This is a genomic window from Komagataeibacter rhaeticus (genome assembly GCF_003207855.1).
Classification (GTDB): domain Bacteria; phylum Pseudomonadota; class Alphaproteobacteria; order Acetobacterales; family Acetobacteraceae; genus Komagataeibacter; species Komagataeibacter rhaeticus.
In genome coordinates, this window is record NZ_NKTZ01000004.1 from 171,999 (window position 1) to 228,753 (window position 56,755).

Annotated in this window: 51 protein-coding genes (2 of these 51 only partly in view); 27 read left to right on the forward strand and 24 right to left on the reverse strand. The window is 65.7% G+C overall.

All coding sequences use genetic code 11. The annotated features are described in order from the left end of the window. Both aspS and CFR78_RS06445 read left to right on the forward strand, forming a co-directional pair. Positions 1 to 1,209: the 3' portion of an aspartate--tRNA ligase gene (aspS, locus tag CFR78_RS06440; RefSeq protein ID WP_110581042.1), read on the forward strand. It extends 588 nt beyond the left edge of the window; 1,209 of the gene's 1,797 nt are visible here — the last part of the coding sequence; the start codon falls outside the window, past its left edge; it ends in the stop codon at positions 1,207 to 1,209. 5 nt (positions 1,210 to 1,214) lie between these two features. Next, positions 1,215 to 2,078 (forward strand): EipB family protein, encoded by an 864-nt coding sequence (locus tag CFR78_RS06445; RefSeq protein WP_051672035.1) that lies wholly within the window; start codon positions 1,215 to 1,217, stop codon positions 2,076 to 2,078. On the opposite strand, the gene CFR78_RS06450 is transcribed toward CFR78_RS06445, so the two are convergent. Both CFR78_RS06450 and CFR78_RS06455 read right to left on the reverse strand, forming a co-directional pair. Continuing rightward, positions 2,068 to 2,853 (reverse strand): exodeoxyribonuclease III, encoded by a 786-nt coding sequence (locus CFR78_RS06450; RefSeq protein ID WP_007399089.1) that lies wholly within the window; start codon positions 2,851 to 2,853, stop codon positions 2,068 to 2,070. The two genes, CFR78_RS06445 and CFR78_RS06450, sit on opposite strands and share 11 nt — an antisense overlap. Continuing rightward, positions 2,850 to 3,215, reverse strand: coding sequence for a HesB/IscA family protein (locus tag CFR78_RS06455; RefSeq protein WP_034929092.1), 366 nt, complete (start codon positions 3,213 to 3,215; stop codon positions 2,850 to 2,852). Before CFR78_RS06455 ends, CFR78_RS06450 begins: the two co-directional genes overlap by 4 nt. A gap of 127 nt (positions 3,216 to 3,342) precedes the next feature. Here CFR78_RS06455 and CFR78_RS06460 point away from each other — a divergent pair, with 127 nt between their 5' ends. The 8 genes from CFR78_RS06460 to serS all read left to right on the forward strand — a co-directional run bounded on the left by CFR78_RS06460 (position 3,343) and on the right by serS (position 11,951). Further along, positions 3,343 to 4,521 (forward strand): deoxyguanosinetriphosphate triphosphohydrolase, encoded by a 1,179-nt coding sequence (locus CFR78_RS06460; RefSeq protein WP_007399092.1) that lies wholly within the window; start codon positions 3,343 to 3,345, stop codon positions 4,519 to 4,521. A gap of 111 nt (positions 4,522 to 4,632) precedes the next feature. Further along, the gene (argS, locus tag CFR78_RS06465; protein WP_034929096.1) at positions 4,633 to 6,438 is read left to right on the forward strand and encodes an arginine--tRNA ligase; all 1,806 of its coding nucleotides are present in this window, start codon (positions 4,633 to 4,635) and stop codon (positions 6,436 to 6,438) included. Further along, positions 6,435 to 7,472, forward strand: a complete 1,038-nt coding sequence (locus CFR78_RS06470; RefSeq protein ID WP_034929099.1) for an SPOR domain-containing protein — start codon at positions 6,435 to 6,437, stop codon at positions 7,470 to 7,472. Before argS ends, CFR78_RS06470 begins: the two co-directional genes overlap by 4 nt. Positions 7,473 to 7,479: 7 nt before the next feature. Further along, entirely contained in the window at positions 7,480 to 8,367 is an 888-nt protein-coding gene (locus CFR78_RS06475) for a segregation and condensation protein A (RefSeq protein WP_034929102.1), read from the forward strand. Continuing rightward, positions 8,357 to 9,208, forward strand: a complete 852-nt coding sequence (gene scpB, locus CFR78_RS06480; RefSeq protein WP_110581043.1) for an SMC-Scp complex subunit ScpB — start codon at positions 8,357 to 8,359, stop codon at positions 9,206 to 9,208. The genes CFR78_RS06475 and scpB overlap by 11 nt, the downstream gene beginning before the upstream one ends. A gap of 79 nt (positions 9,209 to 9,287) precedes the next feature. Beyond that, positions 9,288 to 9,860, forward strand: coding sequence for a Sec-independent protein translocase protein TatB (gene tatB, locus CFR78_RS06485; protein ID WP_034929108.1), 573 nt, complete (start codon positions 9,288 to 9,290; stop codon positions 9,858 to 9,860). A gap of 7 nt (positions 9,861 to 9,867) precedes the next feature. Continuing rightward, entirely contained in the window at positions 9,868 to 10,680 is an 813-nt protein-coding gene (tatC, locus tag CFR78_RS06490) for a twin-arginine translocase subunit TatC (RefSeq protein ID WP_034929332.1), read from the forward strand. Next, positions 10,680 to 11,951: a serine--tRNA ligase gene (gene serS, locus CFR78_RS06495; RefSeq protein WP_034929111.1), complete on the forward strand. Its 1,272-nt coding sequence runs from the start codon at positions 10,680 to 10,682 to the stop codon at positions 11,949 to 11,951. The genes tatC and serS overlap by 1 nt, the downstream gene beginning before the upstream one ends. Before the next feature lie 143 nt (positions 11,952 to 12,094). Here the strand turns inward: serS and CFR78_RS06500 are convergent, their stop codons facing one another. Beyond that, positions 12,095 to 14,548: a helicase-related protein gene (locus CFR78_RS06500; protein WP_034929113.1), complete on the reverse strand. Its 2,454-nt coding sequence runs from the start codon at positions 14,546 to 14,548 to the stop codon at positions 12,095 to 12,097. 292 nt (positions 14,549 to 14,840) lie between these two features. Here CFR78_RS06500 and CFR78_RS06505 point away from each other — a divergent pair, with 292 nt between their 5' ends. Together CFR78_RS06505 and gorA are read left to right on the forward strand one after the other, a co-directional pair. After that, entirely contained in the window at positions 14,841 to 15,719 is an 879-nt protein-coding gene (locus tag CFR78_RS06505) for a ferredoxin--NADP reductase (RefSeq protein ID WP_034929117.1), read from the forward strand. Positions 15,720 to 15,850: 131 nt separating this feature from the next. After that, positions 15,851 to 17,251, forward strand: a complete 1,401-nt coding sequence (gene gorA, locus CFR78_RS06510) for a glutathione-disulfide reductase (RefSeq protein WP_034929120.1) — start codon at positions 15,851 to 15,853, stop codon at positions 17,249 to 17,251. 165 nt (positions 17,252 to 17,416) lie between these two features. On the opposite strand, the gene CFR78_RS06515 is transcribed toward gorA, so the two are convergent. After that, the gene (locus CFR78_RS06515; RefSeq protein WP_007399107.1) at positions 17,417 to 17,761 is read right to left on the reverse strand and encodes a hypothetical protein; all 345 of its coding nucleotides are present in this window, start codon (positions 17,759 to 17,761) and stop codon (positions 17,417 to 17,419) included. A gap of 307 nt (positions 17,762 to 18,068) precedes the next feature. Here CFR78_RS06515 and CFR78_RS06520 point away from each other — a divergent pair, with 307 nt between their 5' ends. The 4 genes from CFR78_RS06520 (at position 18,069) to gltX (ending at position 22,732) form a co-directional block, all read left to right on the forward strand. Further along, positions 18,069 to 19,472: a class II 3-deoxy-7-phosphoheptulonate synthase gene (locus tag CFR78_RS06520; protein ID WP_034929123.1), complete on the forward strand. Its 1,404-nt coding sequence runs from the start codon at positions 18,069 to 18,071 to the stop codon at positions 19,470 to 19,472. 28 nt (positions 19,473 to 19,500) lie between these two features. Next, positions 19,501 to 20,667 carry a beta/alpha barrel domain-containing protein gene (locus CFR78_RS06525; RefSeq protein ID WP_034929126.1) on the forward strand — a complete coding sequence of 389 codons (1,167 nt, stop codon included), beginning with the start codon at positions 19,501 to 19,503 and terminating at the stop codon, positions 20,665 to 20,667. A gap of 154 nt (positions 20,668 to 20,821) precedes the next feature. Then, entirely contained in the window at positions 20,822 to 21,190 is a 369-nt protein-coding gene (locus CFR78_RS06530) for a hypothetical protein (protein WP_034929128.1), read from the forward strand. Positions 21,191 to 21,394: 204 nt separating this feature from the next. Further along, positions 21,395 to 22,732 carry a glutamate--tRNA ligase gene (gltX, locus tag CFR78_RS06535; protein ID WP_034929131.1) on the forward strand — a complete coding sequence of 446 codons (1,338 nt, stop codon included), beginning with the start codon at positions 21,395 to 21,397 and terminating at the stop codon, positions 22,730 to 22,732. Between the two features lie 123 nt (positions 22,733 to 22,855). Here the strand turns inward: gltX and CFR78_RS06540 are convergent, their stop codons facing one another. The 4 genes from CFR78_RS06540 to rpsD all read right to left on the reverse strand — a co-directional run bounded on the left by CFR78_RS06540 (position 22,856) and on the right by rpsD (position 27,406). Further along, entirely contained in the window at positions 22,856 to 23,656 is an 801-nt protein-coding gene (locus CFR78_RS06540; RefSeq protein ID WP_181417499.1) for an RNA methyltransferase, read from the reverse strand. Then, positions 23,653 to 25,032: a cysteine--tRNA ligase gene (gene cysS, locus CFR78_RS06545; protein ID WP_034929140.1), complete on the reverse strand. Its 1,380-nt coding sequence runs from the start codon at positions 25,030 to 25,032 to the stop codon at positions 23,653 to 23,655. Before cysS ends, CFR78_RS06540 begins: the two co-directional genes overlap by 4 nt. Positions 25,033 to 25,105: 73 nt before the next feature. Continuing rightward, positions 25,106 to 26,668 (reverse strand): peptide chain release factor 3, encoded by a 1,563-nt coding sequence (locus CFR78_RS06550; RefSeq protein WP_007399116.1) that lies wholly within the window; start codon positions 26,666 to 26,668, stop codon positions 25,106 to 25,108. A 120-nt stretch (positions 26,669 to 26,788) separates the two neighbouring features. Further along, positions 26,789 to 27,406 (reverse strand): 30S ribosomal protein S4, encoded by a 618-nt coding sequence (rpsD, locus tag CFR78_RS06555; protein ID WP_007399117.1) that lies wholly within the window; start codon positions 27,404 to 27,406, stop codon positions 26,789 to 26,791. Positions 27,407 to 27,721: 315 nt separating this feature from the next. On the opposite strand from rpsD, the gene CFR78_RS06560 reads away from it, so the two are divergent. Continuing rightward, positions 27,722 to 28,270, forward strand: a complete 549-nt coding sequence (locus CFR78_RS06560; protein WP_034929143.1) for an HdeD family acid-resistance protein — start codon at positions 27,722 to 27,724, stop codon at positions 28,268 to 28,270. On the opposite strand, the gene CFR78_RS06565 is transcribed toward CFR78_RS06560, so the two are convergent. Beyond that, entirely contained in the window at positions 28,249 to 29,022 is a 774-nt protein-coding gene (locus CFR78_RS06565) for an NADPH-dependent F420 reductase (RefSeq protein WP_034929146.1), read from the reverse strand. The two genes, CFR78_RS06560 and CFR78_RS06565, sit on opposite strands and share 22 nt — an antisense overlap. A gap of 122 nt (positions 29,023 to 29,144) precedes the next feature. On the opposite strand from CFR78_RS06565, the gene CFR78_RS06570 reads away from it, so the two are divergent. Continuing rightward, positions 29,145 to 29,498: a hypothetical protein gene (locus CFR78_RS06570; RefSeq protein ID WP_007399121.1), complete on the forward strand. Its 354-nt coding sequence runs from the start codon at positions 29,145 to 29,147 to the stop codon at positions 29,496 to 29,498. Positions 29,499 to 29,507: 9 nt separating this feature from the next. On the opposite strand, the gene CFR78_RS06575 is transcribed toward CFR78_RS06570, so the two are convergent. The 8 genes from CFR78_RS06575 to aroB all read right to left on the reverse strand — a co-directional run bounded on the left by CFR78_RS06575 (position 29,508) and on the right by aroB (position 41,587). Next, a complete protein-coding gene (locus CFR78_RS06575; RefSeq protein ID WP_181417500.1) occupies positions 29,508 to 30,359 on the reverse strand; it encodes an endonuclease/exonuclease/phosphatase family protein in 852 nt (283 codons plus the stop codon). 28 nt (positions 30,360 to 30,387) lie between these two features. Continuing rightward, a complete protein-coding gene (locus CFR78_RS06580) occupies positions 30,388 to 31,080 on the reverse strand; it encodes a carbonic anhydrase (protein ID WP_034929150.1) in 693 nt (230 codons plus the stop codon). Positions 31,081 to 31,373: 293 nt separating this feature from the next. Next, on the reverse strand, positions 31,374 to 34,025 hold the full coding sequence (gene alaS / locus CFR78_RS06585) for an alanine--tRNA ligase (protein ID WP_034929152.1): 2,652 nt from the start codon (positions 34,023 to 34,025) through the stop codon (positions 31,374 to 31,376). A gap of 643 nt (positions 34,026 to 34,668) precedes the next feature. Next, on the reverse strand, positions 34,669 to 35,196 hold the full coding sequence (locus tag CFR78_RS06595; protein ID WP_034929158.1) for a GtrA family protein: 528 nt from the start codon (positions 35,194 to 35,196) through the stop codon (positions 34,669 to 34,671). 174 nt (positions 35,197 to 35,370) lie between these two features. After that, positions 35,371 to 36,465 carry an OmpA family protein gene (locus tag CFR78_RS06600; protein ID WP_007399130.1) on the reverse strand — a complete coding sequence of 365 codons (1,095 nt, stop codon included), beginning with the start codon at positions 36,463 to 36,465 and terminating at the stop codon, positions 35,371 to 35,373. A gap of 380 nt (positions 36,466 to 36,845) precedes the next feature. Continuing rightward, positions 36,846 to 37,952, reverse strand: coding sequence for an OmpA family protein (locus CFR78_RS06605; RefSeq protein WP_034929161.1), 1,107 nt, complete (start codon positions 37,950 to 37,952; stop codon positions 36,846 to 36,848). 408 nt (positions 37,953 to 38,360) lie between these two features. Continuing rightward, a complete protein-coding gene (locus CFR78_RS06610; protein WP_034929164.1) occupies positions 38,361 to 39,584 on the reverse strand; it encodes an OmpA family protein in 1,224 nt (407 codons plus the stop codon). A 269-nt stretch (positions 39,585 to 39,853) separates the two neighbouring features. Continuing rightward, positions 39,854 to 41,587, reverse strand: coding sequence for a 3-dehydroquinate synthase (gene aroB / locus CFR78_RS06615; RefSeq protein WP_051672037.1), 1,734 nt, complete (start codon positions 41,585 to 41,587; stop codon positions 39,854 to 39,856). 129 nt (positions 41,588 to 41,716) lie between these two features. Here aroB and CFR78_RS06620 point away from each other — a divergent pair, with 129 nt between their 5' ends. The 3 genes from CFR78_RS06620 to CFR78_RS06630 all read left to right on the forward strand — a co-directional run bounded on the left by CFR78_RS06620 (position 41,717) and on the right by CFR78_RS06630 (position 43,902). Continuing rightward, positions 41,717 to 41,932, forward strand: a complete 216-nt coding sequence (locus CFR78_RS06620) for a hypothetical protein (protein WP_007399137.1) — start codon at positions 41,717 to 41,719, stop codon at positions 41,930 to 41,932. 14 nt (positions 41,933 to 41,946) lie between these two features. Then, complete coding sequence (locus tag CFR78_RS06625; protein ID WP_084149629.1) at positions 41,947 to 42,870, forward strand: tyrosine recombinase; 924 nt, start codon at positions 41,947 to 41,949, stop codon at positions 42,868 to 42,870. Between the two features lie 75 nt (positions 42,871 to 42,945). Further along, complete coding sequence (locus CFR78_RS06630; protein WP_110581055.1) at positions 42,946 to 43,902, forward strand: acetyl-CoA carboxylase carboxyltransferase subunit alpha; 957 nt, start codon at positions 42,946 to 42,948, stop codon at positions 43,900 to 43,902. A gap of 51 nt (positions 43,903 to 43,953) precedes the next feature. Here CFR78_RS06630 and CFR78_RS06635 read toward each other — a convergent pair whose 3' ends face one another. Further along, positions 43,954 to 44,712: a competence/damage-inducible protein A gene (locus CFR78_RS06635; protein WP_034929344.1), complete on the reverse strand. Its 759-nt coding sequence runs from the start codon at positions 44,710 to 44,712 to the stop codon at positions 43,954 to 43,956. Between the two features lie 79 nt (positions 44,713 to 44,791). On the opposite strand from CFR78_RS06635, the gene CFR78_RS06640 reads away from it, so the two are divergent. Next, positions 44,792 to 45,721, forward strand: a complete 930-nt coding sequence (locus CFR78_RS06640; protein WP_223846628.1) for an SMP-30/gluconolactonase/LRE family protein — start codon at positions 44,792 to 44,794, stop codon at positions 45,719 to 45,721. 3 nt (positions 45,722 to 45,724) lie between these two features. Here CFR78_RS06640 and mutT read toward each other — a convergent pair whose 3' ends face one another. From mutT to CFR78_RS06655, 3 genes are all read right to left on the reverse strand, one after another. Next, complete coding sequence (gene mutT, locus CFR78_RS16730; RefSeq protein WP_034929166.1) at positions 45,725 to 46,726, reverse strand: 8-oxo-dGTP diphosphatase MutT; 1,002 nt, start codon at positions 46,724 to 46,726, stop codon at positions 45,725 to 45,727. Then, positions 46,723 to 47,844: an aromatic ring-hydroxylating oxygenase subunit alpha gene (locus CFR78_RS06650; RefSeq protein ID WP_034929170.1), complete on the reverse strand. Its 1,122-nt coding sequence runs from the start codon at positions 47,842 to 47,844 to the stop codon at positions 46,723 to 46,725. Before CFR78_RS06650 ends, mutT begins: the two co-directional genes overlap by 4 nt. Before the next feature lie 283 nt (positions 47,845 to 48,127). Further along, positions 48,128 to 49,000 carry an ATP-binding protein gene (locus CFR78_RS06655; RefSeq protein ID WP_007399144.1) on the reverse strand — a complete coding sequence of 291 codons (873 nt, stop codon included), beginning with the start codon at positions 48,998 to 49,000 and terminating at the stop codon, positions 48,128 to 48,130. 174 nt (positions 49,001 to 49,174) lie between these two features. Between CFR78_RS06655 and yajC the strand changes: the two genes are divergently transcribed. Continuing rightward, positions 49,175 to 49,564, forward strand: coding sequence for a preprotein translocase subunit YajC (yajC, locus tag CFR78_RS06660; protein ID WP_007399146.1), 390 nt, complete (start codon positions 49,175 to 49,177; stop codon positions 49,562 to 49,564). Positions 49,565 to 49,652: 88 nt separating this feature from the next. Further along, positions 49,653 to 51,080 (forward strand): sugar porter family MFS transporter, encoded by a 1,428-nt coding sequence (locus tag CFR78_RS06665; protein ID WP_110581044.1) that lies wholly within the window; start codon positions 49,653 to 49,655, stop codon positions 51,078 to 51,080. Between the two features lie 81 nt (positions 51,081 to 51,161). On the opposite strand, the gene CFR78_RS06670 is transcribed toward CFR78_RS06665, so the two are convergent. Continuing rightward, positions 51,162 to 51,770: a superoxide dismutase gene (locus CFR78_RS06670; protein WP_034929349.1), complete on the reverse strand. Its 609-nt coding sequence runs from the start codon at positions 51,768 to 51,770 to the stop codon at positions 51,162 to 51,164. Between the two features lie 108 nt (positions 51,771 to 51,878). Here CFR78_RS06670 and CFR78_RS06675 point away from each other — a divergent pair, with 108 nt between their 5' ends. Then, positions 51,879 to 52,751, forward strand: a complete 873-nt coding sequence (locus CFR78_RS06675; RefSeq protein WP_371440421.1) for a squalene/phytoene synthase family protein — start codon at positions 51,879 to 51,881, stop codon at positions 52,749 to 52,751. Here the strand turns inward: CFR78_RS06675 and CFR78_RS06680 are convergent. Continuing rightward, a complete protein-coding gene (locus CFR78_RS06680) occupies positions 52,748 to 53,623 on the reverse strand; it encodes an NAD(P)-dependent oxidoreductase (RefSeq protein WP_110581045.1) in 876 nt (291 codons plus the stop codon). The two genes, CFR78_RS06675 and CFR78_RS06680, sit on opposite strands and share 4 nt — an antisense overlap. 185 nt (positions 53,624 to 53,808) lie before the next feature. Between CFR78_RS06680 and CFR78_RS06685 the strand changes: the two genes are divergently transcribed. Together CFR78_RS06685 and CFR78_RS06695 are read left to right on the forward strand one after the other, a co-directional pair. After that, positions 53,809 to 54,762 carry a bifunctional enoyl-CoA hydratase/phosphate acetyltransferase gene (locus CFR78_RS06685; RefSeq protein ID WP_034929174.1) on the forward strand — a complete coding sequence of 318 codons (954 nt, stop codon included), beginning with the start codon at positions 53,809 to 53,811 and terminating at the stop codon, positions 54,760 to 54,762. A gap of 364 nt (positions 54,763 to 55,126) precedes the next feature. Then, positions 55,127 to 56,623 (forward strand): malate:quinone oxidoreductase, encoded by a 1,497-nt coding sequence (locus CFR78_RS06695; RefSeq protein WP_007399153.1) that lies wholly within the window; start codon positions 55,127 to 55,129, stop codon positions 56,621 to 56,623. Between the two features lie 72 nt (positions 56,624 to 56,695). Here the strand turns inward: CFR78_RS06695 and CFR78_RS06700 are convergent, their stop codons facing one another. Continuing rightward, on the reverse strand, positions 56,696 to 56,755 hold the 3' end of the coding sequence (locus CFR78_RS06700) for a LabA-like NYN domain-containing protein (protein ID WP_007399154.1). Its footprint extends 549 nt past the window's final position; only the last 60 of its 609 coding nucleotides appear in the window; its start codon lies beyond the right edge, outside the window — the gene reads right to left on this strand; the stop codon is at positions 56,696 to 56,698.

Here is a 56,755-nt window from a genome sequence, read left to right on the forward strand (position 1 = left end):
GCCCCCCAGCAGTTCAAGCAGCTGGCGATGGTGGCGGGGTTTGACCGTTATTTCCAGATCGCACCCTGCTTCCGTGACGAAGCGGCCCGCGCCGACCGCTCGCCGGGTGAGTTCTACCAGCTTGATTTCGAGATGGCGTTCGCAACGCAGGAAGACGTGTTCGCAACCCTTGAGCCGGTGATGGAAGGCGTGTTCCGTGAATTCGGTGGCGGCCGCATTGTCAGCGAAGGGCCGTTCGAGCGCATTCCCTACGCCACGGCCATGGCCGTCTATGGCAGCGACAAGCCCGACCTGCGCAACCCGCTCAGGCTGTCGGACGTGACCGAAGCCTTTGCCGGCTCCGGCTTTGGCCTGTTTGCCCGCATCGCGGCCGATGGCGGCCAGATCCGCGCCATCCCGGCTCCCGGCGCGGGCGACCGGCCGCGTGCGTTCTTTGACAAGCTGAACAACTGGGCGCGCGAATCCGGTGCCGGTGGGCTGGGCTACATCATCTTTGCCGAAGATGGTGGCAAGGGACCGATCGCCAAGAACCTTGAGGCCGACCGTATCGAGGCCATCCGGGCAAAGACGGGCCTGAAGGCAGGCGATGCCGTGTTCTTCGTCGCGGGCAAGGGAGACGAGATGGTCAGGTTCTCCGGTGCGGTGCGCACGCGCGTTGCCACCGAACTGGACCTGATCGAACAGAACGCCTTCCGCTTCTGCTGGATCACGGATTTCCCGATGTACGAGCGCAATGAGGAAACGGGTCAGATCGACTTCTCCCACAATCCGTTCTCCATGCCGCAGGGGGGCATGGACGCGCTGCTCAACCAGGACCCGCTGACCATCAAGGCTTTCCAGTACGATATCGTGTGTAACGGCATCGAACTGTCCTCTGGTGCGATCCGTAACCACCAGCCTGATGTCATGATCCGTGCGTTCGAGATTGCGGGCTATCCGGCCAGCGAGGTCGAGGCCCGCTTTGGTGGCATGCTCAACGCCTTCCGCTATGGCGCGCCGCCGCATGGTGGTTCGGCCCCCGGCGTGGACCGTATCGTGATGCTGCTGGCCGATGAGCCGAACATCCGTGAAGTGATCCTGTTCCCGCTCAACCAGCAGGGCGAGGACCTGATGATGGGCGCGCCAGCCCCGGTCGAGCCGCAGCGGCTCAAGGAACTCTCGCTTGCCCTTGACCTGCCGCGTCCCAAGCCCGGCCAGACCAAGAACTGACCTGCATGCGCCCCCCCATCCCCCGGCCCGTCCGTACCGGATGGCGGACCCGTGGCCGGGTGGCGGTGGCGGTATCGGCCCTGTGTCTGTGCCTGTGGCATGGCCCTGCCGGGGCCGCTCCCGTCATGGCGGCGCACCGGGCGGTGTATGACCTGACGCTGGCGGCCGTGAGCGGTGGGGATGTTGTGACGGCGGAGGGGAAACTGACCTTCGTGCTGTCGGACATGTGTACGGCCTGGTCCACCCAGCAGCAGCTGCACCTGCGCACGGTGGACCGCAACGGGACCGAATCGGTCAGCGATTCGGATTACGCGGTGCTGGAGGACAAGGACGGCTCATCCCTCGTCTTCCGCGCCGACCAGACGGAAAACGGCCACCCCGCCCCCCGCATGGCGGGCGAGGCCCATATGCGCCCCAGAGGGGGGGCCGGTTCCGTGCATTACACCGCCCCGGCACCGCATGACGTGGCGCTGCCCGCAGGCACGCTGTTCCCGGTGGCGCATACCGCCGCCGTGATCGCGGCGGGGCAGGCAGGGCAGGGGGAAATAGCGCCCATCCTGTTTGATGGCACGGTGGATAGTGGCGCACTGGGCACCTATGTGCTGCTGCTGGGCCGCGAGGCGCCCCCCGTCGCCACGTCCTTTCCCGCACTGGCGGACCTGCCGGCGCAGCGGGTGCATGTGGCCTATTACAACCTGGCCACACGCGACATGACGCCGCTGTTCGAGACCGGCATGCGCTATTTCACCAATGGTGTGGCCGACCGGGTGGATATGGATTTCGGCCAGTTCCGCATGGCGGGCACGTTGCGCGAACTCCGCCTGCCGCCCGTGCCGGGCCATTGCGCCACGCCACGGCTCAGGCCATAGCATCAGCCAGTGTAATGGCCAGCGGCACATGGTCCGAGGGCTGGGGCTTTCCCCGTTCATCGCGCGCGGGCAGGGCGGTCAGCAGCCGTTCGGCCACGCGCGGCGAGAGCAGGGCATGGTCGATCCGCAGCCCGCTGTCACGCTGCCAGGCGGCGGCCTGATAATCCCAGAACGTATAGAAGCGCCCGGCAGGGTGCAGGGCGCGCAGCGCGTCGGTCAGTCCCAGCCACAGCAGGCGGCGGAAGGCGGCGCGGCTTTCGGGGCGGACCAGCGCATCGGTGGGGGGCAGGGCGCCGGGGGCGCAGTCCTCATCGGTGGGGCAGACATTGTAGTCCCCCATCAGCACGAAATCCTGGCCCGCCTGAAGCAGGCCACGGGCATGAAGGGCCAGTGCCTCCATGAAGGCCAGCTTGGAGTCGTAGCCGGCACTGCCGCCGGAATTGCCATTGGGCAGGTACAGGTTGCCCACCACCAGCCCGCCCGTGCGGATCTCCACATAACGGGCCTGCGGGGGGGTGGTCTCCCAGCCGGGCAGGGCGGTGTGCGTGACCGTAAAGGGCTGGCGGGCCAGCATGGCCACGCCGTTATAGCTTTTCTGCCCGACAGCGGTGCATTCATATCCCGCCTTGCGGAACGCATCGGCGGGGAACAGGTCGGTGGCGCACTTGATTTCCTGCAGCGCCAGCACGTCCGGCTGTTCGCGGGCAAGGTAGTCCAGCACATGGTCACAGCGCTGGCGGATGGAATTGACGTTCCAGGTAACGAGTTTCATCATTCAACCGAAAAGCTGGTGCCACACCCGCATGATGACGCGGCATTGGGGTTGCGCACGGTAAAATGCGCGCCCATCAGGCTGTCATTGAAATCCAGCTCGGCACCGGCCAGCAGGTCCAGGCTGGCGGGGTCCACCAGCACCCGCGCCGTGCCGGCGGGGATGACGATGTCATCGGCGGCCACGCTGTGGTCCAGTGCGAATTTGTACTGGAACCCGTTGCATCCCCCCGCTTCCACCGCAACCCGCAGCGCGGGTTCGCCATCGGGGGCGGGGGGCTGTTCATCCAGGATTTCACGCAGGCGGCGCGCGGCCGATTCCGATACACGGAAGCCATCGGCGGCGGGGGCAGGGGGCTGGGACATCGGGCTTCACCATGGTCAATGCGGCGCGGCGGGGCGGGATCATGTTGGCCACGGGGCGCGCGCGGGTTATGGATGGAGGGCGGCCGCATCCCGTGCCGTCCCATCCATGGCTGGATCCTGATCTTATATGAGTACTGCACCCTATGCTGTCCAGCCCGCCACCGCCCGTGGCAGGCTTTACCCCGAAGCCGAGGCCCCGACCCGCAGCCCGTGGCAGCGCGACCGGGACCGGGTCCTGCATTCGGCGGGTTTCCGCACGCTTCAGTACAAGACGCAGGTATTTCTCAATCACGAGGGGGATTTCTTCCGTACGCGCCTGACCCACTCGCTGGAGGTGGCGCAGGTGGCCCGCTCCATAGCACGCCGGCTGGGGCTGGAGGAGGACCTGACCGAAGGGCTGGCGCTGGCCCATGACCTGGGCCACACCCCCTTTGGCCACGCGGGGGAGGACGCCCTGGCCGCCGCCATGAAGCCATGGGGCGGGTTTGACCACAATACCCAGTCTCTGCGGCTGGTTACATTGCTGGAGCGGCGGTATTTCGCCTTTGACGGGCTGAACCTGACATGGGAAATGCTGGAGGGACTGGCCAAGCATAATGGCCCGGTGGACCATCCCACCGCCTATCTGGCCCGGTATGCCGCCCGCCACCGGCTGGAACTGGGTAGCTATGCCTCCGCCGAGGCGCAGGTCGCGGCCCTGTCCGATGATATCGCCTATCATGCCCATGACCTGGATGACGGGCTGCGCGCGGGACTGCTGCATATCGAGGAACTCGAGACCCTGCCCGTGGTGCGTGAAGCCCTGGCCGAGGCCCGCCGCGCCCAGCATGAGGCAACGCATGACGGCGGCAATAACGATCCCCGCCTGCGCCATGAGACCATCCGCCGGGTCATCAACACGCTGGCCATGGACCTGATCCGCCAGACCCAGCGCAATCTGGAGCGCCTGGCACCCCGCAGCGCGGATGACATCCGCCACGCGGCCCGTCCGGTCGTGGCCTACAGCCCGGAAATTGGCGCGGCCAATCTGGAAATCCGCAAATTCCTGTATGCCCGGCTGTACCGGCACTGGCGCGTCAACCGCATGGCGCGCAAGGCACGGCTTACGGTCGAATCGATCTTCACCATCCTTTCGGAAAACATGACCCTGCTGCCCGATGGCTGGCGCGAATCCGCCCTGGCCGCGCGTGACGCGGATGACATGGCGCGTGCGTGCCGCGTGGTGGCGGATTATATTGCCGGTATGACCGATCGCTGCGCGATGGAGGAATATCGACGGTTGACGGACCTGTCCTCGCCGGGGTGAAACACGCGCAGCACGCCTGTCCGCCCGCCGCCCCCTGGCCGGGCGATCCGGGCGGCCCATCCATGCCGGGCCACAGGGTCCGTTACTGTTTTTGTCGGGAAGCCAAGCCGCATGTCAGACTGTCTGTTCGCCCGTTACCTTACGCATGTGCGCGATGCGTTGCGCACGATCATGCCCGACCTGCCGGATGCGGCACTAGCACGGGTCGAGGTCACGCCCACCCGTGATCCCGCGCATGGTGATCTGGCGACCAATGCGGCCCTTGTCATTTCCAAGGCCGCCCGCCGCCGCCCGGCCGAGATCGCGGCCGGACTGGTCACCGCCCTTGCCACGGTTCCCGGCATCGCGCGGGCGGAGGTGGCGGGCCCCGGTTTCGTCAACATGCACCTGACCCCCGCCGTGTGGCAGGGCGTGGCCCGGGCCGTGCTGGCGGCGGGTGAGGGCTATGGCACCTCCACCGCCGGGAACGGGGTGAAGGTGAATGTGGAATATGTCTCCGCCAACCCCACGGGGCCGATGCATGTCGGCCACTGCCGGGGGGCCGTGGTGGGGGATGTGCTGGCCAACCTGCTGGCCAAGGCGGGCTATGCCGTCACCAAGGAATATTACATCAATGATGCCGGCGCGCAGGTGATCGCGCTGGCATGGGCCACCTACTGGCGCTACCTGCAGGCCCTTGGCACCAGCGTGGGCGAGGCGGAATTCGCGCAGTCCGTGCCCGGTGGCGCGATCCAGTACGGCGGCGACTACCTTGTGTCCGTAGGCCGGGCGCTGGCTGAAAGGCATGGTGACGCGCTGGCCGCCCCCGGCCTGCGGCCTGCCGAACCCGCGCTGTGGCTGGACACCGTGAAGACGGAAGCGGTGGATACCATGATGGGCATGATCCGCGAGGATCTGGCCGCCCTTGGCGTGCATCATGATGTCTTTACCAGCGAGGCGAAGATCCTGGCCGATGGCGAGACCGATCGCGCCATCGCGGCACTTGATGCCAAGGGCCTGATTTACGAAGGCGTGCTGGAACCGCCCAAGGGCAAGCTGCCCGATGACTGGGAAGCCCGGCCCCAGACCCTGTTCCGCTCCACCGAATTTGGCGATGACGTGGACCGCCCGCTGCGCAAGTCGGACGGGTCGAACACCTATTTCGCCAATGATATCGGCTACCATGCCGACAAGATCCGCCGCGGCGCTGATGTGCTGGTGGATGTGTGGGGCGCGGACCATGGCGGCTACGTCACCCGCATGAAGGCGGCCGTGGCCGCGCTGGCGACCGATGGTCGCCCCGTGCTGGACGTGCTTTTGTGCCAGATCGTGCGCATCGTGCGTGATGGGCAGCCGGTGCGCATGTCCAAGCGCGCGGGCACGTTCGTCACCCTGCGTGACCTGATTGACGAGGTGGGGCGTGACGCCGTGCGCTTTACCATGCTGACGCGCAAGGCCGATGCCCAGATGGAGTTCGATCTGGACCAGGTGGTGGCGCAGAGCCGCGACAACCCGGTCTTTTACGTGCAGTACGCCCATGCGCGCTGCCGTTCGGTGCTGCGTGCGGCGGCCGAAATGGTGGAAAAGGGCGTTTTTGATCTGTCCACCACCCCCGCCAGCCTGGGTGATGCCGACCTGTCCGGCCTGACATCGGATGCGGAGCTTGCCCTGCTCCGGCGCATGGCGCAGTGGCCCCGCATGGTTGAGTCGGCTGCCAGCGCGCATGAACCGCACCGGATTGCCTTCTATCTCAATGAACTGGCATCGGATTTCCATGCCCTGTGGAACCGGGGGCGTGATGATGCCACCCTGCGCTTCCTGCAGGAGCATGATGTAGCCACCACCCGCATGAAGCTCGCCCTTGTCGAGGCAACGGCAACCGTGCTGCGTTCGGGGATGAAAGTGCTCGGCGTGCAGCCGGTCGAGGAGATGCGATGAGTCCAGACGAAACGCCGCCCCCCGGCGGCACCCGCGATGACAGGCCGGACAACCCGCCTGCGCCCGATCCGTATGCCGAGCGCCCCAGGACCGTGCGTGAACGCATGGGGGCGGATTCCGACCCCGACCGCGAACAGCGCACCCCGATGGAGCCATCCGATGACATCCGTCCCGCCGCGTCCGCGCGGGGCAGGGGGGGCTTTGACATCAGGGGGCTGCTGGGCCGTGTGGCGGGCAGCAGCCTGCTGGGTGATGACCCGCTTACGCGCAGGCTGGTCTATGGTGCCGCGGGGCTTGGTGGCGTGCTGGTGGTGGCCATTGGCGGCTGGTCGCTGTTCGGGCACCATCAGGCCGGTATTCCCGTGCTGGGTCCGCCGCCGGGGCCGGTGCGCGTCAAGCCTGCCGATCCGGGCGGCATGCAGATACTGGGGGCGGCCGATGGCATGCCCGCCGATGGCGGTGTGATGCGTCTCTCTCCCCCGCCTGAACAGCCCCAGCCCGATGCCATGGCCCGCCAGTATGGCCAGACGGCCACGGGCGACGGGAATGGCGCCCCCCCCCCGGCAGGAAACGCGGCCGGTGCCCCGGCAGGCCCGCAGCCCGCGCCCGCGCAGCCTGCTGCCACAGCCGACGTGCCGGCCACCACACCGTCCGCCCCGCCCGCACCCGCCCAGCCGGTGCCACAGGAGGAGACGCAGGCGGATGCCCCGGCCCCCGAAGCCGCCGCCCCCGCGCCCCGGCACCTGCCGGCACCGGTGCCGCGCGCGGCCGGCAGCGCCACTCAGGGCACGGGCGGCTATGGCGTGCAGCTTGCCGCCCTTGACACGCATGAGGCGGCGCTGAAAAGCTGGTCGCACCTGGCCGGCCGCTATCCCGACGTGTTCGGCTCCTACCAGCCCACCGTGGTGGAGGCGCAGCGCGGCGGCAAGACGTTCTATCGCCTGCGGGTCAAGGGACTGGGCAAGGCGCAGGCCACATCGCTGTGCGAGAAGGCAAAGGCGAAGGGCCTGCCGTGCGACCTGGTCCATTCCTGATCATCCCATGACACGCGACCACCCGCCACGGCCGGGGCCGGCAGGCGGGGGGGACGCATCCGCCGCCCCGGCCGCGCCAGCCTCGGCCCCCATCGTGCATCTGGAGGGGTTCGAGGGGCCGATGGACCTGCTGCTGGAACTGGCCCGCGCGCAGAAGGTGGACCTGTGGCGCATCTCGATCTTGCAGCTGGTGGAGCAGTACCTGGCTGTGGTGCGCGCGGCACCCGGCGTGGTGCGGCTGGAACAGGCGGCGGACTGGCTGGTCATGGCGGCCTGGCTGGCGTGGCTCAAGTCGCGCCTGCTTCTGCCAGACGATGACGAGGAAGCCACCGATGCGGAGGAAGCCGCCGCCCTGCTGCATGAACGGCTGCTGGAACTGGAGCGCATGGTCCAGCTTGGCCGCTGGCTGGGCGCGCGCGCGCAACTGGGGTTTGATGTGTTCGAGCGTGGTCAGGCGGAAAGCCTGGTGGCGGTTGACCGTTCGGGCCTTGCGGTTGACGTGCCGCAGCTCATGCGCGGTTACATGGCGGCCATGCGCAGGCGGGCGCGCCGCCATGTCTACCAGCCGCGCGTGCTGCGCTTCTGGACCGTGCAGGACGCGCTGGGCCGCCTTGGGCGGATGCTGGGCACGCATGATGCGCGGGCGCGGTGGTGCGGGCTGGAGCATTTCCTGCCCCCCGCCCTGCCGCCCCAGCCCGACATGACGGACACCATGGTGCGGACCGGCCGCCGGGCCGCCGTGGCCGGTACCCTGCTGGCCAGTCTGGAAATGGCGCGCAACGGCACGATCGAACTCCAGCAGGACGAGCAGTTCGGCCGTATCCTGCTGCGTGAGCGCATGGATGGGAAGAGACACGAACACAACCCGGAAAGGACATGGCCCGATGACAGATGAGCCGCAGCTCGACCTGCTACCCGATGATATGCCTGTGCCGCCGGTATCGGTGCGCGCGTTCTCGCTGCGGCTGGTCGAGGCGCTGATCTTCGCCCGTGCCGACCCGCTGAGCACGCGCGCCATAGCCGAGGTCCTGACCGCGCAGGGCGGCATCCCGCATGATGTCACGGACCGTGACGCCTATGTCACCGCCACCCTTTCGGCACTTGGGGCGCAGTATGCCGGGCGTGGCGTGGTACTGGTGGAGGTGGCGGGGGGCTGGCAGTTCCGCACGGCGCCCGACCTGGCCCCGCGCCTGACCCGCGTCATGCCGCGCCCGCGCAGGCTTGCGCGCTCGACCATGGAAACACTGGCCATCATCGCCTATCATCAGCCCTGCACCCGTGCCGAGATCGAGGAAATCCGTGGCGTGAGCCTGAGCCAGCAGGTGCTGGACACCCTGCTGGAAGCGGAGCTGATCGTGCCGCTGGGCCGCAAGGAGGTGCCGGGGCGGCCCATCCTGTGGGGCACGTCGGCGGGGTTCCTGCGGCATTTCGGGCTGAAGGACCTGGGTGACCTGCCCCGGCGCGAGGAACTGCTGGTGGATGTGCCCGATACCGGCCCGGTTCCCGGCATGCCGGTGGCGGAGGGGCTGCCGCCAGAGGGAAGCGTGCCAGAGGGGAGCCTGCCAGAGGGGCGCATGCCAGGGCAGGATGCGCCGGAATGGGATGTGCCGGAATGGGATGCGCCAGAAGGGAATCCAGCAGGGAAGTCGGCAGGGGACGGCATGGCGGAGCGGGCGGAGTCCGCTGCACTGGACCCCGATGCGCCGGACGAGGTTCCTGACCCGCCCGCGTCGTGATAGGTGTGCGGGACGATATGGTGGTATGCGGGCCTGCGCGGATGGATGGACGGCCGCGCGGTGGGGAAGGAAACTGGTCATGTTCGATTTCGCGTGGTCTGAATTTGCCCTGATCGGGGTGGTGGGCCTGCTCCTGATCGGACCAAAGGACATGCCGGTCGCCATCCGCACGGTCACCGGGCTGATCAAGAAGGCGCGGGGGCTTGCAACCGAATTCCAGTCCCATGTGGATGAAATGGTGCGCGAGGCCGACCTGACGGAAGCCCGTGACCAGCTGGGCCAGCTCCGGCGGATGAACGTGCGTGACAGGATCATGGACACGATCGACCGTGATGGCGCATTGCGACGCTCGCTGGATGATACGCGGCAGGTGGCGGGCTCCGCCCTGTCCACTGCCGTCACGCCGCCGCCGGCGGCCGATGCGCTGCCCGAACAGAAAATTCCCGCGCGCCATTACATTCCGCCCCTTGCCCGGCCCGATCCGCATGCGGAGGGGGTGGATGTGGCGGATGCCCCGGCCTTCCTGCCGCCGCGCGCGGCCCGCCGCATTGCCGCCGAACTGCCCGCCCTGACCCCGCCCGCCTTCCTGCCGCCGGTGCGTGTCATCCATCGGGGGCAGCGCGTTTCCGTGACCGATGGCGGGCGGGAATAAGACCAAGATGGATGCAGGAGACGAGACCCTGAAGCCCGATGATTCGATCAACGACCAGCCCATGCCGCTGCTTGAGCATCTGGTCGAATTGCGGCGCAGGCTGCTGTGGTCCATGGCGTCGTTCGTGGTGTGCTTTGCCGTCTGTTACTATTATTCGGAACAGATCTACTTCTTCCTGGCCAGGCCGCTGGGCGACATCATGCGCCAGAAGGGCGAACAGCCACACCTGATCTATACCGCGCTGTACGAAGCCTTCTTCACCTACATGAAGGTGGCCTTCTTCGGTGCGGCCTGCCTGTCGTTCCCCATGGTGGCGGTGCAGGCGTGGATCTTCATCGCACCGGGGCTGTACCGTAGCGAGAAGCGGGCTTTTGCCCCGTTCCTTGTGGCCACCCCCATCATGTTCGCAATCGGTGCGGCGCTGGCCTATTATTTCATCTTCCCCGCCGCGTGGAAGTTCTTCCTGTCGTTCCAGACGGCGGACGGACAGGACGGCTTGCAGATCGAACTGCAGGCCAAGGTGTCGGAATATCTTTCGCTGGTGATGAAGCTGATCATGGCGTTCGGCATGGCGTTCGAACTGCCGGTGGTGCTGACCCTCATGGCGCGGGTGGGGCTGGTGACGTCAAAGGGGCTGGCGCGTGTGCGGCGCTATGCCTATGTGGGCGCGTTCGTGGCCGCCGCCATCCTGACCCCGCCCGACGTGATTACCCAGACCGGGCTGGCCGTGCCGCTGATCGGGCTGTACGAAATATCCATTCTCTGCGCCCGCCTTGTCGAGCCGCGCACCCCGCCTGAAGACACCGAGGAGACCACCTGATGCATGACCTGCGTGCCCTTCGCGCCGATCCTGACGGTTTTGATGCTGACCTGAAGCGGCGGGGCGAGCCTGCCGTGGCGCAGGCCGTATTGCTGCTGGACCATGACCGCCGCGCCGCTGAAACCGCGCTGCAGGAACTGCAGGCGCGGCGCAAGCAGATTTCCCGGGAAATCGGGGCCATGCGCCGATCCGGTGCGGATACGTCCGCGCTGGAAGCCGAGGTGACCGGCGCCAAGGCCCATATGGAGGCACTGCAGGCCCGCGTTGATGATCTGGATGGCCAGATCCGTGGCACGCTGGAACGCCTGCCCAACCGGCTGGATGAAAGCGTGCCCGCAGGCGCGGATGAGAGCGGCAACGTGCAGGTGCACCAGCACGGCACGCCGCCCGAATTCGCCTTTGCCGCGCGCGAGCATTTCGAGCTGGGCGAAGCGCTTGGCCTGATGGATTTCGAGACCGCATCCCGCCTGTCGGGCGCGCGGTTCGTGGTGCTGCGCGGTCAGCTTGCGCGCATGGAGCGGGCGCTGGGCCAGTTCATGCTGGACCTGCACACGGGTGAAAACGGGTACGAGGAAACCGCCGTGCCCGTGCTGGTCAATAACGAGGCGATGTATGGCACGGACAAGCTGCCCAAATTCGCCGACCAGTCCTTCCGCACCGAAGATGGCCGCTGGCTGATCCCCACGGCGGAGGTACCGCTGACCGCCAGCGTCGCGGGGCAGATCCTGCCCGCGGGCGTGCTGCCGCAGCGTCTGGTTGCCCTGTCTTCCTGCTTCCGTAGCGAGGCGGGGGCGGCAGGGCGCGATACACGCGGCATGCTGCGCCAGCACCAGTTCCAGAAGGTGGAGATGGTCAGCATCACCACGCCAGAGGAGAGCGACGCCGAGCACGAGCGCATGACCCGCTGCGCGGAAATGGTGCTGGAAAAGCTGGGCATTCCCTACCGCCGCATGCTGCTGTGCGCGGGCGATACCGGCTTTGGCGCGGCCAGGACGTTTGACCTTGAGGCATGGCTGCCGGGGCAGAAGGCGTGGCGTGAGATCTCGTCCTGCTCCACCACGCGCGATTTCCAGGCCCGGCGCCTGAATGCCCGCTATCGCGCGGCCGATGGCAAGCCTGCCTTTGTCCATACCCTGAACGGGTCGGGCCTTGCCGTGGGTCGCACGCTGATTGCGGTCATGGAGAATTACCAGACCGCGGACGGCAGCATCACGGTGCCGGATGTGCTGCGGCCCTATATGGGCGGCATTGAAGTCATTCGTAGCGCATAAACATCAGCCCACGAAATGGGTGGAAAACCCAAGGACGTTTCTGGTGAAGCTTTTTGCAAAAAGCTTCAGGGAACGCCGCCTTTTTGAAAAAAGGCGGCACCCAAAAACGTTCATTCCTTATCAACAGGTTATCTAAATCCCGTTCAGCGCCCCTTGCGGTGGGGGCGCTTGCCCTTTGGCGGGCCGCCCCCATCGCGGCCACGGCGTCCGGACGGGTTGGCGCGGCTGTCCGGGCGGAAGGGGGATGCATTGGGTGCGCGGGCGCGGATGCTCTGCTGGCGCAGCACGTCCTCGATCCATTCATCAAGGCGCGCGGTGGTCCCCTCGGCTTCCTCACGGTTGACATAGGTCTCGGGGAAGCGCAGCGCCAGCCACCGCCAGGCCACCAGCCGCTTGTGGCGCTTTTCGGCCCGTTCCAGTTCCGTGCGCTCGGCGCGTTCGGCGGCGGGCAGGCGGCCCGTGCCCGGGGGCGGCACGGTATTGCCCGCGGCGTGGTCCGCCGCCCAGTGCACCAGGCGCTGGATGCCGTTGTCGCGGTCATCGACCGGGCACATGGCGTAAACCCAGCGCTGGGCCAGCGTCAGGTCGGGAACACCTTCCAGTGCGGTGGCAATGGCAAAGGCCTGTTCCATGTTGGCCAGCCGGTAATTGGGGTCGTCGCGCCGCAGCACCGCGCGGCGGATGCGCACCAGAACGCCAAACAGGCTGTCCGACCCGATCTCGGCCGCCACGGCCTGCACGATGTCCGCATCCGGCTGCACCTGCGGGCGCATATCCTCGATCGGCTGCGGGGGGGCCGCCAGCATGGCATGGATGAAGGACGGGCTGCCCACCCCTTCCAGCACGGCCACCACACCCTGTTCATGCTTGCCAAAGCGCCCGGCACGGCCGCCGATCTGCTTGACTTCCTGCGGGTTGAGGTCGCGCGTCTGGTTGCCGTCATATTTGCGCAGGGCGGCAAAGACCACGCGGCGGATGGTCAGGTTCAGCCCCATGCCGATGGCATCGGTTGCGATCAGGATGTCGGCATCGCCATTGTTGAAGCGCTGCGCCTCCGCCCGGCGGACTTCGGGGCTGAGCGCGCCATACACCACCGCCACCCGCTTGCCATGCGCCAGCAGCAGGGCGCGCAGGTCCAGTACCTCACGGCGCGAGAAGGCGATCAGCGCATCGTGCTTCTGCAGTTCATGCAGGCTGACCGCGCGTTCGGCGGCGACCAGCGGGCTCTTGCGCTCCAGACGGATCTCGTCAATCGGGTCGCCGCACAGTTCGGCAATGCGCCGGACCATGGGAATGCAGTCCGGCGCCCCCAGAATGAACAGGTGCCGCGCCGGCGCGCCCATGATGGCCGCCGTCCACGCCGCCCCCCGGTCGGGGTCGGTCAGCATCTGGGCTTCGTCAATGATGGCCACATCGACCGGGTTGTTCAGCGGGCACATTTCCACGGTCGCGGCCAGGTGGCGGCTGCCGGGCACGTCGATGCGTTCCTCTCCCGTGGCGAGCGAGGTCGGCACGCCGCGCGCGGTCAGCGACTCGCGGAACTCATGGGCCAGCAGCCGCAGCGGCGCCAGCGCCAGCCCGCTTTCGGCCCGCGCCAGCGCGTCCAGTGCCGTGTGGGACTTGCCGCTGTTGGTCGGCCCCGTGACCAGCGTGATCCGGCGCTTCAGCGCGCGCGCGGTGCGGAAATGGGCGGCATAGCGGTCAAGGGCCGCGACCTGGGCTATGACGGCGTTGCCGATGCGCTGGTTGCCCAGGTCGGGGGCCAGTGGTGCCCGGCCCGGCCCCTGCGGGCCCTCCCTGCGCCATTGGGGCAGGTTCTGGCGCAGAGCCATAAGCTCGCCGGGATCAAACTCCCAGCGTTCCTGCCCGCCTGCCTGCGGCACGCGGCGGGCGACGGGCAGGCGGTTTTCGGCAATCCAGCGCAGCGCCTCACGCTGGGAGCAGCGCAGCAGGCCGGGCACGTCGCTGAAGGGGACAAGGCTTTTTTCCCACTCCCGCAGGCGCAGGACTTCCTCGCGCCGGCGGGTGCGCGCCGTCTCCTCTATGCGGGCATCGCGGTCCTTGCGGCTGGTGTCCTCGCGCTCCAGTTCGGTGGCGAAGGCTTCGGGGTCGGCCACGGCAAAGGCATCGGCCACGGCCAGTGCCAGGGTGCGGATCTCGGTGGGCGCAAGGGTGCGGCCCGTGCCGTCAAACAGGTCGCCGCGCACATTGTCCATGGCGGCGCGGGGCGTGTCGCCCTGCGCGCGCAGCTTTTCGCGCAGGACGGGGGTAAGGGCGGCCAGCAGGCGGGCATCATCGGGTTCGGGGTCATCCACCGTCATGGCGGCGGCTTCGGTATCCGCGCGCGTAACCCATACCTGCCCTGCACGGCGCGTAAGGTCCATGAGGCGCGAGCCCCACGGCTTGCGGCGCACGGTGCACAGGGCGGCGCGGAAGGCGGCATCGTCTATCCGCTGGGCACCGGGGAGCAGCATGCGGGCGATCACACGCTCCAGCTTGGGGCGTTCGCGGGTTTCAACATGCAGCCCGGTTGCGGCAATCGCCGCGTCCAGCGCCAGCAGGGCAGGGGCGGCCCGGTCGGGGAATTCAGAAGTCATACTGCCTATGTGCGTCATCCGGGCTGCGGGGACAATGGACATCAGTACTTGCATCCGCAGGGGAAATCATTGAATAGAAGCCCGCATCGTACGCATGTGACGTGACATGAGCGCCCCGGAATGGGCATTGTGCGGTGAATTCAGCTTCCCGTGGCGCGAGATATGTTTGTTTGTGCTGGAATTCCACGCTGTGGATGGCCTAGACATGCCCGCCTGAGCGATATCGTTGTGGGGCGCATGTTTCAGGAAGTCCTGGGTCTGCGTCATATCCAGCCGGGAGAGTGATAACCAAATGTCCGATACGTTGATTGTGCCAACCGCTGAGACCATGCTCACCGGCCTTGCCCCGGTAGAGGGGCAGGCAGGCGTGTTCCACCTTGCCGAACCGACCAAGGAATACGGCCACCTGAACGCGGAGACCGTGCTGTCCGTCCATCACTGGACCGACCGGCTGTTCAGCTTTACCACCACGCGCGACCCGGCCTTGCGCTTCGAGAACGGCCAGTTCACGATGATCGGCATCGAGGTCGAGGGCAAGCCGCTGCTGCGTGCCTACAGCATTGCCAGCGCGAATTACGAGGACCACCTCGAATTCCTGTCCATCGCCGTGCCCGATGGTCCGCTCACCTCCCGCCTGCGCCACGTCAAGGTGGGGGACAAGGTGCTGATCGGCCGCAAGCCCGTCGGCACCCTGCTGCTGGACAACCTGCGTCCGGGCCGTAACCTGTATTTCCTGTCCACCGGCACGGGGCTTGCGCCCTTCATGAGCCTGATCAAGGACCCGGAATGCTATGAGCGTTACGAGCACGTGATCCTGAGCCACACGGTGCGCATCTCGGGTGAGCTGGCCTATGCCAACCACATCCGCCACGAACTGCCCGAGCACGAGTTCCTGGGCGAGGACGTGAAGGGCAAGCTGTTGTACTACCCCGCCGTGACGCGCGAAGCCTTTGCCGTGACCGACCGCATCACCAGGCTGATCGAGACGGGCAAGATCTTTACCGACCTGAACATCCCGGCGCTCGACCCCGAGCATGACCGTGTCATGATCTGCGGTTCGCCCGAAATGCTGGCCGATACGGAAAAGCTGCTACAGGACCGTGGCTTTGACGAGGGGAACAACTCCCACCCCGGCGCCTATGTGGTGGAAAAGGCGTTCGCTGAACGCTGATCCCGCCCGCGCCCCCGGCCATGCTGCATGGCCGGGGTTTTTTATTGGCCCCGCCCCATAGCGCGGCGGGATGGCCGGAGTGACGCCTGTCCTTGCCGTCTTTCCGGCCCAGACAGGATGCACAACCGGCAATGAGTCATGATTTTGATCTGTTCGTAATTGGCGCGGGCTCCGGTGGGGTGCGCTGCGCGCGCATCGCGGCCAGCCATGGCGCGCGCGTGGCGGTGGCGGAAAGCCGGCACTGGGGCGGCACCTGCGTCAACCTTGGCTGCGTGCCCAAGAAGCTTATGGTACAGGCCAGTGACTATGGTGACTGGGTGGAGGACAGCCACGGCTTTGGCTGGAACACAAAGCGCGGCCAGCATGACTGGGCCGCCCTGATCGCCGCCAAGGACCGGGAGATCGAACGCCTTAACGGCATCTATGTCTCCATGCTGGAAAAGGCGGGCGTGGCGCTGTTTACCGGCCATGCCACGCTGGAGGATGCGCATACCGTCCGCATCGATCCTTCGCCGCTGGCCCCGCAGGCGCAACCCCGCCGTGTTACGGCTGCGCGTATTGTCATTGCCGTGGGCTCCACCCCCACCCTGCCGAAAATACCGGGTGCGGAACATGCCATTTCCTCCGACGAGGCTTTCCATCTCAAGGACCGCCCCGAACGGGTCTGCATGGTCGGGGGCGGCTATATCGGGGTGGAGTTCGCCGGGATATTCCGTGGCTTCGGCTCGGAGGTGGATCTGGTCTACCGCCAGCCCCAGCCCCTGCGCGGGTTCGATACCGACCTGCGCCACGCGGTGCATGATGCCATTGACCTGCGCGGTATCCGCCAGCATGCCGGGGCTTCCCCCACCGAAATCGGGAAACAGGCGGATGGCAGCCTTGTCGTAAGCCTTGATAACGGCACGCGGATCGAAACCGACTGCGTGTTCTTCGCCACCGGCCGCCATCCCAAGGTCACCCATCTGGGCCTGACGCAGGCAGGGGTGGCGATGCAGGAGAACGGGCGGGTGATCGTGGATGAAAACAGCGAGACATCCGTCCCCGGCATCTATGCCATTGGCGATGTGACCAACCGGCTGAACCTGACGCCCGTCGCCATTGCCGAGGGGCACAACCTGGCCGACCGCCTGTTTGGCAAGGGCCCCCCGCGCCAGTGGTGCTATGCCACCACGCCCAAGGCCGTGTTCTTCACCCCCACCGTTGCCAGCGTTGGCCTGACGGAGGCCGAAGCCGCGAAAGAAGGCGATGTGGACGTCTATGTCAGCCGCTTCCGCCCCATGCGCAACACGCTTAGTGGCCGCGCACAGCACACGTTCATGAAGCTGGTGGTCGATCAGGCCAGCCAGGTTGTGGTGGGCGCGCACATGCTGGGCGATGACGCGCCCGAAATCATGCAGGGGCTGGCCATTGCGGTCACCGCGCGGCTGACCAAGGCGGACTGGGACCGCACCATCGGCATCCATCCCACTGCGGCGGAAGAATTCGTGACCATGCGCACCCGCACGCGCGTCACGCCCCACAAGGTGGACTGAAACAGAATAGAAGTTTTTGGGTGCCGCCTTTTTTCAAAAAGGCGGCGTTCTCTGAAGTTTTTCGGAAAACAGCTTCACCAAAAACGCCTTCCCGGTCCTTAAATAAAAAAACCGTTGCCGGAGTGGACCTGGCAACGGTTTTTTTCATGTATCGGGCAGGGACCCCTAGCGCGGCGCGACCCAGCCATTGCCGGTGGAATCACCAAGCTGGCCATCGCCATTGATCCCGCTGCTCTGGTAGGCGGAACCGAATTTCGACAGGTCGGTGCCGGTTACGGAATCACGGTGCACATGCTCCAGATGATCGGGGTCCGGCCCATGGTTCAGTTCCATGGAGGGCGCTTCCTCATAGCCGGGCGGCAGGTGGCTGCGCTGGCCGTGGACGGTCATCCTGTCCTCGTTCTGGCTGCTGCTGTCATCCGTGTCCTGTGGCGCGGCCATGGCCGTCACGCTGAACAGGCACAGCCCTGCGGACAGGGCGGTTAAGAGTTTCCCACGCGTCGTGGCCATGATCCGTCATCCTTTTACCGGGGTGGGCAGCATGCCAACCCTGCGCCACAAGGAAAAGGCGTGGTCTGGCAGGCCAACCATGTCGGTTTTACATATGGGTGAAGCCCGTTTGCAATGCGACCGTTAACTGCATGGTCCAGGCAACTTTGTGGCCCGGATGCAACATATGTTTCCCGTGCGGTGCGCCATCATGCGCGCCGGCGGCAGAACAGGCTTTGCCATGGCGGGGTTTTTTCGACATAAAGACTGCCCTTCCGCCACGGGCGGCGGGAACAGTCTTGTATCAAGAGGAATTAGGATCCGACCCATGAGTGCGACGCACAGCCATAACAGTTCTTCCCGGCAGGCCTGGACGCCGGAGAGCTGGCGGTCGTTTCCGGCGCGGCAGATGCCGCGATACCCCGACGAGGCAGCGCTGGAGGGCGTGGAGGCGCGCCTGCGCCGCTACCCGCCCCTGGTCTTTGCCGGTGAGGCCCGCCGCCTGCGCGCCCATCTGGCCAAGGCGGCCAGCGGGCAGGCCTTCGTGCTGCAGGGCGGCGCGTGCGCCGAAAGCTTCAATGAGTTCACGGCTGATATCGTGCGCGACACCTTTCGGGTGCTGCTGCAGATGGCGGTGGTGCTGACCTTTGGCGCCAAGGTGCCGGTCATCAAGATCGGGCGCATGGCGGGGCAGTACGCCAAGCCGCGCTCGTCCGATGACGAGACGAAGGACGGCGTGACGCTGCCTTCCTACCGGGGGGACATCATCAACGGGTCCGATTTTACCGAATCCGCCCGTGTGCCCGACCCGAAGCGGATGGAGACGGGGTATTTCCAGTCCGTCGGCACCATGAACCTGCTGCGCGCGTTTGCCAGCGGCGGCTATGCCAACCTGCACGAGGTGCATCGCTGGAACCTGGGCTTTGTCGAGCGCTCGCCGCTGGCCCAGCGCTATGGCCAGCTTGCCGAACGCATCGGCGAGACGCTGGACTTCATGGCGGCGTGCGGCCTGACGGCGGCCACCACCCCCCAGATTGACGAGACCGAGTTCTACACCTCGCACGAGGCCCTGCTGCTGCCCTACGAGCAGGCGCTGACCCGCATCGATTCGACATCGGGCGAGTGGTATGACTGCTCGGCCCATTTCGTGTGGATCGGGGACCGTACCCGCCAGCCCGAAGGCGCGCATGTCGAGTTCCTGCGCGGGGTGCGCAACCCCATCGGGATCAAGGTCGGTCCCACCACCACCATCGAGGACCTGGAGCAGCTGCTCGATATCCTCAACCCGTCCGATGAAGCCGGGCGCATCTCGCTCATCTCGCGCATGGGCGCGGGCAAGGTGCGTGACCACCTGCCGCCGCTGCTCGGGAAAGTGATGGCCACAGGCCGCACCGTCACATGGTTGTGTGATCCCATGCACGGCAACACCAGCTCGACCTCGACGGGGGTCAAGACGCGGTCGTTTGATGCCATCCTGTCGGAGATTCACGGGTTTTTCGACGTGTTCGAGGCCGCGGGCGCCCATCCCGGCGGTGTGCATTTCGAGATGACGGGCCAGAACGTGACCGAGTGTATCGGCGGTGCCCACCGCTTGACGGAAGCCGATCTTGGTGAGCGCTATGAGACCTTCTGCGACCCGCGCCTGAATGCGGAACAGTCGCTTGAGATGGCGTTCCGCCTGTCGGAAGAACTCAAGACACGCATGCATCGCATGGCGGGCGGAGCGCGCTAGTCCCGTCAGGGACACGATCGGAGGGGCCATGACCCACGGTGAGAAGACGGTACGTGACAAGAATGCGGGCGCGGTGGAACGCGATGTGATCGCTGCCCGCACGGATGCGTATTTCAACCGTACGCGGGCCATTGTCGAACATTTCGGGGACAGGAAGGTGACCTACGCCATCTTCCTGCGCCGTCCCGTCATATCCGCTCCGCGCCTTATGGTGGACTGGCTGCATGCCGTGGCCGCCGAGCGCGGAATCGATATCGAATGCAGCCTCATGTTCCCCGAGGGGACATGGGTGGGGGCGGGTGAGCCGCTGGTTTACGTGACCGGCTCCTTCGCCCAGCTTGCCCCGCTGGAAACCCTGGTGCTCCAGCGCCTTGGCCCGGCCTGTGTGGCCGCGCATAATGCCTACCAGATGGCGCTGGCGCTGCCGCAGGTACGCTTCATGGCCATGGAGGCCCGGCACTGCGCGGGGTTTGGCATGCAGGAACAGATGGCCTATGCCGCCTCCATCGGCAGTCAGGCCGCGCAGAAGGAAGGCGCGCTGGGCTTTATCGGCGGCGCCAATGATGCAACGGCGCATTATTTCGGCACATCAAGGGGGCTGGGCACCATGCCGCATGCGCTGGTGGGCTATGCCGGCTCCACCCTGCGCGCGGCCGAGATGTTCCACGAGGTCTATCCCGAAATGGACCTGGTGGTGCTGGTGGACTATTTCGGGCGTGAGGTGACGGACGCGCTGGAAGTCTGCCGTCACTTTCCCGATCTGGCGGCGACCGGGCGGCTGGCCGTGCGGCTGGACACGCATGGCGGCCGCTTTCTGGAGGGGCTGGATCCGCAATCGTCCTATGATGTGCTGGAGCGGCACACGCCGGGCAGCATCCGCCGCTACCGTTCGGACAAGGAACTGCGCTACCTGGTGGGCACGGGGGTTTCGGCCGCCGCGATCTGGCGCATGCGTGAGGCGCTGGACGAGGCGGGATTCGCGCATGTGCGCATCATCGCCTCATCCGGGTTCAGTGTTGAAAAATGCCTGAGCATGGCCGACGCCCATGCGCCGGTTGATGTGATCGGCACCGGCTCCTTCATTCCCGATCGCTGGTCCGAGACCTATGCCACGGCGGATATCGTGGCCTATGACGATGTGCCCCGCGTCAAGGCCGGGCGCGAGTTCCTGCTGCGCCATAACCACGCGCGCTAGGCCATGCGCCGCCCCTTGGCATGTGGCTGGGGCGTGGCCTGAAAAGCCGCTTCGGGAAGGCCGCCTTTATTTTAGGGAAGATGGCCTTGCCCTGAACGTCATGCCCTTTATCAACAGGTTGCTTTTTAAACAGTCTTTAACGAAAGGCCTGATCTTGTCAGAAACCATTTTTGCCCCTGAAGGGGGCTGGCGCGTGCGGATACTGGACCTGTCGGGCGGGGCGGAAGACAGTATTGTCGAGGAAGTCGGCGGTTTTCCCGACCTGATCCAGGCCAACGCCTTTGCGCGTGCCTATGTGCGCGACAGTATCGAGCGGTGCCGCATGGCGGGTCTTTCCCCCGCCGAGGTGCTCAAGGCATGGTTTGCCTTTGGCGAGGATGCGGAGGTGCTGGAGGCAGGCGATCAGGGCTGGCGTTCCGCCAATGAACTGGATGATTTCGCGGCCCATGCGGCAACCCCGATGGAACGCGACTGGCGTGCCTTTGACCCCCGCCGCAGCGGCGATGAGGATGACGAGGCGTAAGAGCGCCCCTTAAATTCATAAAGGTTTTTGGGTGCCGCCTTTTTTAAAAGGCGGCGTTGGCGGTCCGCCTGAAAATACTTTGCCCATACGGGTTATGCACCGATACCGGCGTGTATCGGGCCTGCCTGCCAGGCGCGTGCATTCCGTGCCAGATTGCGCATGTGTTCTCTGGCATTCGGGGCGTAATCGCCGCATATAGGGGGCATGAAACTCCGTTTTGCGCCCAGCCCGACCGGGCTGATCCATGTCGGCAATGCGCGTCAGGCCATTGCCAATGCCCTGTTTGCCCGCCGTCATGGCGCCCGGTTCCTGCTGCGGATCGATGATACCGACCGCAGCCGCTCGAAAGAGGAATACGTGCAGGCCCTGCAGGACGACCTGCGCTGGCTTGGCATTGGCTGGGACGAATTCGTGCGCCAGTCGGACCGGCTGGACCGCTATGCGCTGGCCATTGAAAAGCTGAAGGCCAGCGGGCGGCTCTATCCGTGCTTTGAAAGCGAGCAGGAACTGGCCTCCAAGCGCGAGGCCCGCATCCGCATGCGCAAGCCCCCCGTCTATGACCGGGCCATGCTGCGCATGACGCCGCAGCAGCGCGCGCAGGCCGAAGCCAATGGCAAGGTGCCCTACTGGCGCTTTAAACTGTCCGACCACCGCACGGTGGAATGGAACGACCTGGTCATGGGGCCATCGCGCGTCAAGCTGCCCGCCATTTCCGACCCGGTTCTGGTCCGTGCTGATGGCACGGTGCTGTACACGCTGGCCTCGGTCGTGGATGACATGGAACTGGGTATTACCCACGTCATCCGTGGCGAGGACCATGTGACCAATACAGGTGTGCAGATCGACATTGCCGAGGCGCTGGGGGCAAAACGCAACCGCTTCACCTTCGCCCACCTGCCGCTGCTGCTTGATCAGGGTGGCGGCAAGCTGTCCAAGCGCTTCGACGGGCTGTCGATTCGGGCCTTGCGGCAGGATGGGGTCGAGCCTTCGGCCATCGTCTCCTACCTTGCCCGTCTGGGCAGCGCGGATGACCCGGAACCGCTATCGTTCGATGAACTGGCTCAAACCTATGATCTTGGCCGTGTTTCACGTTCCGCCGCGCGCTTTGACATGCGCCAGCTGCTGGGGCTGAACCGGCGCGTCATGCATGCCATGCCGTTTGAGGAAATCCGCGCACGTCTGCCCGAAGGGGCGACGGAAGCCTTCTGGCTGGCCGTGCGTGGCAATGTGGACATGGCGGGTGAACTGCGCCACTGGTGGGATGTGGTGGCGGGCGATATCGTACCCCCGGTGATTGATGAGGCGGATCGTCCCTTCCTGCTTCAGGCCCTGGGGGCGCTGCCTGCGGCGCCGTGGGATGATACGACATGGAAGACATGGACCACGGCCGTGAAAGAGGCCACGGGCCGCACGGGCCGCGCCCTGTTCCACCCGCTGCGCCTGGCGCTGACGGGGGAGGAGAGCGGGCCGGAAATGCGTGACCTGCTGCCGCTCATGGGCCGGGCACGCGTGGCTGACCGGCTACAGATCGCCGCCCGCTGATACGCAAAAAGGCCCGGTTTCACACCGGGCCTTTTCCAAAGGAGAAGAAGTTTTTGGCGAAGCTTTTTTCAAAAAGCTTCGAAGAACGCCACCTTTTTGAAAAAAGGCGGCCCCCAGGAACTTTTACTGTTTTTCAGATACTTTTCTTGCCGCCTGTCGCGTCTTGCGCCCACGGGACAGTTCGGTCACCACGCCATGCAGCGTGCGCAGTTCCTGTTCCGTCACTTCACCGCGCAGGAAGAAGTGGCGCAGGTTGCGCACCATGCCCGCGCGTTTCTGTTCATTGCGCAGGAAGCCGCAGTCATCCAGGTCGGTAATCAGGTGGTGCATGAAGTTTTCCAGCTCACCCCGGGTGGCTACATGCGTCTCGTTGGTCATGAGTGCGCGGGGCGGGGTCTCATCCTCCGTCATCCACCACTCATAGGCCATGATCATTACCGCCTGCGCCAGGTTGAGCGACATGAAGGCGGGATTGAGCGGGTAGCGGATCAGTGCATCGGCGCGTGCCATGTCCTCGTTATCCAGCCCCGCGCGTTCGGGGCCGAACATCAGCCCCACCTTCAGCCCGCGCCCCGTCATCTCACGCAGTTCCGCCGCCCCGCCGCGCGCGGTCAGTACCGGCTTTACGATATGGCGCGGGCGGGGGCAGGTGGCGAAAACGTGGTGCAGGTCGGCCACCGCTTCATCCACGGTGTCAAACACCTGTGCCGATTCAAGGATGCGGTCCGCGCCCGAGGCACTGCGCCACGCGCGCTCCTGCGGCCAGCCATCGCGGGGTGCGACAATGCGCATGTGGAACAGTCCGCCATTGGCCATGGCGCGGGCCGTGGTGCCGATGTTCTCGGCCATCTGGGGCCGGACAAGGATTACGACCGGGCTGTTGCCAATGGGGCCGATATCCGCCCCGCCATCGCGCCCGGTCATGCCTGCCTCCATGTCGTGCCCTGCGGGCCGTCTTCCAGTACAATGCCCTGTGCCGCGAGGGTGTTGCGGATTTCATCCGCGCGGGCGAAGTCACGCGCCTTGCGCGCGGCAAGGCGTTCTTCAATCAGGCGTTCGATTTCAGCCGGGTCGACTTTCGCCCCGCCACGGAACCAAGCTTCCGGCGTGTCGTTCAGCAGGCCGATCAGGTTGCCCGCAGCCTTCAGTCGCGCCGCTGCAACACGGTCACCCGTCAGGGCGGCATCGGCCAGCGCATGCATTTCCGCCAGCGCGCGCGGGGTGTTCAGGTCATCGCACAGCACCTGCACCACGCTGTCTGGCGCTGGCACGGGTGGCTGGTCCGGGTCCAGCTTTTCCAGCGCGCGGTAGAAGCGGTCCAGCATCTGGCGGGCTTCATCCAGTCCTTCGCGCGTGAAGTTGAGCACCGAACGGTACTGGGCGCGCAGCAGCAGAAGGCGCAGCGCCTCGGCAGGGGTATCACGCAGCACGTCGCGCACGGTCAGGAAGTTGCCGAGGGATTTCGACATCTTCTCCCCATTCACCAGCAGCATCGCGTTATGCACCCAGTGGTTGGCGAAATGCCCGTGCGGGTGGCAGCACATGCTCTGCGCGCGTTCGTTCTCATGGTGGGGGAACAGCAGGTCCGACCCGCCGCCATGAATGTCAAAGCTCTCGCCCAGATAGCGGTGCGACATGGCCGAGCATTCGATATGCCAGCCCGGACGCCCCCGGCCCCAAGGGCTGTCCCAGCCCGGCGTCTGGTCGTCGGATGGTTTCCACAGCACGAAATCGCCGGGGTCGCGCTTGTAGGGGGCGACTTCCACCCGCGCGCCCGCGATCAGGTCATCGGGCGTGCGGCCCGACAGCGCGCCATAGGACGGGTAGGTGCCCACCGCGAACAGCACATGGCCCCCGGCCTCATAGGCATGGCCGCTTTCGATCAGGCGGGCGATCATGTCCTGCATCTCGCCAATATGGTGGGTCGCGCGCGGCTCCACATCCGGCGGCAGGATGGAGACGGCGGCCAGGTCCGCATGGAAATCGGCAATGGTGCGCGCGGTCAGGTCGGCAATGGATTCGCCGTTGGCATGCGCGCGGGCGTTGATCTTGTCATCCACGTCGGTGATGTTGCGCACGTAGGTCACGCGCGGGTACAGGTGGCGCAGCAGGCGCACCAGCACATCGGCCGTAAGCATGGCGCGCAGGTTGCCGATATGCGCCAGGTCATAGACCGTGGGGCCGCAGTAATAGACCCGCACGTTATCGGGTGCCAGCGGGACGAAGGGAACGGTGCTGCGGGTCCTGCTGTCATGTAGATGCAGGCGGGGCAGGTGCGGACGGGGCTGTGTGTCGGACATGATGCGCCTAGATGCGACAGACAGGCGGGGGGACGCAATAGTTCATCTGCGCCGGCCCCGCCGGGGTGGCCGGTCAGCCGATTTCCTGACCGATCTGCTTGATGTCATGGAACGTCAGTTCCGGGTTCCCTTCCGCCGTGCGCTTCATCATGAACGCCGAGGAGGCAAGGAAGACCGGGTCGCCATCAATATCATCCGCCATGGCGGTGCGGTTGGCCATGCAGAAGGTTTCCAGCCGGTCCCTTGGCCCCGTTACCCAGCGGGCCAGGTTATAGGGGGTCGATTCGAAGCCGATCGCAACCCCGTATTCCCCCTTCAGCCGCGACTGCAGCACGTCAAGCTGCAGCGTGCCGACCACGCCCACGATGGGGGGCGCGCCATCCTGCGGGCGGAACAGCTGCACCACGCCTTCCTCCGCCAGTTCGGTCAGCGCCTGGCGCAGCTTCTTGGCCTTCATCGCGTCATCCAGCCGCACGCGGCGCAGGATTTCGGGCGCGAAATAGGGCACGCCGGTAAAGCGCAGGTCCTCGCCTTCGGTCAGTGTATCACCAATGCGCAGCGTCCCGTGGTTGGGAATGCCCACCACGTCGCCCGCAAAGGCTTCCTCGGCCAACTGGCGGTCACGGGCGAAGAAGAACTGCGGGGTGTGCAGCGCGAACTGCTTGCCGATGCGCACATGCTTGAGCCGCATGCCGCGCTGCAGTTTGCCCGAGCAGATGCGGGCAAAGGCCATGCGGTCACGGTGGTTGGGGTCCATGTTGGCCTGGATCTTGAACACCAGCGCGGTCAGGGCGGGTTCATCGGCGCGCACGTTGCGGGTCTCGGTCGCCTGGTCACGCGGCGGCGGGCCGAAGCTGGCCAGCGCGTCCAGCAGGTCGGTCACGCCGATCTCCTTCATCGCACTGCCGAAGAACACCGGGGTCAGGTGGCCTGCGTTGAAGCTTTCCAGGTCGAATTCCGGCAGTGCCGCCTCAACCAGTTCCAGTTCCTCGCCCAGTTGCACCATGCGCGGGTCGGACTGGTCCAGCGGTTCGCTTACATGCAGTTCACGGCTGCGGATATCATAGGTGCCGACGAATTTGGCGGCGCGGCCCACCGGCCACGTCGCGGGCGAGACGTCCAGTGCCAGCGAGGACGAGATTTCATCCAGCAGGGCAAACGGGTCCTGTGCCTCACGGTCCATCTTGTTGATGAAGGTGACGATGGGAATGTCGCGCAGGCGGCAGATCTCGAACAGCTTGCGGGTCCGGGCCTCGATGCCCTTGGCGGCGTCGATCACCATCACGGCGGCATCGACCGCCGTCAGCGTGCGGTAGGTATCTTCCGAAAAGTCTTCATGGCCCGGCGTGTCAAGCAGGTTGAAGATGCAGCCGCCATATTCGAACGTCATGACCGAGGTCACGACGGAAATGCCGCGGTCGCGCTCGATGCCCATCCAGTCCGAGCGCGTGCGCCGCCGCTCGCCCTTGGCCCGCACGTTGCCCGCCATCTGGATGGCGCCACCGGCCCGCAGGATGCGTTCGGTCAGTGTTGTCTTGCCGGCATCCGGGTGGGAGATGATGGCAAAGGTGCGCCGCCGGGTAATCTCGGCGGTCAGGGCGGTATCGGCTGTGGTGGCGGTCACGGTCTTGTCCATTCCTGCGGCTGGCCCGGCGGAAGGGAGGGGGAAGCGGGCAGGGGCCAGAAACGCGGACGCCGGACGCAGGGACAAAAGCCCCCACGCCCGGCGTCACGCCTGCCCGGTTCCGGGTATTGATCAGCGAGAGTAGAATTCGATGACCAGGTTCGGTTCCATCTGCACGGGATAGGGCACATCCGACAGCTTGGGGCTGCGCAGGAAGGAGCCCTTCATCTGGCGGTGATCCACTTCCAGGTATTCCGGCACGTCGCGTTCGCCGCTCTGGGCCGCATCCAGCACGATGGCCAGCTGCTTGGACTTCTCGCGCACTTCGATCACGTCGCCATCACGCACCAGGTAGGAGGGGATGTTGACCTTGCGGCCGTTGACCGTGATGTGGCCGTGGCTGATGAACTGACGCGCCGCGAACGGGGTGATCGCGAACTTCAGGCGGTAGACAACCGCGTCCAGCCGGCGCTCCAGCAGGTCGATCAGGTTCTCGGAGGTGTCACCCTTGCGGCGGACGGCCTCGTCATAATACTTGCGGAACTGCTTTTCGCCGATGTTGCCGTAGTAGCCCTTCAGCTTCTGCTTGGCCATCAGCTGCACGGAGAAGTCGGACGGCTTCTGCTTGCGGCGCTGGCCGTGCTGGCCGGGGCCGTACTCGCGCTTGTTGACCGGGGACTTCGCACGGCCCCACAGGTTCACGCCAAGGCGGCGGTTGATCTTGTACTTGCTCTCAAGGCGCTTGCTCATCTGCGCGCTCTCTCTTCATTCATCTGCATGGATATGGCGGACCATATGCCATGGTGTTGCACCGGTAGGTCCTGTCCCTCATGGACAGGGCGGGCGCGCTCCGTATTACTGGCGCCGGGGAGCAATCACCCATGGGCACCAGCCGGATCGTCCACGTTCCCGGCAGTCGGGCGCGTATAGAAGTACTGCCGTGTCCTGTCAATTGCCATGGGGGCAGGACGGTGGGGCAAAAGACTGTATCGCGCCGGCGGTCCGCCCTGTTATGAAGCGGGAACCGCAAGGGTGACCGATCACGGCAACAGGGGGAAGGCACGCATGGATACGGCATTGACACAGCGCTGGGGGCTGTTTGTGGGGCTGGGGGTGATTTCCTTTGCCCTTGGCATTGTCGCGTGGGTGGATGCGCTGGTCGTGTCGCTGGCCAGCACCATCGTGCTGGGCGTGCTGCTGTTCGTGGTGGGCGCGGTGCAGCTTGTGCATGCCTTCGTGGTGCGGGACTGGAGCGGGCGGCTCATGTCCATCCTTGGTGGCGCGCTTTACATACTGGCGGGCACCATGATGATGGAGGAACCGGCCGCGGGCACCATGGCCATTACCCTGTTCATTTCCGCCTGCCTTGTGGTGTCGGGCATCGGGCGCATCATCATGGCCTTCCAGCAGCGCGGCCTGCAGGGCTGGTGGCTGATCCTGATGGGCGGGCTGATCAGCCTGCTGGTGGGGGTGTGCCTGTATGCCACCCTGCCATGGTCCGGGCTGTGGCTGATCGGCACGTTTGTGGCGGTTGAACTGATTGCCGCCGGCCTTGGCTGGATCCAGTTCGGCCTGGCCCTGCGGCAGGCGGCCTACATCCCGCCAGCGAACTGAGTGGCAAGGTTGCGGTTGATCGGGTTGTCAGCCGCAACGCCCAGCAGGTTGCGCAGGTCGGTGGCGTTCATCTGCGCCTCGAACCCCGGGTGGCCGGGCTGGAACAGCGTCGCGGCCGAAAGCGGCCCCACCATGACCGGGTCGAAGCCTGCATCATGGATCAGCCAGCCTGCCGTGTACAGCGCCTGCGTCACGTCACCCGCCATGGGCAGCGCCATGCGTGGCGGTGTGCGCCAGGTCTGGGCGGCCAGGGTTGTCATGTCTTCCGAATTGAAGGCCCGCACCACCGAGGCGGAGGGGAACACGGCCTGGGTCACAATCCCCGCCCCCTTTTTCAGGGCAAGGCGGCCGATCTTGCCATCGCGCCAGCCATAGGGGTTGGTGGCATCGATCAGCGGCTTGCTGCCAATGGTGGTGCCGATGGCATGGCCCAGCTGCGGCAGCGCGCCATAGGGCACGGCCAGCACCACGGCATCCCCGAATCTGGCGGCCTCCTGCACCGTGCCGGTGCGGGCAAGGGGATACAGTTCGGATGCAAGCCGGTTCGCGGCTTCCTTCTTCACGTCGGCAAACATGATCTGGTGGCCGGCGCGGTTCCATAAATGGCCCAGTGTACTGCCGACATGGCCCGCCCCGATCATGCCGATGCGCAGCGGCCGGCCCGCGCGCGCCGTAACCGGCAGGGATGCGGGCAGCAGGGTGGCAAGCAGGGCGGTCAGGCCCTGCCGGCGGGTCAGTTTCAGGGCTGGCATGCATCTCTCCTGTTCTGGCGGCATGTGCTAGTATGGCACGTCCGGGTCTGGTCCGCAGTTTGGTTCTTTGCCGACCTGTCGGTATATGGCACAGACTTGGCTGAAGCAGGAGTACAGCGTCAATGACCGATACCCCCGATCAGGACAGCACTGTCGTGGCGGAGTCCGCCGTTCCCGCTGGTGTGGACCATCCCATCGAGGCCCTGCATGCGGCCGTGCAGGAAGATGAGGCCGCCCATGCGGCAATGAACATGCCCGATCCCGGTCCGGTGCCGGATGGCCAGGACCATGTGGTCACGACCGATCATGATGCCGTGGCCACCACCCAGGCCGCTGCCACGGCCGCCGCCAGCATGGACCCGGCCTTCATGCCCTATAAGGAACTGTTCCAGCTTATGGGGGCGGTGGTGTTCGTGATGATCGTGCTGATGGTGGGCGTCAGCGCCATGCATGATTCCGGCATCTGGCCTGAATAGGCCCCGGCTTCAGGGCAGGGACAGATTGACGGATACCGGGCAGTGATCGGACAGGCGGGGGGCCTCCGTCCCGCTGTCCTCGTGGTAGAGCATCACGCGCAGGCTGTCCGGTCGCACCCGGGCGTAAGCCGGACCCCCCACAAGGATATGGTCGATGAAATAGCTGCCCTGCGCGCAGGGGCTTGCCCGGCCCGCGGTCACCAGTGCCAGCGGGCCGCTGGCGGCAAGGGTATGGAAGGCCGGGTCATCGGGGGCCAGCAGCCGGTTGAAATCACCCAGCACGGCAAAGGCCTCGCCTTCGTCCTGACGTTCAAGAATCCAGTCCGCGACAATGGCAATCTGGCGTAGCAGCGTCCGGCAGGCGGGTCTGCGGCTGTCCGGTGCCGAATCGCGGCACCCTGCCTTGAGATGCACAACAAGGACCCGCAGGCTGTCGGCCCCGGTGCCGATACTGACATCCAGACCCGCGCGCAGGTGGTGGGGGGCGTCAGGCGCATAGACATCCAGCGCCGTGACATCAGCATGCCGCGTGACCGCAAGCTCCGCGCGCACGGCAAGGGCCACCTTCTGCACGACCGTGTCATGGGTAATGAAAATGCGATAGGCCGGGGCAGGGAACAGCCGGGCGGCAAGCGCCGGGCTGTCCACCTCCTCCAGCGCCGCAATATCGGGGGCCAGGCGCCGGGCATAGGCTGCCAGATGTTCCAGTTCCACGACCGTGCGGGGCATGACATCGGCGGGCAGGGCCGGATCACCCTGCGGGCGGGTGGTCAGCCATTCCAGATTCCATGTGGAAAGCCGGATATCTTCCCGTGCCCCGGCTGTTGCGGGCAGCAGGCCCGTGATGACGGGCAGGCACACCCATGCCGCCCGCCATGCATGGGCTGCCTTACGCCGTGGGGGCGCTATCCGCCTGCTGGGCGCGCAGCTTGGCAATCGCCTCGTCCACATGGATGAACGTGCGCGATGTTTCATCCAGCACCACAACTTCCCCACTGGCAATATCATAGAACCATCCCTGCAATGTCAGGGTGCCGCGGGCAAGCCCCGCCGCCACGGCGGGGTGTGTGCGCAGATGCGCGATCTGGAGCTGTACGTTCTGTTCCGACAGGCTGCGCACGGTAGCGGGGCCTGCATCCGATGCCTCCAGCACGGCGCGGGCGGCTTCGGCATTGCGCAGCCAGCTTGCCACGGTGGGCATCTTGTTCAGGTTGCTGGCTTCAGGGTCAAGCAGGGCCTTCATGGCGCCGCAGTTGGAATGGCCACAGACAATGATGTGCGAGACCCTGAGCGCACTGACCGCGTATTCGATGGCCGATGACACACCGCCCAGCATTTCCCCATAGGCAGGAACGATATTGCCGATGTTGCGCAGTACGAACAGGTCGCCCGGCCGGGTCTGGGTAATCATGCTGGGATTGACCCGGCTGTCGGCACAGGCGATGAACAGCGTGTCGGGTGACTGGCTGTTGGCAAGACTGGCGAACAGTTCCCGGTTCTGCGGGAAGACTTCGGTGTTGAAACGTTCAACGCCGTGCAGCAGGTCGATAAGGGTATCCCGGGCAGTATTGGTAGTAGCCATTATAAAATCCTGTCACCTGAATGTCCGGACAAAGGGAAAGCCATGATCCGCAACGCCAGTGCGGTACAATTCGGTGGCCCGGACTACATCCCGCGCCCTTTGTATCATGGAAACACCTGTCTGTCCCAACGGTTTCTTCCTGAACTGAATTGGAAATACTATGTAACCACGATATAATTAATAAATCTTCACTTCGGGTCCTGAAGTATTCATCTGTCCTGGGGGCGTACAGCACAACGGCGCGCCTGGGCGCGCCGTTGCATGGGCCTGTATGGCTGCTGGCGGGGTGGCGCCTAGCTGGCGTTCCCCTGCTGCAGGGCCGCCCGCACGGCCTCCAGCGCCGCTTCCACCCGGGTGGTGTCGGGGCCGCCCGCCTGCGCCATGTCGCGCCGGCCACCGCCGCCCTTGCCGCCCATGGCCGTGCTGGCCGCGCGCACCAGTGCCACGGCGTCGACCTTCTCGCCCAGATCAGGGGTGGCGGCCACGACGATGCTGCCCTTGCCATCAGCGGTGGAGATCAGCACGATCACGCCGGAGCCGATTTCCTTGCGCAGCGAATCCGCCAGTGGCTTGAGTTCCTTGGCCGGCAGTTCGCCCACGTTGCGGGCATCAAGCTTTATGCCGCCCACGTCCACAATGGATGCCGCCGCCTGGCTGCCCGAGGCCAGCTTGCGCTGCAGGTCGGAAATCTGGCGTTCCATCACCTTGCGCTCTTCCAGCAGTACGGCCAGGCGTTCGGGTGTTTCCGCGGGCGGCACGCGCAGCATGGCGGCAATCTGGTTCAGGCGTTCCTCGGTGGCGATGGTGGCGTTCTGCGCGGCCAGGCCGGTCACGGCCTCGATCCGCCGCACGCCTGACGATACGCCGCTTTCCGATGTGATGCGGAACAGCCCGATATCACCCGTGCGGCGCACATGCGTGCCGCCGCACAGTTCGATAGACCAGCCCGCGCGGCCTTCCTCCGGGCCGCCCATGGACACGACGCGCACCTCATCACCGTATTTTTCGCCAAACAGGGCCATGGCGCCCTGCTCGATGGCTTCTTCGGGTGTCATGTGACGGGTGGTGACATCCGTATTCTCACGGATGCGGGCATTCACCTCGGCCTCGATATCGGCCAGTTCCTCGGGCGTGATGGGGCGGGGCTGGCTTACGTCAAAGCGCAGGCGGTCGGGTGCGTTCAGGCTGCCCTTCTGGGTGACGTGCGCGCCCAGCCTGCGGCGCATGGCCTCGTGCAGCAGGTGGGTGGCGGAATGATGGGCGCGGATGGCGCTGCGGCGGTCATGATCGACCTGTGCCGTGACCGCCATGCCGGGCTTGACCGTGCCTTCGATGACCGTGCCGTAATGCACCAGCAGGTCGCCCAGCTTTTTCTGCGTGTCGGTAATGGCAATATGCAGGCCGGGTGCCGTGATGGTGCCGGTATCGCCCACCTGGCCACCGCTTTCCCCATAGAACGGGGTCTGGTTGAGCAGCAGCGCCACCTTGGTGCCGGGACCAGCACTTTCCACCTGCGCGTTGTCCACGATCACGGTCTGCACCTCGGCATCCGAGGTTTCGGTGGTGTAGCCCAGGAATTCGGTGGCGCCGAACGTGTCGCGGGCCTCGAACCACACGGTCTCGGTCGCGCTGTCGCCCGAACCGCTCCATGCGGCGCGGGCGCGCTTGCGCTGCACCTCCATGGCCGCGTTGAAGCCCGCCACATCCACATTGTGGCTGCTGCCGCGCAGGGCATCCTGCGTCAGGTCAAGCGGGAAGCCGAAGGTGTCATACAGCTTGAACGCAACATCACCGGGCAGGGGCGCGCCATCGCCCAGGCGTTCCGTCTCGTCCGCCAGCAGCGACAGGCCACGGTCCAGCATGGCCTTGAAACGCTCTTCCTCGCCCTTCATCGTACCCTCGATCAGGGCGCGGGCATGGACCAGTTCGGGATAGGCCTCGCCCATCTGCCGGATCAGCGCGGGGACGAGTTTGTAGAAGGTCGGCTCCGTCGTGCCCATCATGTGCAGGTGGCGCATGGCGCGGCGCATGATGCGGCGCAGCACGTAGCCGCGCCCGTCCTTGGATGGCAGCACGCCATCGGCAATCAGGAACGAGGTGGAGCGCAGGTGGTCGGCCACCACGCGGTGGCTGGCGTTGAATGGCCCGTCCGGGTCCTGCCCCGTCACCTCGGCCGAGGCGAGGATGAGCGCGCGGAAGGTATCGGTATCATAATTGTCGCGCTTGCCCTGCAGGATGGCGGCAAAACGCTCCAGCCCCAGCCCGGTGTCGATGGACGGGCGCGGCAGGGGCGAGCGGGTGCCGGGCGGATTCTCGAAATACTGCATGAACACGAGGTTCCAGATTTCGGTAAAGCGGTCACCGTCCTCATCGGGGGAGCCGGGGGGGCCGCCCGCCACTTCGGGGCCGTGATCGTAAAAGATCTCGGAACACGGGCCGCAGGGACCGGTATCGCCCATGCGCCAGAAATTGTCAGAGGTGGGGATGCGGATGATGCGGTCATCGGACAGGCCGGCGATCCTGCGCCACAGGCTGGCGGCTTCCTCGTCATCGGCATAGACGGTGGTCAGCAGCTTGTCTTTGGGCAGGCCGAACGTGCCGGTCACCAGTTTCCAGGCCAGTTCGATGGCTTCGGCCTTGAAATAGTCCCCGAACGAGAAATTGCCCATCATCTCGAAGAAGGTATGGTGGCGGGCGGTATAGCCCACATTATCCAGGTCGTTATGCTTGCCGCCCGCGCGCACGACCTTCTGGGCGGTGGTGGCGCGGGAATAGGGACGTGTTTCCTGCCCGGTGAACACGTTCTTGAACTGCACCATACCAGCATTGGTAAACAGCAGTGTCGGATCGTTGTGCGGCACCAGGGACGAGGACGGCACGATCTGATGCCCGTTCCCCGCGAAATAATCGAGGAAGGTGGCACGAATGTCGTTTGTTGTGGGCATGGCGGGAAACAGACGATCCTGTATTGAAGATATAGATATAAAACCGGATTCATTCACCTAGCGCACGTAGCACCAGACCGGAAGTACGAACATGCGTGTTCCGCCCATATGCCCATGGCATGACAGGCGGCTTGTATCAGCGGGAGGCTTCAATATGCCACGGGAATGGACGGCGGAACAGGACGGGCCGCTGGCACCCTGCCGCCTGATGCCTTCCGGAATTTCCTGATCCGGTATGCCCGCGCCTGCGCACGGGGTGTGAACAAGGCCGATGACGTGGCCGGCATGCGTGCGGCAGTGGGACTGCCGCACGGGCTGCCGGATACGGAACTGTCCTTGCCTGTCCGCTCTTGCCGTGCATGGGCAATAGGGGACAGAACGCTGGAACAGGCCGGGGGGTGCGTGAATTACTTGCCTGCGGCCGGTTTGTATTTGACCGGGGCCGCGGGGTAGTGACCTGCATGGTACCATGGCGCCGTGCCGGGCTGGCTATGCGGAGATCGGTGTCCCCGGCCCCGCAGGAAGGATAATCCCTGCCGGTCATGGATGCGGCCTGCATGGCGGCAGCGAATATGCCACGCTGGTGGAAGACGCAATCCGCCGCCTTGAATCAGGTGGGGGCCACTTACGGCGCCCGGGCGTGTTATCCCGTCTTGCTGCGGGAGTTCACGACAGCGGTCCGGCTGGAGACGGCATTCTGCGCCACGGCGCGTTCGGGCTGGAAGGGCACGATCTGGACGTTGCGGCGCCCGGCGGCCTTGGGCGATTCCCTGTGGAAAACCAGCTTCCGGCTGATATGGAAGTTGGCCATCATGCCAGCCGCCGCACCGGCCACCAGCGCCAGCACCGGATTGGCCTTGAAGATGGGGGAAAGGTGGAAGAGCATGAACACGCAGCCCCGGTTCAGGAAGAACCCCAGCGAGTTGCCCGCAAGGAAGCGGAGCCACTGGACCATGAAATGATGCTGGTTGCCCGCCTTGCGGAAGGTCCACAGCCGGTTGATGAACCAGTTGATCGAAGCCGCGATGAAATAGGCGGCGATGGTTGCAGTAGTCAGGCCGACCAGGGGACGCAGGCTGTAAACCGCTGTTGTGTCCCAGCCCAGTCCTAACAGTCCTACAATGCCGAATTTGAGGAATTGCGTGATTTTCTCGGAAGAGAGTCTGGGCAAGGGATGATCCTTCTGCCTGGGCGAGGGATTCGCTGGCATATGGTCAGGGCACGCCTGTCCGGCAAGGACCTCCCGCCGGGCATGTGGATATCGTATTAGGCCAAATACTGCGTCAATAAAAGAGAAAAGGGGGCACCGAAGCACCCCCTTTTCCTGATGAGCAGCTGGCCGTGATCAGTGCAGGATGATCTCGACGCGACGGTTCTGGGGCTCACGCGTGTCGGGGCCGGTCGGCACCAGCGGGTGGGCTTCACCATAGCCATGGATGTCGATGGCATTGGCGGGCACGCCGTCACGGATCAGTTCGGCCTTCACGCTTTCAGCACGGCGCATGGACAGGCCAAGGTTGTACTGCTGGCCACGCGGGCCGGGGTGGGCCGCCGTGTTGTCGGTATAACCGTTGACTTCGATGCGGGTGGTCTGGACGTGGGTGGAAGCCTGTGCGGCCTCTGCCACGATCTCACGCGAGCGGCCGGTCAGGGCTGCGCCGTCCCAGTCGAAGAACACCAGGTAGGTGCGGGCCGCGGTCGGTGCGGGCGGCACGACAGCGGGGGCCGGCGGCGGCGGCGGCGGCGCGTTGTTGAACGCGTAGCGGACGCCTACGATGAACTGGTGGTTGAAGCGGTGGTCAAAGCTGGCATGACCCGTACCTTCCGGCCCGCTGGCGGTGTAGTTGCCCATGGTGAAGGAGGAGGGCTGGCCGATCATGCGGTATTCGGTGGTCATCTGCAGGCCAGGGACACCGGGGATGTCATAGGCCGCACCGACGATGCCCTGATAGGCGAAGCCACCCTTGGTGCCGCTCAGGCTGCGTGCCGCGTTGTTGCCAACGGTCACGTCATGGGCGTTCTGCCACAGGTAGCCCGCGCCAACACCGACAAACGGCGTGACCGGCACGTCAATGTTGAACAGGCGCTTGAGGTCGATGTCATACAGCACGTTGACGAAACCGCCATAGGAGCGGTCGCTGCCCTTGTCGCCACGGGTCTTGCTGTAGATTTCGGACCAGTTGTAGTCGCCTTCGATTTCAGCGCGCAGGCCGTTGCCAAAGCCCCAGCCTACCGCGCCAAAGCCGGTCCAGCCATGACGGTGGCCAAGCTTTTCACGGCCCGGGCCATCTTCCGTATCCGCGAAATGCCCGTGCTGGGTCTGGGTCAGGTTGTAGCCACCGCCGATATCGACATAGGGGCCAGTAATGGTCGTGGCCTTGGCTGCGAACGGTGTCGCTGCCAGCAGGCTGGTTGCCAGCAGGGCAGTGCGGAGACGCATATGTTCGTCCTTCCTCATGTTATTACTTCTTTGTAAACCACATCACGCATGGGATGCGAAGATTAATCAATCCATATCCCTAAACACTGTGTGTTGCCCGGGGTTGCCTGAACCCTGCTACCATATGGCGGCAGAAAAGTGACACCGTGCCGAATGCAGGCCGATCAATCGATTTTCCCATTTTAGAACAATTGTCTAGTTAGGGAAGATTCCATTGGAAACAAGTGTCTTGCACAATCTTCAAGGCCCAATGTGGCAGAAAAATCACGCAATAAACGAAGTATTTCAAAAAGTAAGAAATTTTTCATACATTAAAACGGGCATAAAAAAAGGAGCACCGAAGTGCTCCTTTTCCGTTTTGGTGACCGTGTTGGCCGTGATCAGTGCAGGATGATCTCGACGCGCCGGTTCTGGGGCTCACGCGTGTCGGGGCCGGTCGGCACCAGCGGGTGGGCTTCACCATAACCATGGATGTCGATGGCGTTGGCGGGCACACCGTCACGGATCAGTTCAGCCTTCACGCTGTCCGCGCGGCGCATGGACAGGCCAAGGTTGTACTGCTGGCCACGCGGGCCGGGGTGGGCCGCCGTGTTGTCGGTATAACCGTTGACTTCGATGCGGGTGGTCTGGACGTGGGTGGAAGCCTGTGCGGCCTCTGCCACGATCTCACGCGAGCGGCCGGTCAGGGCTGCGCCGTCCCAGTCGAAGAACACCAGGTAGGTGCGGGCCGCGGTCGGTGCGGGCGGCACGATGGCGGGGGCCGGCGGCGGCGGCGGCGGTGCGTTGTTGAACGCGTAGCGGACGCCTACGATGAACTCGTGGTTGAAGCGGTGATCAAAGCGCTCGGCGCTCGTGTAGCCACCACCGGAAGCGTGGATGTTGCCCATCCCGAAGTCTTCAACCTGACCAACCATGCGGTATTCGGTGGTCATCTGCAGGCCGGACACGCCCGGGATGTCGTAGGCCGCACCCACGATACCCTGATAGGCGAAGCTGCCGTTCGTGCCCTTCATCTGGGCGCCGGAGGACATGCCCGTGACATTCGCGTTTTCCCACAGGTAACCGGCACCGGCACCGACGAACGGCGTGACCGGCACATCAATGCCGAACAGACGCTTCAGATCGATGTCATACAGTACGTTGACGAAGCCGCCATACGAACGGTCGTGACCCTTCGTCTTCTCGGCATCGACACTGGTGATTGCGGTCCAGCTGTAGGCACCTTCGACTTCGGCGCGCAGGCCGTTACCGAAGCCCCAGCCAACATTGGCAAAGCCGGTCCAGCCATGGCCGTGACGGACATGCTGGCCGCCGTCGTCATTGCCGTTGGCGCCGTTTTTCAGGTCAGCATCATGCATATGCTGGGTCTGGGTCAGATCGTAGCCACCGCCGATGCCCACATAGGGACCGGTGATGGTCGTGGCTTTGGCGGCGACCGGTGCCGCTGCCAGCAGGCTGGTAGCCAGTAACGCTGCGCGAAGACGCATGTTCAAGTCCTTAAACTCTGTTGTTGCAGGGCAGAGCCCTATCTTGTGGGCCGGGCAATGGATATGCCCCGAAGACAGGGCAGCCTGAGATTACCCGCAAGCTATGATGCGGGGATTAGCGTGTCTGGGCAGGCTTGAGAATGGGCAAAATGGCGCAAGCGGATCGTGTGTGGCAAAAAAAACACATATCTTTCAGGAAGCTTTGGAAGGTGCTGCGAAAAGTTGTGACTTTATAAAGGATTTTTTGCACTGCCGGCACAGCCCCTTCTATTTTGCATAGGACATTGCCGGAAAAGGAGGGGCTGCCTGACGGTCGTCATGGCACTGGTCGATTCGACGCAAAAAGGGAGAATGCCGGGCATTCTCCCTGATTTTCCACATGGTTTTGTTGTCAGGCCGGACCGGAGGTCAGTGCAGGATGATCTCCACGCGGCGGTTCTGCGGCTCCCGCGTGTCGGGGCCGGTCGGCACCAGCGGGCGGGCTTCGCCATAGCCCTGCACGCCAATGGCGCTGGCGGGCACGCCGTCACGGATCAGTTCGGCCTTCACGCTGTCCGCGCGGCGCAGGGACAGGCCAAGGTTGTACTGCTGCCCGCGCGGGCCGGGCTGGGCGGCGGAATTGTCGGTATAACCGTTCACCTCGATGCGGGTGGTCTGGACGTGGGTGGAAGCCTGTGCGGCCTGTGCCACGATCTCGCGCGCGCGGCCGGTCAGGGCTGCCCCATCCCAGTCGAAGAACACCAGGTAGGTACGCGCCACGGCGGGCACGGGCGGGACGACGGCGGGGGCCGGCGGCGGTGGCGGCGGGGCGGTGTTGAAGGCGTAGCGGACGCCCACGATGAACTGGTGGTTGAAGCGGTGGTCGTAGCTCGGGTGGCTGTTATCGGCACCGTAATTGGCGGTGTAGGACTGTGTGATGTTGCCCATGCTGAACGATTCCACCTGACCGACCATGCGGTATTCGGTGGTCATCTGCAGGCCGGCCACGCCCGGTATGTCATAGGCCGCACCCACGATACCCTGGTAGGCGAAGCTGCCATTGGTGCCGTGCTGGCGCAGGTTGAGGCTGCTGTTGGAGGCCAGCACCGTGCTGCTGCTCACATTCTGCCAAAGATAGCCCGCACCCACACCGACAAACGGCGTGACCGGCACGTCAATGTTGAACAGGCGCTTGAGGTCGATGTCATACAGCACATTGATGAAACCGCCGTAGGAGCGGTCGCTGCCCTGGGTCCTGCCGGTGGTGGAACCGCCCCGCGGGCCGCCCTGGCTGAAGGTCATGCCGGTCAGGCCGGACCAGTTGTACGCGCCTTCGACTTCCGCGCGCAGGCCATTGCCGAAGCCCCAGCCAAAGGCGGCGAAGCCGGTCCAGCCATCGCCGTGGCGTACCCGTTCGCGGTAATGCATGCTCGGGCTGTAGGTATCGCGCACGTCCGCCTGCGAGGCGGCAAGCGCGTGGTCGACATACCCCTTCATGAGACGGTCATTGTCAAAATCATGAAGATGCTGGGTCTGGGTCAGGTTGTAGCCGCCGCCGATATCGGCATAGGGGCCGGTGATTGTTGTTGCCATGGCGGTGACAACCGGGGTCGTGGTCAGTGCAGTCGCCAGCAATGCCGCGCGAAGACGCATATTCCCGTCCTTGATACTTGATCAGACGCCTTCTCTGCTGTGGAGATGGGGGCATTCCACACCGGCCTGATGCTTGTTGACACGATCGGCCCGGAGAGGGGCCGTGAGAATGGTGCCAGCGGTCGGGTGGGAATGGTGGCATCCGGCCCCGCCGGTCCGTGGCGGGACCGTTGTGCGGGGCAAGGATTGAAATACGGTAAATACCCCCTGCCCATCGTGGGGAAGGCAGGGGGCTGTTGTATAAAAATCACATCGCGGGGCGCGACGGGTCAGGGTGTGCAGCCATCCGCGCGCAGCACGTCCAGCACGGCCTCATCGGGTACGTCGCGGCAGGTAAAGGCCTGTCCGATGCCGCGTACCAGCACGAAGGACAGGCGGCCATCGCGCATTTTCTTGTCGCGCTGCATGTTGCGCACAAGCTGGCTGGCGGAAAAATTCCGCCCCGTATCGCTGACCCGCAGCGGCATGGACAGGTCTTCCAGATGGCGGGTCACGCGCTCAAGGTCCCCGGCGGGGCAGTAGCCCAGCCTGACCGACAGCATGAAGGCCAGCCGCAGCCCGATGGACACGGCTTCCCCATGCAGCAGGCTGCCATCGTACCCCATCTCGGCTTCCAGCGCGTGGCCGAAGGTGTGGCCCAGGTTGAGCAGGGCGCGGCCATCGACGCGGCGCTCCTCGCGCTCATCGGCCGTGACCACGCGGGCCTTGAAGGCACAGGCCATGCGGATGGCCTCGGCCTGCATGGCGGGGTCGCCCGCCAGCACCGCCGCCCCGTGGCGCTCACACCATGCGAACAGTGCCGCATCGCCCAGCAGCCCGGATTTTACGATTTCGGCATACCCCGCGCGCAGTTCGCGCACCGGCAGGGTGGCCAGGGTGGACGTATCGGCCAGCACGGCGATGGGCTGGTGGAACGCGCCCACCAGATTCTTGCCAAACGGGGTATTGATGCCCGTCTTGCCCCCCACCGACGAATCCACCTGCGAAAGCAGCGTGGTCGGAATCTGTACGAATGGCAGCCCGCGCAGGGTGGTGGCGGCGCAGAATCCGGACAGATCCCCCACCACGCCGCCGCCCAGCGCCACGACCGTGGTGCCCCGCTCCACATGCGCTTCCAGCAGGGCATTGGTCACCTGCTCGTACCGGGCCATGCTCTTGGACCCCTCGCCGGGGGGGATGGTGATCACCTCGGCACGGATGGCGCATTCCTCCAGTCCTTCCAGCAGGCGGGGCAGGTGCAGGGGAGAGACCGTCGCGTCGGTCACGATCATCACGCGCTTCTGGGGCAGGACGGGGGCCAGCAGCGCGCCCGCGCGGCGGATCACGTCGGGGCCGATCATCACCTCGTAGCTGGCGCGCTCCAGCCGCACGGGCACGCGCAGCGGCTGCTGGCTGTGTTTCAGGGCCTGCAGCACATGGTCGGCGCTGTGTTCCACGTTGTCATCTCCACAATCCACGATGATATCCGCTTCCGCATAGACCGGATGGCGGATGCGCATGAGATCCGCCAGCACCGCGTGCGGCGAGGCGGTATTGAGCAGCGGGCGGTGCGTGCGTTCCGCCACGCGCTGTACCAGCAGCGGCAGCGGGCAGCGCAGCCAGATGGACACCGCCTGCTCGCGCACGCTGGCGCGCGTGCGCTGATCCATGAAGGCGCCGCCGCCGGTCGCCAGCACCACGGGCGGGCCGGACAGCAGGCGGCGGATGACCAGCCGTTCGCCCCGGCGGAATTCCGGCTCGCCGTATTTCTGGAACAGGTCGGCGATCGAGCAGCCGGCCGCGCGCTCGATCTCCTCGTCCGAATCGACAAAGGGCAGGCCCAGCGTCGTGGCAAGGATGCGGCCGATTGTGGTCTTGCCCGCCCCCATCAGGCCCACCAGCACGATGGTCCGGCCGCATCCGGCCTGTCGCGGGGCGGATGGGCCCACGGCGTTCAGGTCGAGCGGAATGCTGAGTGACGGAGCCTCCGGACTGGGCCGGTCGGGGGGAATCTGGCGTGACATGCGCGGCAACCTAACATACAGCAGGACAGGACCGGTAGACTCCGCGCCCGGGACCTGTGTCGCGCATGGGGCGTGTCCGGGTACGGGAACACGCGAAACCGGATTTTGCAGGATATGGGAAGCGGTCTGATGCTCCGTATAGTCATTGCCCTGGTTGGCGTTCTTGCCCTGTGCGCCGTGGGGGGATTCTTCTCGCTGGGCGCCTTTCCGCCCGCGCCGGTGCAGCAGGCCATCCATAAGGACATTCCCTTCGCCCCACCCGCCCCGCCCGCGGCGGCGGCCCTTCCCGCGCTGCCAGGCGCGCCCGCGCCGCTGCCCGTGACCCCGCTTGCGCCTCTGCACTAGGGGTGCCCGGCGGCGTGCAGGCGGACGGGATTGACGCCTTTCTGGAAATGCAGGCCGCCGAACGGGGGGCTGCCCTGAACACGCTGGCCGCCTATGCCCGTGACCTGGCGGACATGACGGCGGTCCTTCATGCCGGTGGTGTTACGGCGCGCACGGCGGGGGAGGCCGACCTGCGTGCCTATCTGGCCGGTCTGGCGGGGCAGGGGCTGGCGGCGCGCACCCAGGCGCGCAGGCTGTCGTGCCTGAAGCAGTATTTCCTGTTCCTGGCGCGGGAGGGCATGCGGCCCGACAATCCCGCCGCCCTGCTGGAAGCCCCCCGGCTGGACACGCCGCTGCCGCGTTTCCTGTCGGAAGGGGAGGTGGAGGCCCTGCTGGCCGCCTGCACGCCGGAAGCCGATGCAACTCCCGCGCGCCAGCGCAGGCTGCTGGTCGCGCGCGCGGCGCTGGAAATGCTGTATGCATCGGGGCTGCGCATATCCGAACTGCTGGCGCTGCCCCGCCGCGCGCTGGATGCAGCACCCGGCATGATGCTGGTGCGGGGCAAGGGCGGGCGCGAGCGCATGGTCCCCATGTCGGCGCGTGCGCGTGAAGCCGCCCGCGCGCTGATGGAAGCCGATGCCGCGCGCTGGAGTCCCTTCCTGTTTCCCGGCCGTGGGGTGACCCGGCCCATGACCCGGCAGGGATTCGACCGCATCCTGCACGATGTGGCCCTGCGCGCGGGGCTGGACCCGGCCCGGCTTTCGCCGCATGTGCTGCGCCATTCCTTTGCCACGCACCTGCTGGCCCACGGGGCGGACCTGCGCGCGCTGCAGGTGCTGCTGGGCCATGCCGATATCGCGACAACACAGATCTATACCCACGTCATGCTTGACCGCCTGCGCGAGGCGGTGGCTGACCACCATCCCCTGTCCCACGCGGGGGAGCGGGAGGTGGGATAGACAAAAATGCATGGCGGGGTGAATTCCCCGCGTGAAAATGTTTGGCTGGCGTGCAGGCTGTGCTATCGGCAGCGCATGCGCCAGTTTCTAGATTTCGAAAAGTCGGTCGCCGAGCTTGAGAACAAGATCGACGAGCTTCGCAAGATGTCCGGTCCGGACGGGATCAACATCGCGGAAGAGATCGCCCGGTTGAGCGAGAAAGCCGACCGGCAGTTGCGTACGGCCTACGCCAAGCTGACCCCATGGCAGAAGGTGCAGGTCGCCCGCCATGCCCAGCGGCCGCACACGGTGGATTACATCGGTGCGCTGATCACCGAATTCTCGCCGCTGGCGGGGGACCGCCTGTTTGGTGAGGACAAGGCCATCATTGGCGGCATTGGCCGTTTCAACGGCCAGCCGGTGGTGGTGATCGGGACCGAACGCGGGGCCGAGATCGAGACACGGCTGAAGCATAATTTCGGCATGGCCCGGCCCGAAGGCTACCGCAAGGCGCAGCGCCTGATGAAACTGGCCGGGCGATTCGGCCTGCCGGTCCTGACCTTCATCGACACATCGGGCGCGTGGCCCGGCATCGATGCCGAGGCCCGTGGCCAGGCGGAGGCCATCGCGCGTTCCATTGATACCTGCCTGAACGTGCCGGTGCCGGTCATTGCCACCGTTATTGGCGAAGGGGGGTCCGGCGGTGCCGTGGCCCTTGGCGCGGGGGACCGGGTGATGATGCTGGAACATGCCATCTATTCCGTCATCTCGCCCGAGGCGTGTTCCTCCATCCTGTGGCGCGACCCCAAGCAGGCGAGCACGGCGGCGGACGCGCTGAAGCTGACCGCGCAGGACCTGCTCCAGCTGCGGCTGATCGACCGCATCATCCCCGAGCCACTGGGCGGCGCGCAGCGTGACCCGGCGGCTGCCATCCGGGCCGTGGGCGACGCCATTGCCGCCGAGCTGCCCGGCCTGCAGGCGAAGGACCCGGCCCTGCTCAAGGCGCAGCGGCGCGACAAGTTCCTTGCCATGGGGCGTGAAGCGGTTTCCTGAATTGCGTGCCGGATCGTGCCGCCGCGTGCGGCACGGCCGGGCAGGGAAGCATCAGGCTTTCGCGGGTTCACCGGCCTGCGGCTCGAAACCCATTTCCTTGATCAGGTCACGGACCGCGTGGGCCGCGTCATGCACGGCGCGGGTGTCCGTCCCCTTGCACAGCAGGCAGACACCACGCTGGCTTTCATCCAGCCGGTAGGGGTAGGAACCGATATCCACGGCCGGGTAGCGGTGCTGGATAGCCTCCAGCGCCGCGGCCAGTGCCCCTTCATACAGCCCGTTCGCATGCCATGCCTGTGATGTGACCGGCGTGCCGTGGGGCAGGGTGGGCAGCACCTCCTCGAACATCGCGCGCATGATGCGGGGCACGCCCGCCATGACATGTACGTTGCCCATGGTAAAGCCCGGCGCCACCGACACGGAATTGCGGATGGGGATGGCCCCCTGTGGCATGGTGGCCATGCGCTGGCGGGCGGCATTGAATTCGCCGGGGGCGAAATGCGCTTCCAGCAGGCGGAATGTCGCGGGGTGGTGCACCCAGGGCACCCCGAACGATTCCGCAACACAGGCAGAGGTGATATCGTCATGCGTCGGCCCGATGCCGCCGGTGGTGAAGACGTTGTCATGGGCCGCGCGGGCCTCGGTCACGTTACGGACAATGACGGCGCGGATATCGGGAATGATCCGTACCTCGCTCAGGGTAATGCCGGTTTCCGACAGGCGGCGCGCGATATACTGCACGTTCACGTCCTGGGTGCGGCCGGACAGGATCTCGTTGCCAATGACAAGCAGGCAGGCTGTGGGGTTCATCATGACATTCCACTTGGTTGCGGCAGGGGCGTTTCACGTTCACCCTACAATGACAGACAGCCCGCCGGAAGGAGAAGCCATGAACACGGCAGCAATGCCACAGCCGCACTGTGTGTGGGACATCAGGGCGGAACTGGGCGAAGGCCCCGTGTGGTCCGTGCGCGAACAGGCGCTTTATTTCGTGGATATCGTGGGACAGGCCATCCACCGTTTCCACCCGGAAAGCGGTGGCCATGCTTCGTGGGCCACGCCGCAGCGCCCGGGTTTTGTCGTGCCCGCCAGTGACGGGACACTCATATGCGGGCTGAAGGACGGGCTGTACGGGTTTGACCCGGCATCGGGCCGGTTCACCTGCCTGGTGGCGGTGGAACGTGACCTGCCGGGCAACCGCATCAATGACGGCTGTGTCGATTCGACGGGCCGGCTGTGGTTCGGCACCATGGATGATGGCGAGGCGACACCCAGCGGCGCGCTCTATTCCGTCACCCGCGGCAGGGGCGGCAGGCTGGACGTGCTGCGCCATGACGAAGGGTATGTCGTGACCAACGGCCCCGCCATCTCGCCCGATGGCACGAAGCTGTACCACAACAATTCCCCCGCCGGGATCATATATGTGTTTGACCTGGCGCCCGATGGCAGCCTGTCCGGCCGGCGCATCTTCGCCCGTGTGGCGGAGGGGTATCCCGACGGCGTGGTGGTGGACAGCGCGGGCACCGTGTGGGTGGGGGCCTGGAACGGGGGGCGGGTCATGCGGTTTACGCCAGATGGCGTGGAACTGCCGCCGGTGGCGGTACCTGCCGTCAATGTGACCAAGGTGGCCTTTGGCGGTCCCGACCTGCGCACGCTTTATGTCACGACGGCACGCAGGAACACGCCGCCCGATGCGCTGGCCCGCTACCCGCAGGCGGGGGGACTGTTCAGCCTGCGTGTGGAGGTGCCCGGACAGGCATCCCGTGCCTTCCCGGCCGATGGGATGGACGGCCTGTGTGACGAGGTCAAGCAGGGCTAGGGGCTAGAGCAGGTCCTGCAGCAGCGGGACCAGCGGGCGGTCGGCATCGGGCATGGGGTAGTCGCGCAGCCTGGATGCCGGCACCCATTCCAGCTTCTGCCCCTCCCGCGCGATGGGGGTGTTCTTCCAGCGGTGGCAGACATAGACGGGCATGAGCAGGTGGAAATGCCCGTAATCGTGGGAGACAAAGGTAAAGGGTGCCAGGCAGGAGCGGGCCACGTCCAGGCCCAGTTCCTCATCCAGTTCCCGCACCAGCGCTTCCTCGGGTGTCTCACCCGCTTCCACCTTGCCGCCGGGGAATTCCCACAGCCCGGCCATGGATTTGCCCTCGGGCCTGCGGGCCAGCAGGATGCGGGCATCCGAATCCACCAGCGCGACGGCAGCCACCAGCACGATCCGGCGCGGGCCGTCGGCCTGCGTCCCGGCCATGGCCTCCCCCGACAGGTCGGCATGTCGGGCCTCGAACAGGCGGACAGGGTATTCCCCCCCGCGAGAGACGAATTCCTGCGTGGCGGTGCCGTTTTCCTGAAACCCGATCCGCTTCAGCACCGCGACGGAGGCATGGTTGTCATGGGCCGCCGAGGCCGTAAGCCGGTCCACCGGCAGGTTGGCCAGCGCCCAGCGCGCCAGCCTGCCCGCCGTGGTGCTGGCGACCTTGCGGTTCCAGTGCGCGCGACCGACCCAGTACCCCAGCGAGCAGGAGCGGTCGGTAGCGTTGATGCGCAGCCCGATACAGCCGATCAGCGCATCGGGCTGCTCGGAGTGCGGGCAGGTGATGGCGAAGTGATAGGCTTCGCCACGCCGGGACTGTTCCATGGTGGCCGTGATCCAGTCCTCTGTCATGGCCAGCGAATACGGGAAGGGAACGCGGCTGAGCATCCGCACCACGCTCCAGTCATTGATCAGCCTGTGCATTGTGCCCGCATCTGATGTGCGGACTTCACGCAGGCGGTATTCGCCAGCCTCCAGTAGGGTACCGGGATCATGTCCTCCATGAACACTCATGCGCGGGAGGCGCCCCTGGCCACGGGCGCGGGCGTATCCTGGTCGGCAGGCAGCCCGCATTCGGCCAGCAGCGACCGCAGGCTGTTGATCACGGGAAAGATTTCCTGGTTGCGGTCACCGCCCTGTTCATACCAGGCGTTCTGCTCCAGCTCCACGATCTCACGGTCCTCACGGAAGATCCGTTCGGTAAACGCGGTCAGGAACGGCCAGGCCAGGTCCAGTATGCCCGGAATCCCCGGCCGCTTGATGGACAGCAGCCCGAACACCCGGTTGGTCAGTTCCGCCTCGTCCTGCGGTACGTACGCAATCCACAGGTCCATGACCGGCGCGTTGTCACCCGTCTGGATATGAAGGGTCTGGTAGGGATAGGTGGTGCGGATGGTCATCACGTCGCGATGGGCGAATTTCTCGCTGTTGTCGCGCTTCTGGCCAAAGATCAGCGCCTCGCCGATCGGCTGCTTGCCGCCGGTGCGCGCAAAGCTGTAGCGTGCTTCCACCAGGCCGGGGCCACGTTCCTGCCCCAGGAAGCGGGGCTTCATCTGCCCCATCTGCTTCATGTGCATGAACTGGTGGTTCATATCCATCAGGTTCTCGTGCATGAAGCTGTAGTGGCAGTGTACCAGCTGGCCGAAGCGGCGGGTCTTGTAGGCGGGGCTGGCCACTTCCGCCAGGCGGGGGAAGGGCGTCGTCTCCGCCTTCGCCGCATCGCCGGGAAAGACGAAGATCAGGCCATCGACCTCACGCACGGGGTAGGTGCGCACCCCGTTGGGCAGCTTGCCCTTGCCCAGATAGGGCACGTCGATGCAGCGGCCCGAACGGCCATAGGCCCAGCCATGATAGCAGCACTGCACCGAGTCGCCCTTGACCGTACCCTTGCTGAGCGGGACCTGACGGTGGGCGCAGCGGTCTTCCAGTGCAAAGACGCTCCCGCCCTCCAGCGGGCGGACCAGGGCAATGGGCTGCCCGGCATAGCGGGTGCCAATGGTCTTGCCGGGCTTCAGTTCCCGTGACCAGGCAACAGGATACCAGAAATCGGGGTTGGCGCGGATTCGGCGCAGATCCCGCCCGGTGACCGGGGCGGAGGATTGCATGCTGTCAGGCGATAACGACTGATCCATTGTCTCTCTTGACTGTTTGCAGGGCATGGCAGCCGGGGGTGCCACGGGGCAGGACACCGGTTCTACATGTAAGTTGCGAGGCATTCCCAACAATATCTTGCCGCCATGGCGATATTAAGGAGGTTTTTTTCGGGCAGGGCAAATGGTTCAACGTGATCATGTTTTGTAATATGCCGCGCGCCCCCTTTGCCACCAGCATTCCGGCCGTCCCATCATGCCGTGCACAGGGGCGCGCATCGTGGCATTTATGGCAGTACCCGCCCGGTGCCATCCTTGTTATGGATCATCCTTTGGCGGAAAGTTCGGCGCTCAGGTCCTCGATGAACTGGAACGCCACCCGGCCCGACCGGCCGCCGCGCCCCAGCGACCACGCATTGGCCTGCCGCACCAGATCGGCATCCGTGATCGGCAGGTGGCGTTCCTTCGCATAGGCCCGGACCATGGCCAGGAAGGTGTCCTGCGCGCAGTTGTGAAAGCCGATCCACAGGCCGAAACGGTCGGAGAGCGAGACCTTTTCCTCCGTTGCCTCGGCGGTGTTGATGGCGGTGGAGCTTTCGTTCTCGATCATTTCGCGCGGCATCAGGTGGCGGCGGTTGGACGTGGCATAGAACAGCACATTGGCCGGCCGGCCGGCGATACCGCCATCCAGTACGGATTTCAGCGCCTTGTAGTCCGCATCCTCGCGCTCGAACGACAGGTCGTCGCAGAACACGATGAACCGGCGCGGGCTTGCGCGCAGCAGGGCCAGCAGGTCGGGCAGGGTGGACAGGTCCTCACGCTGGATCTCGACCAGCACCAGCCGCCCCTTTCCCGGTGCGGCGGGCTGGCCATCCACCAGGTTGGCCTGCGCGTGGGCGGCCTTGACCAGCGATGACTTGCCCATGCCGCGCGCGCCCCACAGCATGGCGTTGTTGGCGGGCAGGCCACTTGCGAAATGCAGCGTGTTGTCCAGCAGCAGCCTGCGCTGGCGGTCGATGCCCTGCAGCAGCCCCATGTCCACATGGGCCACATGCGGCACGGCGGTCAGGCGGCCAAGGCCGGGATGCCAGATGAAGGCATCCGCCGCGTCCAGCCCGGCAAGCGACGGGGCGGGTGGGGAAAGCCGCTCAAGGGCCGCGGCAATGCGTTCGAGAACGGGAAGGGTCGTGCTGTCCATCGTCGGTCCTGCTTTCTTTCAGCATGGCATGGCGGTGGCCGCTGCCACCGGGGGCTCCGGAGCGCGTTGGCCAGCAATGGCAGGCGAACGCCTTGACGGGAAACAGGCGAAAACTATGGTCCGCATGGCAAACCCGCAACCCGTTCAATCCCACCATTTGCCGGAAAGATAGCAATGCCTTCGATTTTCAATGATTTACTGACCACCCCCGCCCATGCGCAGGCTGCGGGCGGCGGCCTGCTCAGCGGGGATGGCATCATGGCCGTGCTGCCTTACGTGGCGATGTTCGCCATTTTCTACTTCCTGCTCATCCGCCCCCAGCAGGTCAAGCAGAAGCAGCTGCGCAGCCAGCTTGCGGCCCTGCGCCGGGGGGACCGGGTGCTGACGGCGGGCGGAATCATTGGCGTGGTGCAGAAGGTGCAGGCGGAGTCCAACGAGGTGGAAGTCGAGATCGCGCAGGGCGTGCGCGTGGCCGTGCTGCGCGATACCATAAGCTCGGTCATCACCAGTGCCGCCACCCCCGCCAATGACAGTGCCGCCAAAACGACCGACAAGAACGCCTGACCCTGCTCTTTTGTTCCCTCCATGGCACGCGCGGGGCGAACTTCCCCGGTGCTGTGCCGTTCTGGGTGGAAAGCAGGAGTGATGGTGAATGCACACGCAGCCCGGTGGCGCCCAGACTGACCAGAGCATCCGGCACAGGCCAGTCATACGGGGGCGTGCCGGGCTGATCGGGGGGCTGGCCGCGCTGTCGGGCATCCTGTTCGGTCTGGATACCGGCGTCATGTCCGGCGCACTGGACCTGATCGCGCAGGAGTTCATCCTGTCGGACTTCCAGCGCGAATCCCTGGTGGCCATCATGCTGCTGGGGGCGGCCCTTGGCGTGCTGTGCGCGGCGTGGATGTCGCATGCATGGGGGCGCAAGCGCACGCTGGTGCTGACCGCCGGGCTGTTCGTGATCGGCCCGCTGCTGTGTGCCGAAGCGACATCGTTCCACATGCTGCTGTTCGCCCGCCTGCTGCTGGGGCTGGCAACGGGGGCAACCACGTTCACAACCCCCCTCTATATTGCCGAAATTGCTGATTCGGGCCGGCGTGGCGCCATGATCCTGGGCTACCAGCTCATGATTTCATGCGGGCTGCTGGCGGCTTTCGTATCCGACGGGCTGTTCTCCTATTTCGGGGTGTGGCGGTGGATGCTGGGCATTGTCGGCTTTCCGGGGCTGGTGTTCATGATGGGGGTGCTGTTCCTGCCCCCCAGCCCGCGCTGGCTGCTGGCGCAGGGGCGTGAGCGTGATGCGCGGCGCGTGCTGATCGAGCTGCGCGGCCTGCCGCGCATGGTCATGGCCGAACGCAATGCCATAATGGCCCGGCTCTCGGCGCGGCGTGACGGCATTGGCAGCTTCATGCGCGACCCCAACTGCCGCCGCGCCATGTGGCTGGCGGTGGGGCTGCAGGTGGCGCAGCAGTTCTCGGGCATCAACGCGGTGCTGTATTACGCGCCGCACCTGATCGGGCTTGCGGGATACGGGCATTACGCGCAGGTCTGGGGGCCGGTGGGGGTGGGGGTGATCAACCTGCTTTCCACCTGTGTGGCCACGACCTGTGTCGACCGCGTGGGGCGCAGGCCCATGCTGGTTGCCGGGTTCGCCGTCATGGCGCTGGCCATGGGGGGGCAGGCCCTGATGGTGGCGGGCGGCATTCCGGTCATGCCGGGCATGCGGCTGCTCATGGGTGGGTTCATGCTGCTGTTCGTTGCCGCGTTCGCGTTTTCGGCCGGGCCGCTGGCGTGGCTGCTCTGTGCCGAGATCCTGCCCCTGCGCGGGCGGGAATTCGGCATGGCATGCTCCACCTGCGCCAACTGGATTGCCAACATGCTGGTCAGCGCCACGTTCCTGACGGGGCTGGAACTGCTGGGGGCGGACAGGGTGCTGTGGATCTATGCGGGGCTGAATGCGCTGTTCCTGCTCATGGTGGTGCTGCGCGTGCCCGAAACCCGGGGCATGACGCTGGAACAGATCGAGGCGGAACTCATGCGCGGCACGCCGCTGCGCACGCTGGGGGGGCAGGGGCATTCCTGACCGGGGGCGCACCGGGTGGAAGGATGCAAAAAACCCGGCGCATGGCCGGGTTTTTCGTGGTCTGGCCGGTAACGGGCCGGATCAGGCGGACTGGAGCTGCGCTTCGGCGAACTCGTAGTTGGCCAGCTTGTCCAGGTAGTTGACGATATAGTCGGGGCGACGGTTGCGGAAATCGAGGTAGTAGGAATGCTCCCACACATCGAGACCCAGCAGCACCTTGCCCTGGCCTTCGGCCAGCGGGTTGGAGCCGTTGGCGGTCTTGGTCACCTTCAGCTTGCCATCGGAACCCAGCACCAGCCATGCCCAGCCGGAGCCGAACTGCGATGCGGCGGCGGCCTTGAAGTCGGCCTTGAACTTCTCGATGCTGCCGAAATCCTCGATCAGCTTCCTGTTCAGCGAGTCGGGAATCGCCCCGCCCGACGGTGCCAGGTTCTGCCAGAACAGGATGTGGTTCCAGTGCTGTCCCGCATTGTTGAACACGGGGGCCAGGTCAGGCTTGCCCTTGACCATGAGGATGATTTCCTCAAGCGACTTGCCCTGCAGTTCCGGCTTGGATTCGACAAACCCGTTCAGGGCCGTCACATAGGCCTGATGGTGCTTGTCATGATGCAGCTCCAGCGTTTCCTGGCACATGCCACGGTTGGCAAGGGCATTGTAGGCGAAGGGAAGGGACGGCAATTCAAAAGCCATGAACATTCTCCTGGGAATTGCAAGGGGCGGCCGGCAGCCGCCATACCAAGATTGCTATGGGGGCGGAGCGGGTGCGTCAAGTGACGGACACATGAACACCGCCATCCCATGCCACCCGGTGCAAACGCCATGACGGACCGGATGGATGCATGCCAATCAGGCGGCACGGCCCTCTCGCTCATGCACGCCGCCCGTAAGGCGGACCCGGACCGCTTCTTCTGTGCGCTGTTCCTGCCGGCCGCCGCGCGTCATGCCGCCATGGTGCTGATTGCCTTCAATCATGAGTGCACGCGCGCGCTGGCGCTGCCTGCATCGTGGTCGGTGGCGGGGCCGATGGCGGGGCTGATCCGGCTGCAATGGTGGCGGGATGTTCTGGAAGGTGGCAACGCCCGGCGGGTTGAACTGGCGGCCAGCGTGCTTGACCTGCTGGCGCGCGGCGCGGTGCGGCGCGGGACACTGGTGGCGATGATCGAGGCACGGGAATGTGAACTTGAGGGCCTGCCGGACAGCGCTGCATGGCAGGCTTCCATGCTGGATGGCGCGGGCGGCATGCAGGTGGCCATGGCGCAGGCGGCGGGCATTGCGGATGCGGGCGTGCTGGCGCGCGTGCGCCTGCTGGGCGGGGTGTATGGCGTGGGGGCGCTGGTGCGCTACCTGCCCGCCGTGCTGGCGGCCGGGCGCTGCCCGTTGCCCGATGACGCGCTGGCCATGGCCGGGCTTACGCGCGACGGGCTGCGGACGGGGCGGCCCACGCCCACCCAGATCGCGGCCCTGCGTGCCATGCTGCGCCAGCAGGGCCGGGACTGGCTGGACCGGGCGCGGGCAGGTGGCCGCCTGCCGCGCCCCGCGCTGGCCGCAAGCCTGCCCGCGGTGCTGGGGCTGCGTGACATGCGTGAAGGCCCGGCGGCCCCCCACGCCCTGCCGCGTGGCATGGGGGACCGGCTGGCCGTGATCATGGCACGGCTGCGCGGGCGGATTTAGGGGGTGTTGGCCACCAGGCTTTCCATGACCGCGAACAGGGCGGAATAATCCTCGTCCGGGTGGCGGCGGCGGGTGAGCGACAGGCTTTGGGTCGCGGCGGCCATGGCGGGCAGGGGGGCCGTCTGGCGCGCCGCGCTGGTCAGCAGCAGGCGCATGTCCTTCTGCATGAGCCGGGCAGGGAACTGCGGGCTGAAATCCCCCGCTTTCGCCGCCTTGAGCTTGCGCTTGTGGTGGGGCGAGATGACCGGCACCTCGTCCAGCGCATCGAACAGCATGCCCCGCTCCAGCCCGGCGGCCAGACCGTAGGCAACACCTTCCGCCACCACCGCCAGTGTCGATCCCATGATGCCGTTGATCACCAGCTTGAGCTTCGTGCCGCACCCTGCCGGGCCTGCATGGATGGTCAGGCGGCCAATGGTGTCAAAAACCTTCTGCACACGGGCAATGGCCTCGGCCGTCCCGCCCGCCAGCACGATCAGGTTGCCCGCTTCCGCCTCCGGCGTGCTGCCCGCCACGGGGGCGTCGATCACATGCAGGCCGCGTGCCGTGCCTTCCGCATCCAGTGCCTCGGCGGTTTCGGGGGCGATGGTGCTGGTGTTGATCAGCACGCCCCCCGCCTTCAGCCCCGCCAGCACGCCCTCCGGGCCATGCAGCGCCCCGGCCAGCGCCTCGTCATCGGGCACGGATACCAGCACGATATCGGCTTCCGCCGCCAGCGCGCGGGCGGTGGGCAGGAAGCGCGTGCTGCCATCCCCCCCCTTGCCCGATGGGGTATAGGCGGCAATCCGGTAGCCCGCCTTGGTCAGGTTGGCCCCCATGCGGGACGCCATGGCCCCGAAGCCGACAAATCCGATCAGGGGTGCGGTAGACATGCGTGTTTCTCCTGCCAGGTTTCAGTCATGGCCATCCGGGCCATGTGCATGATGTGGGCGCCAGCATGCATGACGACAGGCCGCGCTGTCACCCTGGCGGGATGGCTCGCATAAAGATGATGGCGGCGGAAGGCGGGGTGGTGTGGCATCAGGTGGCGACAGCCTGTCCGTAACGGGAAGGAGACATGATGCGCAGCCTGCGTTTTTTTGATGATCTTGCACACGGCCTTGCCAACAGGCCGCCCATCACGCTGGGCGTGGTCTATCCCTGCAGCCTGCCCGCCCTGCACGCGGTGGCCGGGATTGTCCGTCAGGGGCTGGCCGTGCCCTTCCTGATCGGGCCGGTGGGCGAGATCCGCCAGCTTGCGGCTTCCGCCAGCATTCCCCTTGATGGCTGCCAGATGGTGGACGTGCCCACCCCGCAGGAGGCGGCCCGCACGGGCGTGGCCATGGCGCATGAAGGCCGGATCGCGGCGCTGATGAAGGGCTCGCTGCATTCGCGCATCTTCCTTCATGAACTGGGCCATCACGAGGGCGGGCTGCGCACGGCGCGGCGGATGAGCCATGTCTACGTGCTGGATGCGCCACAGGCCCCGCGCGTGCTGCTGGTCAGTGACGGGGCGGTCAACATCGCCCCGGACCTGGGTACGCGGTGCGACATCGTGCAGAACAGCATCGACCTTGCGCACATGCTGGGCATCGGGCGGCCACGGGTGGCGCTGCTTTCCGCCGTGGAGGTGGTCAACCCCGACCTGCCCTCCACGCTGGATGCGGCGGTCATGTGCAAGATGGCCGAACGTGGCCAGATTACCGGCGGCGTGGTGGACGGGCCGCTGGCGCTGGACAACGCGATCAGTCCCGAAGCCGCGCGGTGCAAGGGTGTTACCTCTCCCGTCGCGGGACTGGCGGACATACTGGTGGTACCGGATCTGGAGGCGGGCAATATCCTGGCCAAGCAGATGACCTTCATCGGGCAGGCGCGCGCGGCGGGCATTGTCATGGGCATGCGCGTCCCGGTCATCCTGACCAGCCGGGCCGACCCGGTGCCGGTGCGCGTGCTGTCATGCATGGTGGCGGCGGCCATGATCGGGCAGGGTTACGGGGGGAATCCGGTTGCCCCCGTGGCCCCGCGCGGATGACGGCGGGCCATGATGGGTGTAAGCAGGGGCCGCGCCCGCTCGCGGGATGTTGTCCATGCGAGCCGTCGCCGCTTTTGGGGCGGCCGGTGCGCTCTTGCAGCGCGGTTCCAGCCATGCGGCGGGGCGGAGGGCTGTGTTCCTCGCGCAGAGATGATGCCGTGGCCTGCCCCACATGGTGGCAAGGAAAGGGCTGACAGAGTGTACCGGCCATGTGGCGCGCGCCATGGGGGCCGGGGTGCCGGTCAGGCCGGTACCAGACCATGAACGTGCAATCAGGCCGGGTTCCCCGCGCCGCCGGGTGGCTGCCCGGTCAAGCCGATGACCAGCCACGCAGCGGGTTTCCGATGCCGATCCGGAGAATGCCATGACCTCGACTTCCCCTTCCGCCGCCTCCACCTACGATGTGGTCCTGATTGGTGGCGGAATTATGAGTGCCACGCTGGGCGCCATGCTGCGCCAGCTTGAGCCGGGCCTGTCCATCGCGCTGTTCGGGCGGCTGGATGACGTGGCGCTGGAAAGTTCCAATGGCTGGAACAACGCGGGCACGGGCCATTCCGCCCTGTGCGAACTGAACTACACCCCGCTGCGCCCCGACGGGACCGTTGACATCTCCAAGGCCGTGAACGTGAACGAGGCCTTTCAGGTTTCACGCCAGTTCTGGTCCTATCTGGTGGAGACGGGGCAGATCCCCAGCCCGCGTGATTTCCTGACCCCCGTCCCGCATATGAGTTTTGTATGGGGTGCCGAAAACGTGGATTTCCTGAAGCGGCGCTATGCGGCCCTGCAGCAGCATCCGCTGTTTGAGGGCATGTCGCTTTCCTCTGACGGGGCACAGCTGCGCCAGTGGATGCCGCTGGTCATGGAAGACCGCGCGCCCGGCCAGAAGCTCGCCGCCACCTGGCACCCGGCGGGGACGGACGTGAATTTCGGTGCGCTGACCCACCGCCTGGTTGACCTGCTGCGTGGCAGGCCGGGGTTCGAGCTGAACCTGGGGCAGGAGGTGGAAGACCTCAAGCCCGCGGGCAATAACGAATGGGATATATCGGTCCGGGCCATGCATGGCGGGGCGGAACGCCGGGTGCGCGCCAAATTCGTGTTCGTGGGCGCGGGCGGTGGCGCGCTGCACCTGCTGCAGAAAAGCGGCATACCGGAGGCGCGCGGCATTGGCGGCTTCCCCGTAAGCGGGCAGTTCCTGCGCTGCACCAACCCCGAGATCGTGGCCCGGCACCAGGCCAAGGTGTATGGCAAGGCATCGGTGGGGGCGCCGCCGATGTCGGTGCCGCATCTGGACACGCGCGTGATCGATGGCCAGCGTGGGCTGCTGTTCGGGCCTTATGCCGGGTTCTCCACCAAGTTCCTCAAGCAGGGGTCGTGGCTGGACCTGCCGCGTTCCATCCGCATGGACAATATCGGTGCCATGATGGCCGTGGGCCGCGATAACATGCCGCTGACCAAATACCTGATCCAGCAGGTGCTCCAGTCCAGCGAGGACCGGCTCAGGGCCCTGCGTGACTTCGTGCCCACCGCGCGCAAGGAGGACTGGGAACTGATTACCGCAGGCCAGCGCGTGCAGGTGATCAAGAAGGACCCCGTGCGCGGCGGCGTGCTGCAGTTCGGCACCGAGGTGGTGACAGGGGCCGGTGGGTCGATTGCGGGCCTGCTGGGGGCATCCCCCGGTGCGTCCACGGCGGCGCCGATCATGCTGACGGTCCTGCAGCGCTGCTTTGGCGCCCGCCTGCCGCAGTGGGAGGCCCGCCTGCGGGAGATGATCCCCTCCTACGGTGTCAAGCTGGGGCAGGATGCGGCCCTGTGCGCGCAGGTGCGCGCGCGCACCCGCACCGCCCTGCAGCTGGACGGCTGAACCCCGTATTAAAAAACCCCGCCCCGCATGGGGCGGGGCGGGGCCTGTGTCCGGGACAGGGCGTTTCCCGGTTCAGTCCTCGTCGTGCTCGCTCATCTGGTCGGCCGGGTGGCGCACGGGGGGGGCGGTGTT

Coding starts and splice junctions, on each gene's coding strand:
- argS (WP_034929096.1), top strand. CDS start 4,633: ATGTCAGACTGTCTGTTCGCCCGTTACCTTACGCATGTGCGCGATGCG.
- CFR78_RS06620 (WP_007399137.1), top strand. CDS start 41,717: ATGCTCCGTATAGTCATTGCCCTGGTTGGCGTTCTTGCCCTGTGCGCC.
- CFR78_RS06635 (WP_034929344.1), bottom strand. CDS start 44,712: ATGAACCCCACAGCCTGCCTGCTTGTCATTGGCAACGAGATCCTGTCC.
- CFR78_RS06630 (WP_110581055.1), top strand. CDS start 42,946: ATGCGCCAGTTTCTAGATTTCGAAAAGTCGGTCGCCGAGCTTGAGAAC.
- scpB (WP_110581043.1), top strand. CDS start 8,357: ATGACAGATGAGCCGCAGCTCGACCTGCTACCCGATGATATGCCTGTG.
- CFR78_RS06520 (WP_034929123.1), top strand. CDS start 18,069: ATGAGTGCGACGCACAGCCATAACAGTTCTTCCCGGCAGGCCTGGACG.
- gltX (WP_034929131.1), top strand. CDS start 21,395: ATGAAACTCCGTTTTGCGCCCAGCCCGACCGGGCTGATCCATGTCGGC.
- CFR78_RS06470 (WP_034929099.1), top strand. CDS start 6,435: ATGAGTCCAGACGAAACGCCGCCCCCCGGCGGCACCCGCGATGACAGG.
- tatC (WP_034929332.1), top strand. CDS start 9,868: ATGGATGCAGGAGACGAGACCCTGAAGCCCGATGATTCGATCAACGAC.
- CFR78_RS06560 (WP_034929143.1), top strand. CDS start 27,722: ATGGATACGGCATTGACACAGCGCTGGGGGCTGTTTGTGGGGCTGGGG.
- CFR78_RS06685 (WP_034929174.1), top strand. CDS start 53,809: ATGATGCGCAGCCTGCGTTTTTTTGATGATCTTGCACACGGCCTTGCC.
- CFR78_RS06670 (WP_034929349.1), bottom strand. CDS start 51,770: ATGGCTTTTGAATTGCCGTCCCTTCCCTTCGCCTACAATGCCCTTGCC.
- CFR78_RS06605 (WP_034929161.1), bottom strand. CDS start 37,952: ATGCGTCTTCGCGCAGCGTTACTGGCTACCAGCCTGCTGGCAGCGGCA.
- CFR78_RS06505 (WP_034929117.1), top strand. CDS start 14,841: ATGTCCGATACGTTGATTGTGCCAACCGCTGAGACCATGCTCACCGGC.
- CFR78_RS06475 (WP_034929102.1), top strand. CDS start 7,480: ATGACACGCGACCACCCGCCACGGCCGGGGCCGGCAGGCGGGGGGGAC.
- CFR78_RS06450 (WP_007399089.1), bottom strand. CDS start 2,853: ATGATGAAACTCGTTACCTGGAACGTCAATTCCATCCGCCAGCGCTGT.
- cysS (WP_034929140.1), bottom strand. CDS start 25,032: ATGTCCGACACACAGCCCCGTCCGCACCTGCCCCGCCTGCATCTACAT.
- tatB (WP_034929108.1), top strand. CDS start 9,288: ATGTTCGATTTCGCGTGGTCTGAATTTGCCCTGATCGGGGTGGTGGGC.
- CFR78_RS06455 (WP_034929092.1), bottom strand. CDS start 3,215: ATGTCCCAGCCCCCTGCCCCCGCCGCCGATGGCTTCCGTGTATCGGAA.
- CFR78_RS06650 (WP_034929170.1), bottom strand. CDS start 47,844: ATGGATCAGTCGTTATCGCCTGACAGCATGCAATCCTCCGCCCCGGTC.
- CFR78_RS06610 (WP_034929164.1), bottom strand. CDS start 39,584: ATGCGTCTTCGCGCGGCATTGCTGGCGACTGCACTGACCACGACCCCG.
- CFR78_RS06515 (WP_007399107.1), bottom strand. CDS start 17,761: ATGGCCACGACGCGTGGGAAACTCTTAACCGCCCTGTCCGCAGGGCTG.
- CFR78_RS06680 (WP_110581045.1), bottom strand. CDS start 53,623: ATGTCTACCGCACCCCTGATCGGATTTGTCGGCTTCGGGGCCATGGCG.
- CFR78_RS06525 (WP_034929126.1), top strand. CDS start 19,501: ATGACCCACGGTGAGAAGACGGTACGTGACAAGAATGCGGGCGCGGTG.
- CFR78_RS06570 (WP_007399121.1), top strand. CDS start 29,145: ATGACCGATACCCCCGATCAGGACAGCACTGTCGTGGCGGAGTCCGCC.
- serS (WP_034929111.1), top strand. CDS start 10,680: ATGCATGACCTGCGTGCCCTTCGCGCCGATCCTGACGGTTTTGATGCT.
- mutT (WP_034929166.1), bottom strand. CDS start 46,726: ATGAGTGTTCATGGAGGACATGATCCCGGTACCCTACTGGAGGCTGGC.
- CFR78_RS06540 (WP_181417499.1), bottom strand. CDS start 23,656: ATGACCGGGCGCGATGGCGGGGCGGATATCGGCCCCATTGGCAACAGC.
- CFR78_RS06655 (WP_007399144.1), bottom strand. CDS start 49,000: ATGGACAGCACGACCCTTCCCGTTCTCGAACGCATTGCCGCGGCCCTT.
- CFR78_RS06640 (WP_223846628.1), top strand. CDS start 44,792: ATGAACACGGCAGCAATGCCACAGCCGCACTGTGTGTGGGACATCAGG.
- CFR78_RS06460 (WP_007399092.1), top strand. CDS start 3,343: ATGAGTACTGCACCCTATGCTGTCCAGCCCGCCACCGCCCGTGGCAGG.
- yajC (WP_007399146.1), top strand. CDS start 49,175: ATGCCTTCGATTTTCAATGATTTACTGACCACCCCCGCCCATGCGCAG.
- aroB (WP_051672037.1), bottom strand. CDS start 41,587: ATGTCACGCCAGATTCCCCCCGACCGGCCCAGTCCGGAGGCTCCGTCA.
- CFR78_RS06580 (WP_034929150.1), bottom strand. CDS start 31,080: ATGGCTACTACCAATACTGCCCGGGATACCCTTATCGACCTGCTGCAC.
- gorA (WP_034929120.1), top strand. CDS start 15,851: ATGAGTCATGATTTTGATCTGTTCGTAATTGGCGCGGGCTCCGGTGGG.
- CFR78_RS06600 (WP_007399130.1), bottom strand. CDS start 36,465: ATGCGTCTCCGCACTGCCCTGCTGGCAACCAGCCTGCTGGCAGCGACA.
- CFR78_RS06565 (WP_034929146.1), bottom strand. CDS start 29,022: ATGCCAGCCCTGAAACTGACCCGCCGGCAGGGCCTGACCGCCCTGCTT.
- CFR78_RS06695 (WP_007399153.1), top strand. CDS start 55,127: ATGACCTCGACTTCCCCTTCCGCCGCCTCCACCTACGATGTGGTCCTG.
- CFR78_RS06675 (WP_371440421.1), top strand. CDS start 51,879: ATGCCACCCGGTGCAAACGCCATGACGGACCGGATGGATGCATGCCAA.
- CFR78_RS06500 (WP_034929113.1), bottom strand. CDS start 14,548: ATGACTTCTGAATTCCCCGACCGGGCCGCCCCTGCCCTGCTGGCGCTG.
- alaS (WP_034929152.1), bottom strand. CDS start 34,025: ATGCCCACAACAAACGACATTCGTGCCACCTTCCTCGATTATTTCGCG.
- rpsD (WP_007399117.1), bottom strand. CDS start 27,406: ATGAGCAAGCGCCTTGAGAGCAAGTACAAGATCAACCGCCGCCTTGGC.
- CFR78_RS06665 (WP_110581044.1), top strand. CDS start 49,653: ATGCACACGCAGCCCGGTGGCGCCCAGACTGACCAGAGCATCCGGCAC.
- CFR78_RS06445 (WP_051672035.1), top strand. CDS start 1,215: ATGCGCCCCCCCATCCCCCGGCCCGTCCGTACCGGATGGCGGACCCGT.
- CFR78_RS06550 (WP_007399116.1), bottom strand. CDS start 26,668: ATGGACAAGACCGTGACCGCCACCACAGCCGATACCGCCCTGACCGCC.